Raw genomic sequence first — 57,671 nt, forward strand, 5'->3', positions numbered from 1 at the left:
TCCGTTTTTCCGCAAATGATATAGATGTTAAGCTCTTGGATATTGGGGAACATTGCCTGTCAACTCCTGGAGCACCACGTGCAGAATTGCCCGGTCAACACCGGTGTAAAACACGACCTCGGCGTCCTTGAGCTTCACTCGTGCCGCAACCTGCGGTTTGACCAGCGGCTTCGGCGACCGGTCGGTCACCTGGATCGGCACGATATCTTTGATTTGAACCATGAAAGGCCTCCTTGTTTACTTGATAAACCAAGTTTACAAGGAGGCCTGCACCGGGTCACGATACCTATGTCAACGACCGCTTACAAAGTGCTATAGTTGCGTCAAGTTAAATTGGTATGTGTATTAGAAAGAAGTTCTAAGGAGGAGAGCATCATGCAACAGGCGCAGGTTTCTAAACACCGTTGGATTGTTGGACTGCAGTTTTTTTCAATCGTTTGGTTTGTTGCCTATCTGGGCATCATGCTATTTTATCCGTCACTTGGGCCGACTGTCACTAGACTTTTGGACCGGGCGGCCACTGCCGTGTTGGTGTGGGTTGGAATCGTTGGTTTCCCAGCGTGCTCCGTTGGGATGTTTGTTTATCTTAGCCAGAATACCAAACGCGGGCATGTGTTATGGACGTTTTTCGCTAATTTGGCGCTGTGGATCGGATTGGCCACGATACTGTGTACTTTGATTTGGGGCGGCCACTGGATTGATGTTATTAATTTGAACACACCAGCACCTGTCCCTGATGTACCTTTCGGATAATATTGTGGTCGGGAAAGTGATCCTATAAGGGGACCTTTTCATCGGGGGGACGGCTATGGCTTTTGAAAGGCATTTGTTGAAGGTATCGCGTGCAACAGAGAAAGACCTGCTTGCCGCTGAACGAAAACTAACTGGCCATCATCGTTCAGATGGTACGACCACCAAGAGTGTGCGGGGTACTCTCCCGGGCAAGCAGACACCCATCTCTACAAAGACTAAGGGAATTTTAACTGCTCGTATCTGGGATGAACGGATGTTAAGGATTGAGGCCGTGTTTGTTGGCGGTTATTTTCTGTTGATGATTATTTGGCCACCGGCCTTTGGCTTCTTGCCCCTGGTGCTGGTTACGATTGGTCTTGTGTGGCTCATTGCAGAGATCCTAAGTCGGGTGTTACCGGGCACTGCCTTTGGCGTATGGTGTGCACACAGCGTGCTCCAGTCAGTGCAATGGTTCAAGGCGGTACCGCCGTGGGCGACTTTGGGATACCTGGGTCTAGCCCTGCTGGCTTGGGCAGCGCTGGCGTTGCTTACTGGCAAAACCAATGATTTCCAGACGACAAGCCCTTATCGCTTGGGTACAATGGTGCCATTGGTTGGGCCGTTATTATTTCCAGCGGGCAGAGAATTAGCAACTGTGGCCGAATTCTTCTTCGGAATTTTGACATTGGGAACCTATTCAGAACATTTCTTGGGCCATCGACGGTTTTTCTTGATCGTAGGTGGCACTTATACGATCATTCAATACATTAGCGTGGCTAATCATTTTCAATACGTTATGCTTCAATGGATGATCTTGGTCCTGGTGGGCATTTCAATCGTTGGCGTGTGGCAAGGCCGATCCTGTCCGGCCTGGTTGCAGGCCAGCGCGTCTGTTATTGGTTATTCGTGGGTAGTGCGATCGTTGCCGCTGGATACTGATGCACAGATTGCTTTTGTGACTTGGCTCAGTTTAGCGATGATCCTCGCTGGCGGTATCGCTGCCTTTGCAGTCATGCGAAAGCAGCGGCAACTTCGCCGTGTTGCTTTGAAGAAGTTACCGTCTGTTCCATGGGTGACAATCGGCTTGGACGTTGTCCTCATTGCTTTTTTTGTCATCGAAGTAATCGTTAGTGGGGGCTTAGATCAGTCCAACATGGTGAACCGTGAGGCACTCGCATCGCTGGGATTACCCAATGAGATTGACTCAGTTGGCTCAGCCGTGAGGCAGATGTTAATTTATTCGTTTCTACAACAAAGTATCGGCCATCTTGTTGGAAACTTGATTGGGGTTGCCATTGGTGGACTCGTTGTTGAGCAATTTTTCGGACATGGCCGGGCATTGTTTGCTATCCTACTCGGTGGATTTGGTGCGTCTTTGATCCGGTCAATCGTGACCTTGACATGCAGTGAAGGGGTGTCTCTCTCATTCAGCGTGGGTATCGGTGCCTCCGGGATGGGCTACGCAATACTGGGGACCGGATTAATATCAACGGTTTTCGCCAAGAATATTGCGACAGGGACCAAAGCCATATTTTACTTTCTCGTGTTTCGTAACATTCCATACGCAATATCGGCAGTGATCACTGGTGGGTTGATCAATCCGACGGCGGACGTAGGGGATGATGTCCACGTTTACGGTTTACTTATTGGTTTGGTTGTTGGCGTATTCTTTTTACTCTGGCATCGATTTGTGGTACGTCGGCCATTGCCAGGTTTGAATACAGACTAAATTTAGACCCTGGTCTAGTTACCAGGGCCTTTTTGTGTCCTCTCAGTCCTCCGCCCCTGTTTTTCCGCTCCCCGTTCCCTTATAATGGAAACATTGAAAATTACTGATGATAATAGGAGGAATAGACGAATGGTCGATGCAGCATTTGTTTCTGAGTTGCGCGACCGGTACGGGATCGAGTTCAAGAACTTGCGTCTGTTGGATGAGGCTTTCACCCACTCGTCGTATGCGAATGAGCATCCTGAACTGGGGTTGCGGGATAATGAGCGACTGGAATTTTTAGGTGACGCGGTCATGGAATTGACAGTGTCGGAGTATTTGTACAAGCGTTATCCGGATTGGCCGGAGGGTGAGCTGACGCGGTTGCGGGCGGCGAGTGTGTGCACGCGGAGTTTTTCGATGTTTTCTCGGGAAGCCCATTTTGACAAGTATATTCGTCTTGGTAAAGGAGAAGAGCAGTCTGGTGCCCGCAAACGGCACACGTTGCAGGAAGATACCTTTGAAGCCTTCAACGGTGCGCTTTATCTTGACCAAGGCAAAGATGCGGTCGTGAAGTTCTTGGAGCAGATCATGTTTCCGAAGATTGCGGCGGGGGAATTTTCCGCGGCAAGCGATCACAAGACGTTTTTACAGGAGTACCTGCAAAAGAATGGCCCAGTGGCGATTCAGTATCGTTTACTCGATGAAGAAGGCCCGGCCCATGAGCGCAAGTTTGCGGTGGCCGTGACCGTGGATGGTCAGGAACTGGCTCGGGGCGAAGGCCGTAGTAAAAAGGCGGCTGAGCAGGACGCGGCCAAGAGGGCTTTGACGCTGTTGAAGGCGCAGGCTAAGCAGGCACAGTAGTTTTATTTTAGAAGGGAATGCGCACGAGCATGGGTTTAACGCGCCTACAACTGAAGGGATTCAAATCCTTTGCGGATACGACCACCATCGAATTTTCGCCGGGTATCACGGGGATCGTCGGGCCCAATGGGTCCGGTAAGAGCAACCTTTCTGAATCCATGCGCTGGGTCATGGGCGAGCAGTCGGCCAAGGGTCTGCGGGGCAATCAGATGGCGGATGTGATTTTTGCCGGAACGGAATTGCGCCCGGCCGTCAACATGGCGGAAGTGACGATGGTCTTCGACAACCATGATCATGCCTTGAAGTCCAATTTGCCCCAACTGGTGGTCAAACGGTCGCTGTATGTGGACGGCACCAGTGAATATGCCATCAATGGCAAGGTTTGCCGGCTGAAAGATATTACTGATCTGTTCATGGATTCAGGGCTGGGCAAAGGCTCTTTTGCAATCATCGGCCAGGGACGGGTGGATGAAATTCTAAACTCGAAGCCGGAGACTCGGCGGGATCTGATTGAAGAGGTTGCCGGAGTTTATAAGTATAAAGTCCAGAAGAAACAGGCTGAGGGCCAACTGGCCACGACCATGGACAACTTGAACCGGGTCTTCGATATTACCCACGAGATCAAGGAGCAGCTGGCGCCGCTGGCCGAGCAGGCGTCCATCGCCCGGGATTACCAGAATCAAAAGAGCGAATATGACAAGCTGAACAAATTTGTCCTGGCTGGTGAAATCACGACGCTGACCCAGCAGCAGGCGGCCCAAGCTGACCACTTGGCTGAATTGAAAGGGACCCAAGCTAAGCTGGAGGCGGCTATCAAGGCCGGTCAGGCTGATTTGGCGACCAATCAAAACGAAGTCGCCACGCTGGATGAGCGCTTGACGGCTGCCCAAGAAGACTTGTTGGCCAACAGCAAACAATTGGAGCAGAAAAACGGTCAGTTGAAGCTTGCCCAGCAGCAATCCGATTACGCGGCGTCGACCCGGGCGGAGAAGCAAGAGGCACTGGCCCAGGCTAAAGCTGAGCTGGCAGCGGTGACGAAGACGCTGGCTACCCAGCAGGCGGAATTGGCCAAGCAGACCGCGGCGCTGGCTGAAAACCAGACTGCTCAAGACCGGTTGGCCAACGGCGACGATGCCGGCAAGGACAAACTGCAGCAGCAGCTAACGGACTTGCGCGCCCAAACGGTGGACGCACTGCAGCAGCAAGCAACTGTCCGTAACGCGCTTGGTGAGATCAAGAAGCAGCTGGCTCGGCTGGGGGAAGATACCCCGCTGGAAGCTGTGGCCACTGCAGTACCGGCAGCGTTGGCCAAAAGCGATCAAGATTTATCTGCCGCCAAGCAGGCTTTGGCTGTTGCGGAGGAAACATTGGCGGGCACCGAGCATAACCACCAAATCGGTCAAGAGCGATTGGATGCGCGGCAAAAGCAATGGTATGCTGCGCTGGAGATTTATCAACAAGCCAAGGCCCGTTTGGGGTCTTTGCAGGAGATCAACGAAGACTATGGCGGGTTCTACGCCGGCGCCAAGGCGGTGCTGCAAAACAAAGCGCATCTGGCCAGTATTCACGGCGCAGTAGCCGAACTGATCAAAGTACCGGCCGATTACACGACCGCCATCGAAATGGCTGCCGGCGGGGCGTTGCAAAATATCGTGGTCGACACGGAGCGCAGTGCCACCCAAGCCATCAATTATCTCAAACAAGCCCATGCCGGTCGGGCGACGTTCTTGCCCATGAATGTGATTCAGCCGCGCCGGATCCCCGCCAATGTGCTGGCCACTGTGCAGACGATGCCTGGGTTTATCGGGGTCGCCAGCAGTTTGGTGGATACGCTGGACCGCTACCGCAATATTGTTGATAATCTGCTGGGCCAGCTGCTGATCGCCCAAGATTTGGATACAGCCGTGGCGATTGCCCGGGCCAGTCAGCACCGGTACCGCATCGTCACGCTGGCCGGCGACCTGATCAACCCCGGCGGCTCGATGAGCGGCGGGGCCAACAAGCGCAACCAAAGCGGTGTCTTGGCCCGGCGGGCGGAAACAGACAAGCTGGCCGATCAGGTCAAACAAATGTCCGCGGAACTGGATAAGCGGCAGAGTGCCATTAAGGAATTACAGACCAAACTGGCGGGGTTGAGCGACGACCGGACAGCCCAGCAGGCTCAGGTGAGTCAGCTTCGGACAACACTGGCTGAGCAGCAGGAGGAGAACCACCGGCTGCATGAACAGGATGCCCTGGCAGCGCAGCAGCGCAGCCTGCTGGCGAAACAGCAGGACAGACAAGCGCAGCAGCGCCAGGAGCTGACGAGCGAGCAGCAGGACCGGGAAACTGAATTGGCGCGGGTTACCGATCAGCTGGCGGCACTCAAGCAGCAGACCGCCGCGGTGACTGATCAGATCAACGCGGCCGAACTGTCTCAATCCGAGAAATCAGAGCGGCTCAGCACCCTGCGGGACACGGAAATGCAGCTGAGCCAGACCAAGGCCCGGCTGGACACGCAGGTGGCCACGGCCCAGGAACAACAAGCTGGACTGATCGCTCAGGTGCAGCAATTGACGGATTTCTTAACTGCTAAGGATGCGCCGACGAGCCATATCGATACGGCCGCGCTGCAGGCGGATATCACCGACCTGACGGGTGCGATCGATCACTATTCACAACAGATCAAGACCTGGCAGCAGGATAAGGCCAAAGCGGCCGGTGCGGTCAGTGCCGCTCAAGCCCAAGTGGATCGGGACCAGGAATTGCGTCACCAGACTCTGGCGGAGCAAGAAGACGTCGCCGTGGCAGTGGACCGGTTGAAAAACCAGACCAACACCCGTCTGGCATCGCTCAGTGAAGATTACTCGTTGAGCTACGAAGCGGTCCAGGCTGATTTGCCAGCGGATTTCGACTTGCCGGCAACGCAGAAGCGGGTGAAACTGCTGAAACGGGGCATTGATGAGTTAGGCCCAGTGAACCTGAATGCCATTGCCGACCAGGAACGGCTGCAAAAGCGGGCCGATTTCTTACAGCAGCAGCAAGATGATTTGCTCGCCGCCAAGAAACAGCTGGAAACCACGATGGACGAAATGGATAGTGCCGCAGCAGATCGCTTCCTGGCGACCTTCCAAGCGGTAGCCAAGGCCTTTGCCCGCATTTTCCCGATCATGTTCGGCGGCGGTGCGGCCGAGTTAACATTGACCTTGCCCGATGACTTGCTGCACACTGGGGTAGACATCACGGCCCAGCCGCCGGGTAAAAAATTGCAGCAGCTGTCTCTGCTCAGCGGCGGGGAACGGGCGCTGACTGCCATCACTTTGTTGTTTGCCATTCTGCAAGTGCGGCCGGCACCGTTTTGTGTGCTGGATGAAGTGGAAGCGTCTCTGGACGATGCCAATATCGACCGGTTTGCCCACTTCCTGCAGCAGTATCAGAAGCATACGCAATTTATCGTCATTACCCACCGGCGGGGCACCATGGTTGCCGCGGATCGTCTTTACGGCGTTACGATGCAGGAGTCGGGGGTCTCGAAGATGGTGTCTGTATCATTGAAGGAATTCGCTAATTCATAAGGGAGTTGTTTGTGAGCATGGGACTTTTTGATCGCCTGCGCAAGGCCTTTGGCGGCCACGAATCGGAAGAAGAAAAGGCATCGGCGGCCGCGTCGGCGAGTGCCGAAAATACTGAGAGTGCAGCCGAAAGCAGCGCCTCAGCGGCTGCCAGTATCAGTGCGGCCAGTACGGCGGCTGAATCAAGCACCGACGCATCGGCTTCAACCGTTGCGTCGGCCGCGGCGAGTGTTTCAGCAGCGCCGGAATCAATGGCTGAATCATTGTCTGCGGCCCCAGAGTCGGCAGAAACTTCAGCCAGTGCGGCGGTGCCCGAGGCGGCTTCTGCTGAAGCAGAAACGGATGAGGCGCCGGCTACTGAAGAGGATACTCTAGAACGGTACGACAAAGGTCTGGCCAAATCCCGGACCTCTTTTGGCGACCGCTTGAACCACTTTCTGGCCCGCTTCCGTTCCGTGGACGATGCCTTCTTCGATGATCTGGAAGAGACCCTGATCGAAGCGGATGTTGGCTTTGAAACCGCCATGCAGATCACTGATGAACTGCGGGACGAGGTCAAGCTGCGCAACGTGAAGAAGAAGTCCGATGTGGCCCAGGCTATCGTGGAAAAAATGGTTGATCTATACGGCGATGCGGGCCAGGGTGAAGACAATAGTCTGCACTTTGCCACCGACGGGACGCCGACGGTCTTTCTCTTCGTCGGGGTCAATGGCGCCGGCAAGACGACGACCATCGGCAAGCTCGCTCACCGTTTCCAGGAGGCGGGCAAGCACGTGATTCTGGCCGCTGGAGATACCTTCCGGGCCGGGGCCACAGAACAGCTGGTGGAATGGGGCCGCCGCGTTCACGTACCGGTGGTGACCGGTCCCGCGGAAAGCGATCCGGCCGCGGTCGTCTATGATGCGGTGCACGAGGCCAAGGAGCAACAGGCCGATATCGTCCTGGTGGATACGGCCGGCCGATTGCAGAACAAGGTTAATTTAATGAACGAATTGGCTAAAATCAAACGGATCATTACCCGGGAATTGCCAGAGGCCCCGCAAGAGGTCTTGCTGGTGCTGGATGCCACCACTGGGCAAAACGCCTTGAATCAAGCCAAGGAATTCACCAAGACGACTGCCGTCACGGGAATCGTGCTGACCAAACTGGACGGCTCCGCCAAGGGCGGCATCGTCTTAGCCATCCGCAACGAACTGCATCTGCCGGTGAAACTGGTCGGTTTGGGCGAAAAGATGGGCGACTTAGCCGACTTTGACCCGAATAAATTTGTTTACGGCCTGTTCAAGGAACTGATCGTCCAATGACGGAAGCCCATGATGACGCGGAGCTGATCAAAACGCTCCGGATGAATGAATTGTTTGATTTTTACGGGGACCTCTTGACGGCGAAACAGCGCCGCTACATCGAGCTGTATTACGCCGACGACCTGTCCCTGGGGGAGATTGCTGAGGAATTTTCGGTTTCTCGTCAAGCCGTGTATGATAATATCAGGCGGACGGGCAAGCTCCTGGAAGAATATGAAGCCAAGCTGCATCTGCTGGCCCAATATACCGGGTTGGATGACGCGGCGACGGCCTTGCAGCAGTATGCGGTGGTTCATTACCCGACCGATACACAGCTCCAAACGCTGGTGACTGCGCTGCAGCAGCACCTGGCCCGTTAAACGAGAAAGGAACGATTTCATTGGCCTTTGAAGGATTAACTGAACGACTCCAAAATGCTTTCAGCAAATTACGACGAAAGGGGAAAATCACCGAGAGCGACGTCCGCGATATGATGCGGGAAGTGCGGCTGGCGTTACTGGAAGCCGACGTTAACTTCACCGTCGTCAAGGACTTCGTGAACACGGTGCGTCAACGCGCCTTGGGCGCTGACGTCCTCGATTCCCTGACTCCCACGCAGCAAGTCTTGAAGATTGTTAACGAGGAACTGACGAAAGTCATGGGGGACACCGCGGTCCCGCTGAATAAGTCACCCCATATCCCCACGATCATCATGATGGTCGGGCTCCAGGGGGCTGGTAAAACAACCACCGCTGGCAAGTTAGCGCTGAAGCTGAAGAACGAAGAACATGCTCGCCCGCTGATGATTGCAGCGGATATTTATCGGCCGGCCGCTGTCGATCAGCTGGTCACGCTGGGTAAACAGATCGATGTGCCGGTCTTTGAACAAGGCACCGACCACGATCCGGTGGATATTGTCAAAGCCGGCTTGGATCAAGCGGCGCTGCAAAAGAACGACTACGTCCTGATCGATACCGCCGGCCGATTGCAGATCGATGAGCAGTTGATGGACGAACTGGTACGGATCAAAGCGTTGGCCCACCCTGACGAAATTCTGCTGGTGGTCGATGCCATGACGGGGCAAAACGCAACCGAGGTGGCCAAAGGGTTCAATGACCAATTGGACATTACCGGCGTTGTCCTGACCAAGCTGGATGGCGATACTCGGGGCGGGGCAGCGCTGTCGATTCGCGCTGTCACCGGCAAACCGATCAAGTTCACGGGGCAGGGTGAAAAGCTGGAAGATCTGGATGTCTTCTATCCCGACCGGATGGCCAACCGTATTCTTGGCATGGGCGACATGATGACCCTGATCGAGAAAGCCCAAAAGGACTATGATGCCAACCAGGCTGAAAAAATGGCCGAAAAGATGCGGGAAAACACCTTTGACTTCAATGATTTCCTGGATCAAATGGGCCAGATTCAGAATATGGGTCCCGTTCAGGACTTAATGAAGATGATTCCTGGTCTGGCCAATAATCCAGCTGCTCAGAACTTGAATATCGGCGATAAGGACATTGACCACCTGAAGGCCATTGTCTATTCCATGACGCCCCAAGAGCGGGAGCAGCCGGAATTGCTGAACCCGTCCCGGCGTCGCCGGATCGCCGCCGGCAGCGGCCGCAGCGTCCAAGAAGTGAATCGGATGATCAAGCAGTTCAACATGTCCAAGGAAATGATGCAGAAGATGTCCAAGGGCAACATGAGCGGCATGGAGGGCATGTTCGGCGGCGGCGTGCAAGGCAAGCTGGGCCAAATGGCCATGCGCTCCATGGCCCGCAAGACGAAGAAGAACAAGAAGAAGCGGCTGAAGAACGTGAAGCGGTTTAAGACGCATAAATAGGCAGATTTCTACCCTGTCAAGAAAAACCTCTTTACAGCCCGTCGTTTTCTTGATATAGTATTCCCTGTTAATAACTCAAGGAGGTGGATTCATTGTCCGTTAAAATTCGTTTGACGCGCATGGGTTCGAAACGTAAGCCATTTTACCGTTTAGTCGTTGCTGATTCACGTTCACCGCGGGACGGCCGCTTCATCGAAGAAGTTGGTTACTACAACCCGTTGACTGAACCGAAGACCCTGAAGATCGAAGAAGACAAGATCATGGACTGGCTGCAAAAGGGTGCGCAACCCTCTGACACCGTTCGTAACTTGTTATCGACTCAAGGCGTCATGAAGAAGTACCACGAAGCCCGTTTCGCTAAGAAGTAAGGCGTATGGTAGATATCGAACATTTGATTCGTTCTCTGGTGACCCCTTTGGTCAATGAACCGGACGCGATTCAGATCAACCGCCGGGAGACCGAGAGCTTCATGGAATTCGATTTACGAGTGGCCGACGCCGATGTCGGTCGCGTGATCGGCAAACAAGGCCGCATTGCGCAAGCTATTCGCACGATCGTTTATTCCGTCCGCAGCCCTTACGACAAGCGGGTCCGGTTGAACATTGTCGATCAGAATTCATAATATGGAGCGGGTTGCCCAAGCGGCTGCCCGTTTTTTTGAATATTAAGGAGGAGCGGAATGATTGCTGATTAAAGGATCAAATGTAAGCATCGATAATCAAGGGCCATCAAGATCCTGGGCGTTTTTTATCACGTAATACAGCTTCTCTGGATGAATCTTGATTCGAAGCAGCCGAGCACGGAAGGAGACAAACACACATTCGATTCGGTATCCTTGAAATATAAGGAGGTGAATCGAATGCCAATCAAAACACACAAGATACGGATCTATCCCAACGCCGAGATGGCCACGGTCATCATTGAGCTGATGGACTATAACCGTTTTTGCTGGAACAAAGGTTTGGCCGCATGGAATGACATGTATGACGCGTCATTAGACATGGCAAACAAGAAATTGCGTCCTAGCGAATGCAAAGTCCGAGACGAGCTGGTGAAGAACAAAACCGACTGGCAGCATCAGTTTTCAGCACGAGTGCTCCAAACCGCTGTCCACCGGCTGCATCAAGCTTGGCAGAATTTCTTCAATCCCGCTATGCCGGACGCTCACAAGCCTAAGTTCCATCATAAGTGGGATCCCAAGCAAAGCTTTACAACGGATCGAGCGGTTATTACCGGCAAGTACCTGACCTTGGATCGGCCGCACGCAGCCAGCCATCGGTTCAGCGCTATTAAGATGGCGGAAGAATTACGTTTTACTGGCGAGATCAAAACCGTGACGATAACCAAGCGCGGGAAAAAGTTCTACGCCAGTGTCAACGTATTGGTTGAAGATACCCCACATCCGGCTTTCTATGACTCCTGGGACATCGTCGGCATTGATGTGAACGTGGGCCATATCCGCTGGAACGGCGGGGACGTCAACACCTTCACACCACGCATGGCAGCGCTGCATCAACGCATCAAATATTACCAAAAGTGTCTAAACCGGAAACGGCGGAGAAACCCCAGCGACTACCGGTCCAAGACCTATCAGCGGATTACAGCAAAGATGAACCGCGCCTATGAGCAGGTACATGCGTTGCAGGATGATCTGATTCACAAATTCAGCCACATGATTATAAAGAATTATCCTGTTCCCTGTTTAGAGGATCTGGATGTCCACAGGATGATGATGGACGGGAAGAAAGTCAAAGGTCTTCAGCGCGGTCTCTTTCGCCGCTTGCGCACAGCAATCGAGTACAAGGCAGCTTGGCATCACCGCAATTTGGTGATTGCCAATCGTTTCTTCCCGTCAACGCAGCGCTGTTCAAACTGCGGCTGCATCAAAACCAAGGAAAGCTATGGCGGTAAGATGACGCTTCAAGGCGACAGCATTTACCACCAGCATGACGTTTACCGCTGTTACGAGTGCGGTCTTGTCATTGACCGAGACGATAACGCTGTGCAAAACTTGATTCAGTATGTGGCGGGGCTTACGCCGGAATGGGAAACCGTTCAGAGATGATTTCTAGTCGGCATTGTGTGCTCCATACTCGTCTGATCCCAATCAGACGGGGGTGCCGGCAATTACGAAATTGACTAAACACACTGTACTCTTAATGGTCTAAATCTAAAGTGCCACCATAGATCAGATGTGTATACATTTGAGTACGTTTTAGAAAGCAGAGAAAAATGACGCAATTATTCCGGGTCGGCGAAATCGTCAATACCCAGGGCATCAAAGGCGAAGTCCGGGTCCTAACCGTGACCGACTTTCCCGAGGAACGGTTCCAACCTGGCAGCCAGCTGGTTGTCGGCCAGTCCGCTGCGACAGCCGCCACACCGGTCACTGTTGAAAGTGCGCGGCCGCATAAGCAGTTCATGCTGTTGAAATTTGTCGGCATCGATTCGATCAATGACGCCGAACCGCTAAAGAAGCAAACACTCTTTGTTTCTGACGCTGAACAGGGTGACTTAGCTGAAGGTGAATTCTATTACCGGCAGATCATCGGGTTAACCGTCCTTGAAGAAGAGACCGGCGAAGAGCTGGGCACCGTGCGCGAGATCCTCTCCCCAGGGGCTAACGACGTATGGGTGGTGGCTAAAGCTGGGACACCGGACCTGTTGATTCCCTACATCCCCCAAGTCGTGCATCGCGTTGATTTGGCTGCGGGTAAAGTGTACGTCGAGTTAATGGAAGGGATGCGGTAAGATGCGCGTTGATGTGTTGACCCTGTTTCCGGATATGTTCGCCACCTTGCATCAGTCCCTATTGGGCAAAGCCCTGGAGAAGGAATTGTGGCAGCTGAACGTCGTGAACTTTCGCGACTACACCCACGATAAACACCAGCACGTGGATGATACGCCCTATGGCGGCGGGGCCGGCATGCTGCTGAAGCCGGAACCGATTTATGAGGCCATGGATGCCCTGCCCAAGCTGCCCAAGCGCCGGGTGATCCTGCTGGATCCAGCCGGGCGGCAGTTTAACCAGACGGTGGCCGATGAGTGGTCCCAAAGCGAGCAGCTCGTCTTTATCTGCGGTCACTACGAGGGCTATGATGAACGCATCCGCGGGCTGGTCACCGAGGAGGCCTCGCTGGGCGACTTTGTCATCACCGGCGGGGAACTGGCCGCCATGACCATGATTGACGCCACTGTGCGCCTGCTGCCTGGTGTATTGGGCAACGAAGATTCACCAATCACCGATTCCTTTGCGACGGGTTTGTTGGAATATCCCCAATACACTCGCCCGCCGGAATATCGGGGGATGAAGGTGCCGGAGGTGCTGATGAATGGCGACCACGGCAAGATTGGGCGCTGGCGGTATAAAGAGGCGTTACGCCGCACTCTGGAACGCCGACCGGATTTATTGCGGGACTATCCGCTGGATAAGATGGGGCGCGAGCTGCTGCGGGAGGTTAAGGAAGAAGAAAATACGCACGAGATTGATGACCAGTGATCCAATGAAAACGGGCAATTGCCAAAGCGGCAGCTACCCGTTTTTCGTGTGACAATCTTGTCACATGCCTTGACGCTGTCTTTCGGTAATGCGTATCCTAGACGGTAGAAGAAAAATGGTCTAGGGAATGTTTGGAACTCATCGAAGGGTAGTGGTTCCAACGAAAAAGCATTTAGTCATTATTGGTATTTTAGAAGTTTTGTACGGCGCCGTGTTTACCCTGTCGCCATTGTTCTCCTTTGACGGCAGTCGTTTTTCCTTTGACCTGGCCTTGTTTCTTACCGGGGCGGCATTGAATTGGGGACTGCTCATTTATAATGTAGTGGCCGTTTTTCTAGATCGCAAACATGCTGGTCTGTATGCCATCTTTCCAGTTGCCTGGATTCTCATGATGGCGGCCGAGATGATGTTGTATAACAATCGTGCATTGGCGCCGCTGTTTACTTACGGGCATCCCATTTTTACAATTCTCCTCGGTGTTTCCTTAATTATTATCTGGCGTCGGGGAGCACATAAAGTCATGGCTCCCGCGCGTTAGGTTGTTTTGCGGAAAGGAAATATCAATGAACAAGCAGATGCGGATCGTGGGTATTCTTGAACTGATTTTCAGTATTGCTTTCGTGCTGCTGATTCCTGCCCAACACGGCAGCAGCACGGTGTTTATCTTGAGCTTGTTGATCGGTGGGGCGCTGCTGGTCATTTTGCCGATCGCGACGATTATCGCCGCGGTCCGCGACCGCACTCATGCAGGCATTTATCTGATTTTTCCGATTTTGTTAGCCGTTATTCTATTGCTTCATGGTGCGTTGGAGACCGAGTTCGAGATGGTCCTGGACTATGGCTTGCCGGTAGTGGCGGCGGTTTTGGGCGCAATAATGATTTTTCTTAGCCAACGGGAGAAGAAGGGCACACCGGCGGAAAATGTGGCCCGCTATTATCGGTTGCTGCCGATCGTGGGCATTGTCACCAGCGTGGTTTTGATTGCACTGGTGCGTCTGGTCAATGGTTATGTATCCTGGCTGGGCTATCTTTACTGCTTGTTGCCGATCGTTGTTTACTCCGGGTTATCTCTGGTACATCGGTGGCGGCACACGCCTAATCAATAGACGGCGAAGCGTTTCCATTGACGATTTGTCCTGGCGCACCGTATAATTTTCTTGAGTGTGGGACTTTCTGATAACTGCTGGCTCGGTGGCCGCTGGTATGCGGCAGAAAGCGTGTGGACAATGGGGAAAAATCAAATTCGGCTGTTGGTGATGGGTATTTTGCTCGCTGTCTTTGGCGCGTTCTCCACGCTCAACGCGGCGTTTACCCTCGTCAGCGTACCGTTGAGCATGACTCATATGGAACGCGACCTTTTAATTACTCTTCTGATTGGCGCAATCATTGGCCTGCTCATGATTCTGGTGCTGATTGCCAGTTTCGTGTTCGGTATTTATGACCGGCGCAATCGCTGGCTGTATTGGGTGCCAATAATCGTACTGGCGGTGGTCGGGATTATCACGATCAAATGGCCGCTGCCGGCCGTTCTCCAGTCTGAATATCTGGGGACAGTGCCAATCCTGTTGTGGGGTGTTTGGATGATTTTGCGGGCGGTTCAGAACAAGGTCAGCCCGGATCCAAGCCAACAGCAACGATATCCTAAGCCTGTCGGACGCTAGCCGCCGCAGCGAGAAGGAGAGCTATCCGATGACACTCATCAAGTTTCTGCTCAATGCCGTAACAGTTATCGCCGCGTTGATCACCATAGTTGGAAACGCGTGGATTCTGTTCGCTACTATTCGGAAAATTCCCGTTTCCCGCCGAGCGAGCGTCATTTCATTTGTCTCGCTCATTGTCATGGTGGTCATGAGCGTGGTGCTGGACTGGCTGCATTGGCGTTAACCCTGCATTGCGCCCACCCCGAATCTATGCTATAGTTTTAACCTGTGATTGTGTGTCACAACAGCAACGATATTCCGCTGCGAAGGATCAGGCGCATGAATACCGGAATAAGGAGAAATTTTGATGAATCCATTAATTCAATCAATTACGCAAAAACAATTGCGCGATGACATTCCCGACTTTCGTGCCGGTGATACGGTGCGGGTCCACGCCCAAATCGTCGAAGGTACGCGGGAACGTATCCAGCTTTTCGAAGGCGTTGTAATCAAGCGCCGGGGCACTGGCATCAGTGCTTCCTACACGGTTCGTAAGATCAGCAGCGGTGTTGGTGTAGAGCGGACATTCCCGCTGCACTCTCCCCGTGTTGCGAAGATCGAAGTCATTCGCCACGGCCGTGTCCGTCGGGCGAAGCTGTACTACCTGCGTGCACTGCGGGGCAAGGCTGCTCGGATTACCGAGAAGCCGCGCGTCTAATTCACGCCGTACAAACGCGTTTTGCTTCCGAATTAATGGGGAGCAGGACGCGTTTGTTTTTTTATGGAGGATAAAAGAAAGCAGGGAACTCATGGCGCAACGATTTGTATATGTTGTCTATTACGCTGATACGGCGAAAAAAGAGCCAGTATTCCGTTTGCTCCGAGTCTTTTCGACCCCGGAACGAGCGGCGGGTTTCGTGGCGATTCTCGAACGGGCACCGTACGCAGAAATGCCGGTGCCGGAGGGCCGCTACGCCGTTAAACGGGTCCGCATGAATTAAAAAAGCCGCTAGCACCGGGGTGCTAACAGCCAACAGACTTATCGATTTAATAAACGTGTTCGCGATACAGACTAACGACTTTGCCGAGGATCGTCACTTCTTGCAAAATGATCGGCGCAAAAGTGTCGTTCTCCGGTTGGAGACGGAAGTGATCCTTCTCCCGGTAGAAGCGTTTGCAGGTTGCCTCATTTTCTTCGGTCATGGCAATGACGATGTCGCCGTTATCCGCGTATTGCTGGCGGCGAACAACGACTTTGTCGCCGCTGAGGATGCCGGCATTGATCATACTTTCGCCGCGGATCTGCAGCATGAACAAATCGCCATCGTTTTGCAGATCAGGCGGTACCGGAAAGAACTCGGTGGCCTCTTGGACGGCCAAAATCGGTTCACCGGCCGTTACAGTACCCAACAAGGGGATTCGATCCCGGGTCGCACCCAATTCGTCCAGCCCGTCCTCAGTGATCTCAATTGCCCGCGGTTTAGTCGGGTCGCGATTGATCATGCCTTTGCGTTCCAGCCGGTCCAAGTGACCATGCACTGTGGACGTGGAAGACAAGTCAACCGCCGCCCCAATTTCCCGGACCGTCGGCGGATACCCGCGGTCCTTCACCATGTCATAAATGTACTGCAGAATTTCTGCTTGTTTCTCTCCTAATTTGGCCATAACGCCACCTCATCTATCCGTGTTACCCCAAGTATACCAAGACTGGAGAAGGTTTTCAAACAAGCGTTCGTGAGAACATACGCCATTTTTTGTTTTCAGAAATTAATCGGCGTGGTACCATCAAAGTAAGCACGATTTCCAGAAAGGACGATCTCTTATGGCAGAACAAACTGAAGAAGAAAAGCGCTTGGCACGCATTAATGAACTGGCCCACAAAGCAAAAAAGGAAGGCTTGACCGCCGATGAAGAGCGGGAACAGCACGAACTGCGGGAAGCCTACCTGGCCAACTTCCGCGCCGGCTTCCGCCAGACCATTGAGCACTTGAAAGTGATCGATGAAGAGGGCAACGAAGTGACCCCGGATAAGCTCAAGCGGGTCCAGCGTGAAAAGGGTATCCGGAAGGATTAAAAAAAGCTCACCGGCTATTTTAATTTACCAGAAACTTGTGTAGACTATTAAGGTATTGGAAAAAGCGAGGTGTACATCATGATGCCCATGTGGTTGGCAGTGTTGTTGATCATTCTAGGAGTTGTCGGCGGAGCCGTCCTAGGATTCTTCGGCGCGCGGCGGTATATGAAAAATTATTTCCGAGATAATCCCCCCATCAACGAAGATATGCTTCGTTCGATGATGATGCAAATGGGTCAGAAACCATCTGAGAAGAAACTCAATCAGATGATGGCCTCCATGCGTCAACAGGAAGCCAAGAAATAACCAACTTCTGGCCGCCTGTTTCTAGGCGGCTACTATCGCGGGACAAAGACTGCGGCCATTTTTTGGCTACGGACTTTGTCCCGTTCTGTCCATTCTAAGAAAACAGTAAACGAACGGAGGTGTCCCAGTGGGCATATTTAAAAAGCTGGGCTGGTATTTTAAGCAGGAGCGGAAGCGATATCTGATCGGGATCTTAGCCTTGGTGGGGACCGCCCTGGTGAACCTGGTGCCGCCCCGGGTGATTGGGATTCTGGCCGATCTGTTCGACCAGGGCCACATCACCGGCAACGCGACATGGTGGTGGATCGGCTTGTTATTAGCCGCCGGTATTTTCCAGTACCTCTTCCGCTTTGCTTGGCGGAATATGATTTGGGGCGGCGCAGCGACCCTGGAAAAACAGCTGCGGTCTCGGCTATTCTGGCACTTCATGCAGATGGACGATACCTTCTTCCAACGTCACCGGACCGGGGACTTGATGGCCCATGCCACCAACGACTTGAATGCCATTCAAAACGTTGCGGGGGCGGGCATCTTAACGTTCGCCGACTCAATCATCACTGGCGGGTCGACCCTGATTGCGATGATGATCTTCGTCGACTGGCGGCTGACTTTAGTGGCAATTATTCCGCTGCCGTTGTTGGCGGTCACCGCGCGGCGGTTGGGTATGAAGCTGCACGCGGCGTTCTCTGAATCCCAGGCGGCGTTTTCGCGATTGAACGATAAAACCCAGGAATCCGTCTCAGGGATTAAAGTCATCAAAACGTTTGGCCAAGATCAAGAGGACGTCGCCGACTTTAATAAAATCGTCGACCGCACAATTCTCATTAACAAGCGCGTGAATCGGCTCGATTCACTGTTTGATCCCGTGACGAGTCTGATCATTGGCGCCACTTATGTGATTGCTATCATTTATGGCGGGACCATGGTTAATGCCGGCACCATTACCATTGGCTCGCTGATTTCTTTCGTCGCTTACGTCAATGCCTTGATTTGGCCGATGTTCGCTATTGGCCGGTTATTCAACGTGATTGAACGGGGCAATGCCAGTTACGATCGGGTGCAGGAACTGCTTCAGGAAAAGTCGGAAGTCGTCGACAAACCGAATGCCATTACGAAACTGTCCCATACCAACATTGATTACGCCCTGGATCATTTTACGTATCCCGGCGCGCACAAGGTCACCTTGCAGGATATTCGCTTCAATCTGCCAGAAGGCCGCCAGTTAGGCATCGTCGGCCGGGTTGGGGCCGGCAAGACGACGATCATCAAACTGCTGTTGCGGGAATTTGACCAATACACCGGCGTGATCAAGATCGGCGGCCGGGATATCCGGGATTACACGCTTGCGGCGTTACATAATGCCATCGGCTATGTCCCTCAGGACAACTACTTGTTCTCCACGGATATCCGGAATAACATTCGTTTCTCGGCTTATGAGAAGGACCAGCCGGCCGTGGAGGCGGCGGCCAAGACCAGTGCCATCCATGACGACATTCTCCAATTTGCTGACCAGTACGATACGCTGGTGGGTGAAAAAGGGGTATCACTGTCCGGCGGCCAAAAGCAGCGGCTTTCCATTGCTCGGGCGGTCATCGCTGAACCAGATATTTTGATCATGGACGATGCCCTGTCGGCGGTGGATGCCAAGACTGAAGAACAGATTTTATCCGGTCTGCAAGAGGATCGAGCCAATAAGACGACGATCATCGTCGCCCAGCGGCTCAGTTCGGTCATGCATGCCGACGAGATCTTAGTCCTTGATGATGGTCGAATCACTGAACGCGGGACCCACGACCAGTTGCTCGCCGATCACGGCTGGTATGCCGAAATGTGGGCAGAACAGCAGCTCACCCAATCAATGGAAAGGAGTGACGCGTAATGGCCGCAAAGAATCCTTACGAATCCGCTTGGAATCAGCATATTCCGGTCAAAGAACAGATGAAACTCACTGGCCGGCTGATGAGTTTTGCGAAGTACTACAAAAAGCAATTCATCAGCGCCATCATCCTGTCCTTTGCTCTGGCCATTATCAACATCTGGCTGCCCCGGGTCATTCAAGAATTCATGAATGGCGCGCTGGCCAAACATAACGCGACCACGGCTACGATCCTTGGTGCTGGGCTGGTTTATGCCTTGGGCACGATCGTGAAGGCCATTGTCCAATTCGGCAGCAACTTCACCTTTTCCATGGGGGCTGAACGGGCGATGGAAGACGTGCGCCGGCAATTATTCGCCAAGCTGCACACCCTGGGCATGCGCTATTTTGATTTGACCCCGGCCGGTTCCGTGGTCTCACGGGTCACTAACGACACCATGACACTCACCGATTTTTGGAACGTGTTTATGTCCCTGCTGGTGGGAATCTTCTCCATCGGTACAGCGCTGGTGGCGATGTATATCAATAACCCAACGGCGGCTTGGATCGTGGCAGCGTTCATTCCCATCCTGCTGCTGGCGACCTGGTTTTATAACCGATACAGTTCAAAGGTGTATCGCCATATGCGGGCGAAGCTGTCCGAGCTGAACGCTAAGCTGAACGAGTCCATCGAAGGGGTCTCGATCATCCAAAACTTCGAGCAGCAGAAGCGGGTCGACAGTGAATTCGAGGACGTGAACAACGATTACTTGGATTCCCGCCGGGCAATGATCAAGACTAACTCGCTCCTGCTGTCCTCTTTTCTGAATCTGATCTACGTCTTTGCCTTGACGGCCGTGCTGATTCATTTCGGGATCATGGCGGAGACGGCAGTGGTCGCGGCAGGGACTGTGTATGTCTTCTCCAGTTACATTCAGAGTTTCTTCAATCCGCTGGGCAACCTGATGGATCAGTTGCAGTTCTTCCAGGATGGCGTCGTGGCTGGCAGTCGGATATTTCGGATTCTCGATAATAAAGAATTGGCGCCGCAGCAAAACCCTGGCGCGGATGCCGTCGTCCAAGAAGGCAAAGTAGAATTTCGCCACGTGTCCTTCTCTTATGACGGTGAAAACGAAGTGCTCCACGACATCAACTTTGTCGTGAAGCCGGGTGAAACCATCGGCCTGGTGGGCCACACCGGGTCCGGCAAGAGCTCGATCATCAACGTCATGATGCGCTTCTATGAGTTCTACCAGGGCCAGATCCTGATTGACGATCGGGATATTCGCGATTATCCGATTGAGGAACTCCGCCGCAAATTAGGTCTGGTACTTCAGGATTCCTTCCTGTTCTACGGAGACATTGCCTTCAACATTCGCTTGTTCAACGACAAGATTTCAGATGATGAAGTGAAGAAAGCCGCTGAATTCGTCCAGGCTGACTCGTTCATCGAAAAATTGCCGAACACCTATCACGCTCGGGTAATCGAGGGCGGGGCGCAATTCTCCAGCGGCCAGCGGCAATTGATCTCTTTTGCCCGCACTGTGGCAGCGGACCCGAAGATCCTGGTGTTGGATGAGGCGACTGCCAATATCGACACCGAGACGGAAACGTTGATCCAAGACGGCCTGCGCAAGCTGCGGCAGGGCCGTACGACCATTGCCATTGCCCACCGGCTCTCCACGATTCGCGATGCCAGCCAAATTTTAGTGCTGGATAAGGGACGGATCGTTGAAGCAGGGACGCACGACGAATTGTTGGCCCAAAAAGGTAAATATTACAATATGTACCAATTGCAAATGGGGAAGGGCGATCTTTCCCAAGACTAAGAAAGAGCGGGTTGCTGACCCGCTTTTTGGTGCCCTCTGTTTTTTCTGGCCTGTATGTCAGCATCTCTAACATAAAATATAGACAATCTAACGTCCCCGCCATTATACTGGTTCTTATGTTATTCAATTAAGAAAGTGGGTGCGCCCATGCAGCGCAAATCCTTTGTCACAGGATTATTTGTCATCTTAGCGGGTCTTTTTCTCACGTTGTGGTCGGCCAAACCGGCGCAGGCGGCGGAGAAGCACTATACGATTGGGACGGACGTTACATATGCCCCCTTCGAATTTGCTAATGAAAAGAACCAATACGTCGGTATCGACATTGATCTCATGAATGCAATCGCGAAGACGGAAGGGTTCACGGTGACCATCAAACCCGTGGGCTTCAACGCTGCCGTACAGGCGTTGGAGGCGGGCCAAATTGATGGGGTGATCGCCGGCATGTCGATTACGCCGGAACGGCAAGAAAAGTTCTTGATGAGCAAACCCTATTATAATGTGGGCGTCGTGATGGCGGTTAAACAGGGGAGTAAGATCAAGAGCCTGAAACAGTTGAAAGGGCAGCGGGTAGCCATCAAGACAGGCACCGCTGCCGCCAACTATGCCCTGAGCGTCAAGGATAAGTACGGCTTTACCACCGTCACCTTCGATGATTCCAACAACATGTACCAAGACGTGACGACGGGTAATTCAGTGGCCTGTTTCGAAGATTCCCCAGTCATGCAATATGCCATCAATACCGGTTTGAAGCTGAGCATCGTCACTAAACCAGCAAACCCTACTGGGTACGGCTTTGCCACCAATAAGAAAAATACTGAATTGATGGCCCAGTTCAATGCAGGCCTGAAGAAACTGAAGGCGAACGGCCAATATACCAAGATTTTGCAAAAATACTTAGGGACCGGCTCTAAAAAGTCCCAAGCGGCGGCTAATAAAAAGACCCAGGAAACTGACCGGTCCTTCTTCGGCTTGCTGAAAGCCAACTGGGGCACATTGATGGGCGGGCTGCAAGAAACCCTGCTGGTAACTGTGGTGGCCATCATCTTTGCCACCATCGTCGGCATTCTCGTTGGTTTGCTGGGCGTTTTACCCAATGCCTTTGCCCGGGGCATTTCAATTACCTTTATCTATATTTTCCGCGGTTTGCCGCTGCTGGTGCTGGCCCTGTTCATTTACACAGGCGTCCCCAGCTTGATTGGCGCCAAGGTGCCGGCCTTCCTTGCCGGGATCATTACGCTGACCTTGAATGAAGGGGCATATACCGCTGCCTTTGTGAAGGGCGGTATTGAAGCCGTGGATGTGGGTCAAATGGAAGCGGCCCGTTCCCTGGGGCTGCCCTTCGGCAAGGCCCTGCGCAAAGTCATTTTGCCGCAGGGTATCCGGATCATGGTGCCCAGTTTCATCAACCAGTTCATCATCACCCTAAAGGATACGTCGATTCTGTCGATCATCGGTATCCTGGAATTGACCCAAAGCGGGAAAATTATCATCGCCCGGAATATGGAAGGCTTCAAAATCTGGACGATGGTCGCCTTGATTTATCTCGTTATCATTACGCTCCTCACTTGGCTGTCTAACTGGGTGCAGAAGAAGGTGCAAGCATAATGACAGAAGAAAATACCGATCGCGTGCAAATGCAGGATGTCTATAAAGACTACGGTACGAACCACGTCATTAAAGACGTCAACCTGAATGTCAAGAATAACGAAGTCGTCGTGCTCATTGGTCCCTCCGGCGCCGGGAAGAGTACGGTGCTGCGCATGATCAACGGCTTGGAAACCACGACGAAGGGACACATCCTGATCGATGGCGCTGACATCAGCCAGCCCCATGTGGACATCAACCGTATTCGGGAGAAAATCGGCATGGTGTTCCAGCATTTCAATCTCTTTCCCCACATGACGGTCCTGGAAAACGTGATTTTAGCACCGGTGGAGTTGAAGAAGGCAGATAAAGCCACTGCCACCGCGGAAGCCCGCAAGTTTCTGGAAACCGTCGGCCTAACCGAAAAAGCCGACGCCATGCCTGCTTCTCTTTCCGGTGGCCAGCAGCAACGGGTCGCCATCGCTCGCGCTCTGGCCATGCATCCCGATATCATGCTCTTCGATGAACCGACCAGCGCCCTTGACCCCGAAATGGTCGGCGACGTCCTCCAAGTCATGCGCCAACTCGCCCAACAAGGCATGACTATGGTCATCGTCACCCACGAAATGGGCTTCGCCAAAGAAGTCGCCGACCGCGTCGTCTTCTTCGATGGTGGACAAATCCTAGAACAGGGCACCCCAACAGAAATCTTTGACCATCCAAAGGAAGAACGGACTCAGTCGTTCTTGAATAAGGTATTGCAGGCCTAATTGGCTAGAAAGTACGTTTTTAAGAAGGAATGGATTGAGGATACGGCTTTAGTTTGGTGTACCGAGGGTTAAGTGCGTAGCAAGCGGAGGCAAAATGGGCTCAGCCGTGGGAACCACACAGCGGCGTTTTTTGCCGCTGATGTGGTTAGGCGTCTTGAAGACCGCGGTCTTTGCGGGCTTCAAGCGCCGTCACGGCTAGCTACGCCTGCGGCTTCGCACTAGCTGCGCGTCGCCAGCCCATTTTGCCGCAGCTTGCGGAGCACTTGGCACGGCAGCTGGGCCGGAAATTATTGTCCAGAACCTGGCAAGCAAAGAAAAAGCCGAAGTCCCAATGACGGGACTTCGGCTTTTTCTATCAAATAAATCCTATAGTTTCCCTTCCTCGTGCTCCAACTCCGCCTTCTTCTTATCTGGCACATACACAAAGTCCGGGTTGATCCGTTGATCAATTGCATGCCACGCCGCCCGCATCTCAGCGTCGATTCCCGCAATCGCCGCATCATCCAGCCGTCCCTTCCGGGAAACCGTGATCGGATCACCAAACCCAATAATCATCTTCTGCCGCTTCAACAAATTCATGAACGTCAACGGCCCCTGATACACCACCGGCACCAGCTGCACCCCGGCCAATCGGGCAATCAGCGCCGCGCCGCCCTTGATGTCGTTGGAATACCGCGTCCCCGTAGGAAAGATGATTACGGACAAATTATTCTTCCGCAAATTATTGATCGGCGTCTTTACCGCGCTGGGCCCTGGGTGGGCGCGGTCCACCGGAAAGGCATGCGCGTTGCGCAAGATCCAGCGAATGATCGGATTGTGAAACAACTCCGCCTTCGCCATGAAAGAGAATTCCATGGGACTGCCCGCCACTGCGAATAACACTGGTTCCCACCAGGTGCGATGGGGGGCAACGAGAATATAGGGTGTTTTCGGTACCTTTTCCTTATCCAAAACCACCATGTGACCATTTAATACGAAAATGACAAACCGGATAATGACCCGGAAGATGCGGTAGAGCATTGCGTATCCCGCTTTCTTATCGTGAATTCGTGCTAAAATAGCACGGTTGATTGTTAAAGAACCAATTCAACCCCAAATTATAGCAGAAAGGCGGTGGCCACGGTATGACTGATCGCTTATTACCCGGAGAACGGATCGATCAGCTGAATAGCGGCGGTATCGAAATTATTCAGAATCAGTCAGTCTTTGCGTTCTCCTTGGACGCCGTGCTGCTGGCGGCTTTTGCCCAGGTGCCGCCCACTGGTCGGATCGTCGATTTAGGCGCGGGCAACGGCGCCGTCGGGTTATTTGTGGCGCGGCGGACCCAGGCCCGGATCGATTTGGTCGAAATCCAGCCCCTGCTGGCGGATATGGCCCGCCGCTCCGCGGCACTCAATGGCTTGGCCGACCAAATCACGGTGCATACCATGCCCATGCAGCAGGCCCCGGGGGTGATTGCCAAGGACAGTGTCGACGCTGTCTTAACGAACCCGCCGTATTTTAAGAATGTTCCCACCAGCAAGCGCAACCCGAACCCGCATCTGGCAATGGCGCGTCATGAAGTGGCGGTTTCTTTGGCTGAAGTGGCTGCGGTAAGTGCGGCGTTGTTGAAATTCGGCGGCAAACTTTTCATGGTCCATCGGCCGGAGCGGCTGGACGAGATCCTGCCGGCGTTAACGGCGCACGGCTTGGCGCCTAAACGGGTACGGTTCATTTTTCCGAAACCGAATAAGGAAGCGAATATGGTCCTGATCGAAGCAATTCGCGGCGGGAAGCCTAACGGTGTGCGCATTGTCCCGTCATTGATCGTCCACGACACAGCGGGGAATTATACCCCGGAGGTGGCCAATGCCCTCCGGAACGACTGAGTTGTACTGGTTCTACGTCTTGTTGTGCGCTGATGGGTCGCTTTACGGCGGCTTTACGACTGACCCGGTGCGCCGGGAAGCGGAACATAATGCCGGTACGGGGGCCAAATACACCCGCACCCGCCGGCCGGTCCATCGAATCTACCAAACTTCATTCAGCAGCAAACACGATGCCTTGAGTGCGGAGGCCAAGTTCAAGCGTTTGACCCGCCGGCAAAAGGAGCACTTTTTGACCATTCGCGGCGTGGTTTGGTGAGCGGCTTGCACCCAGCGGTCGGGTTCTGTATAATGGTCTAGTATTTCAAAAGTACACATGCATATTGACCGGTTGCGGCAGTGCACAGTTGTGTCCGCACCGGAGTGACGTATGCAGAGGAAAAAACTATTGGAGGTATTTTTACATGGCAGTATTATCAATGAAGCAATTGCTTGAAGCCGGCGTGCACTTTGGTCACCAAACCCGCCGCTGGAACCCGAAGATGAAGAAGTATATCTTCACTGAACGGAATGGTATCTATATTATTGACCTGCAAAAGACGGTCAAGATGGTCGACACGGCGTACAACTTCGTCAAGGACGAAGCAAGCAAGGGTGCGGTCTTCCTGTTTGTCGGTACTAAGAAGCAGGCCCAAGATTCCATTGAAGAAGAAGCGACCCGTGCTGGTCAATACTACGTTAACCACCGTTGGTTGGGTGGTACTTTGACAAACTGGGAGACTATCCAGACTCGGATCAAGCGTCTGAAGGACTTGAAGAAGATGGCCGAAGACGGCACTTTCGACGTCCTCCCGAAGAAGGAAGTTTCCTTGCTGAACAAGGAACAACAGAAGTTGGAACGGTTCTTGGGCGGTATCGAAGATATGCCTCATTTACCGGACGTGATGTTCATCGTTGATCCTCGTAAGGAAGACATCGCTGTTCACGAAGCCAACAAACTGCACATTCCCATCGTGGCCATGGTCGACACGAACACGGATCCGGATCCTATTGATGTGATTATCCCGTCAAACGATGACGCGATTCGTGCGGTTCGTCTGCTCACTTCCAAGATGGCTGACGCCATTGTTGAAGGCCGTCAAGGCGAAGACAATGCTGACGCTGACCAACAACAACCGGTTCAACCCGCTGCTGCTGAGGGTGACCAACCGGCTAAGGATTCCATGGAAGATATCGTGGAAGCTGTTGAAGGCGACAATAGCGACGCTGCCGACAGTGCCAGTGATTCCGCTAATAACTAATATGTAACCCCTGAAGTGGCCTGGCCCAGCAGCAATCCTGCGGAGCGGCCACTTTTTTCAGCTTTTTAGAAATTTATTTATAGGAGGACTACATTCATGGCAGTTTCGATTCAACAAATCAAAGAGTTACGGGAAAAGACCGGCGTCGGCATGATGGACGCTAAGAAGGCTTTGGTTGCTACTGATGGCGACATGGACAAAGCCGTTGATGTATTGCGCGAAAAGGGCATTGCTAAGGCCGAAAAGAAGAGCGACCGCGTCGCTGCTGAAGGCTTGGCGCATATTTCGGTTGCCGGCAATACGGCAGCAGTCATTGAAGTCAATTCGGAAACCGACTTTGTTTCCGCCAATGACAAATTCCAGAATCTGGTTAAGGGGATTGCTGACGCAATTGTCGCTGGCAAACCGGCCGATATGGATGCTGCCTTGGCCTTGAAGATGGGCGACGACACGATCAAGGCGGCCATTACGGAATTGACCGCCGTTATCGGCGAAAAGATTTCCCTGCGCCGCTTCCAAGTCGTCGAAAAGACGGACAGCCAAAACTTCGGTGCTTACCTGCACAATGGCGGCCAAATCGCCGCATTGACCGTGCTGGAAGGCGCTGACGAAGAGACAGCGCGGGACGTGGCCATGCACGTGGCGGCCATCAATCCGAAGTACTTGGATCAAAATGCCGTTCCGGCTGATGTCTTGGCACACGAAAAGGCTGTCTTGACTGAGGAAACAAAGAACGAGGGCAAGCCCGAAAAGATTATCCCGAAGATCGTTGAGGGGCGGATGCGCAAATATCTGTCCGAAATTGCTTTGGCTGATCAAGAATTCGTTAAGGATCCGGATCAGACCGTGGCTAAGTATGTCGCCAGCAAGGGCGGCAAGCTGGTTTCCTTTGTCCGTTATGAAGTCGGCGAAGGGATCGAGAAGAAGGAAGAAAACTTCGTTGACGAAGTGATGTCCCAAATCAAGGGCTAAACTCCTTGCTGAAGAGGCCGCAGACCTACGGGTGTGCGGCTTTTTCTATGCCCGAAAGACTGGCGGCTATTCGCCCAAACGCGTCAAGTATGGTAAACTATTGAACAGCAAACTAACGGAGGAATGGTAATGAGTGGGATCAAATATAAGCGCATCGTTTTAAAAGTCAGTGGTGAAGCTCTCGCCGGTAAAGAGGGTTTCGGCATCACGCCGCCAGTCATTGACCGAATTGCTAAACAGATCAAAGCAGTCCACGAATTAGGCGTCCAAGTGGCAGTCGTCTGCGGCGGCGGCAATATTTGGCGGGGCGAAACCGGTGCTGAATTAGGTATGGAACGGGCCCAAGCAGATTACATGGGCATGCTGGCCACGGTCATGAATGCCTTGGCCCTGCAAGACAGTCTGGAACACATGGATGTGCCGACGCGGGTGCAAACGTCTATCGAAATGCGCCAGATCGCTGAACCCTATATTCGTCGTCGGGCCATGCGCCATCTGGAAAAGGGCCGCGTGGTGATTTTCGCCGGCGGCACGGGGAACCCGTACTTCTCCACGGATACCACTGCGGCCTTGCGCGCCGCCGAAATCGGCGCCGATGTGATCTTAATGGCCAAAAACAACGTGGACGGCGTTTACTCCGCCGATCCGAATAAAGATCCCAATGCGGTCAAATATGATGAATTGACCCAACTCGATATCATCGCTAAGGGCTTGAAGGTGATGGATGCCACCGCCAGCTCGTTATCGATGGACAATGATATTCCTCTCGTCGTCTTCAACATGAATAAGCCGGACAACATCGTCCGGGTGATTGAGGGCGAAAACATCGGAACGACGATTAAAGCCGAAGCCGATGAAGAAAAGAAAGGAGCACATTAATCATGGCAGAAGAAGCATTATTAAAGCAGGCAAAAGAGGACATGAAAAAAGCCCAAGACGCGCTGCGTCGAGACTTGGCGGATATCCGGGCCGGTCGGGCCAACGCCGGGCTGCTCAACCGGATCAACGTCAACTATTACGGGGCACCGACGCCGTTGAACCAAATGGCGGCCATCAATATTCCGGAACCCCGGGTACTGATGATCACGCCGTACGACAAGTCCTCACTGAACGATATTGAGAAGGCCATTTTAGCCTCTGATTTGGGTTTGAACCCGGCCAATGACGGCAACGTCATTCGCTTGGTCATTCCCCAATTGACCGGTGAACGCCGTCAGGAGCTGGCTAAGGAAGTCGGCAAGGATGCCGAGAACGCCAAGATCGCCGTCCGCAATGTCCGTCGTGACGCGATGGAAGAATTGAAGAAAGCGGCGAAGAAGGGCGACATCAGTGAAGATGCCCAACATGATTTGGAAAACCAAGTCCAGAAGCTGACCGATGATGCCGTCAAGGGTATCGATAGCATCGCCAAGGATAAGGAAGACGAGATCACCGAAGTCTAACAACCGTTAGGCCCGTCCACCCAAGTATTTGGTGACGGGTTCTTTTCTTCGTGTAAAGGAGTCAGGTATGGCAAGCACCGAAACAGCACCGCTGCCCGAGCATGTTGCTATCATTATGGACGGCAATGGCCGGTGGGCCAAGGCCCGCCATCTGCCCCGGGTTGCTGGGCACAAAGAAGGCATGGATAACGTCAAGCGGATCGCCATCGCAGCCAGTCACATGGGCATTAAGGTCCTCACGGTTTACGCCTTCTCCACTGAGAATTGGCGCCGGCCCACTGAGGAAGTGAATTACCTCATGGGCTTGCCAGTCAAGTTCTTCAATCACTACATGCCCGACCTGATGGCAGAAAATGTCCGGGTCGAAGTAATGGGTTATTTGGATGAACTGCCGGCGGCCACCCGCCAAGTGACTTTGGATGCCATGGCCCAGACGCAAAACAACACCGGCATGATTTTGAATTTCGCGTTCAACTACGGTTCGCGCCGGGAGATCACCACCGCGGTGCAGCAGTTGGCGGCGCAGGCGGCAGCCGGTGCAGTCAAGCCGGCGGACATCACAGAAGCAATGGTCAGTGACCATCTCTTCACCGCCCAATTAGGCGCCCTGGCTGATCCGGATCTCTTGATTCGGACTAGCGGGGAGGAGCGGCTGTCGAACTTTTTGCTTTGGCAGGTGGCCTATTCAGAATTTGTCTTCACCGATGTTCATTGGCCGGACTTTACCAGCAATGATTTAGCCGCGGCGGTGGCCACGTACCAGCACCGGCAGCGGCGTTATGGCGGCTTGAAGACCAAGTAAGTAGGAGGAAATTGGGATGCGGCAACGGGTAATCACAGCAATATGGGCATTGGCAATATTTTTGCCCACGATTTATTTTGGCAGTTGGGCCATTGAGGTCCTGGCGATTCTTTTGGGCCTGATCGGCCTGTCGGAGTTCTTCTTGATGCGCAAACGCATCGTGGTTTCGCCGGACTTCATCATCGCCGGTTTCGGGATCGTGGTCATGATCTTGCCCGCCGGCTTCTATGGCTGGCTCAAGGGCTGGCTGCCCAACAACGTGTCCCACTGGTTCAATATCACGGAGTTTCTGATGATGCTGTTCATGTTAATGCTGGTGATCACTGTCACCAGCAAGAATCGCATCAACATTGAAGATATTGCCATTTCCACCCTGGCCATGGCTTATCTGGGCGGCGGTTTCGGCGCCCTCGTCATGGTCCGGAACCAGGGCAGCTTTATGAAGCTCTTGTTCGTCCTGCTGATCGTCTGGGTCACCGATTCCGGCGCCTATCTGATCGGCCGCAAGCTGGGCAAACATAAGCTGACGCCGATTTCGCCGAACAAGACTTGGGAAGGCTCCATCGGCGGCACGGTCAGCGCCGTGATCGTCGGCACACTTTACTGCTTGGCGGTGCCTGAAGTTCAGGTTTACGCTCTGTGGCGGATGATTCTGATCATTTTGATTCTGTCCATCGTTGGCCAATTTGGCGACTTGGTGGAATCGGCGTACAAACGCTATTTCGGTGTCAAGGACTCGGGCAAGATTCTACCCGGTCATGGCGGAATTCTTGACCGCTTCGATTCGTTGCTGTTCGTTTTGCCGTTAGTCCAAATTTTCGGCTTAATTTAAAGGAGTTAACCAAATGAAGGGTATTATCGCATTCATCCTGGTCTTTGGGATCATCGTGCTGGTCCATGAATTTGGCCATTACTTCTTCGCCAAGCGGGCGGGGATCCTGGTCCGGGAATTCTCCATCGGTATGGGGCCCAAGCTCTTCTGGCATCGGTCCCACGGCACGACGTATACGATTCGAATCTTACCCTTAGGCGGGTACGTCCGCATGGCCGGCGCGGCCGATGATGAGGACGAAATTGAACCAGGCACGATGGCCACCCTGGTGCTGAACGATGCCGGCGTGGTCACCTCGATCAATACCAGTGACAAGGTGACTAATGTCAACGGTGTGCCGCTGCAAGTGTCCAAGAGTGATTTGGAAAAAGAACTCTGGGTTGAAGGTTACGAAAACGGTGATGAATCGGTGGTCAAACGCTACCCGGTGGATCACGACGCGACGATCATCGAGCACGACGGTACTGAAGTACAGATCGCCCCGCTGGACGTGCAGTTCCAGTCGGCCAGCCTAGGCCGGCGGATGCTGACAAACTTTGGCGGACCGTTGAATAATTTCTTGCTGGGAATCATCACGTTTATTATCATCGCTTTCGTCAACGGCGGGGCACCGAATAATAGTCAGACGATGATTGCCCAGATTGAGCCTGACATGCCCGCCGCTCAGGCCGGCTTCAAGGCCAAGGACGTGGTCCAAACGGTGGATGGCCAGCGGGTAGGGGATATTACGGATTTTTCTAAACACCTGCAAAACAAGGCTGGCAAAACGGTGAAGATCCAGGTGCTGCGCAACGGCCAAACGAAAACACTGACGGTTAAACCGGTCGCGCGTACCGTGGATAAGAAACAAGTGACTCAGATCGGGGTGGCGGTCACCGGCAGTTTAGATACCTCGTTCACGGCCAAACTAAAATACGGCTTCACGGAGACGTGGTATATCATTACCCACATTCTCCAGATCCTGGGTTCATTCTTCACCGGCGGCTTCAGCCTGAACAAGCTGGGCGGCCCGGTGGCGATCTACCAAGCGTCCAGTCAGGCGGCCAGCTTCGGCTGGCTCTCCGTGGTGACGATGATGGCCAGTCTGTCGGTGAACCTGGGCTTGATGAACCTGCTGCCGATTCCGGCGCTGGACGGCGGCAAGCTGCTGCTGAATGTCGTCGAGGCCGTGCGCGGCAAACCGATTTCTGAAGAAAAAGAAGGCGTGATCACCTTGATCGGTTTCGGGCTGCTGCTCCTGTTGATGATTGCAGTCACCTGGAACGATTTCCAACGGTTATTCACGCACTGAGTCCGGGACGGATTCAGAGGAAAGGAAGAATCTTGTTGTGCGTCAATCCAAAATGTTAATTCCGACCATGAAAGAAACCCCGTCTGATGCAGAGGCCATCAGTCATCAGCTGATGCTGCGCGGCGGTATGATCAAGCAGGAAGCTGCTGGGGTGTACGTCTATTTACCCTTGGCTTGGCGGGTCTTGCAAAAAATCCAGCACATTATTCGCGAAGAAATGACGACGATTGATGGGGTGGAAATGCTGCTGCCCACGCTGATCCCCGCTGAATTGTGGAAAGAATCCGGCCGCTACAGTACCTATGGGCCAAACCTTTACCAGCTGAAAGATCGCCATGATCGCACGCTGCTCCTGGGCCCGACCCATGAGGAAACGATGACGGATATTATCCGCAGCAGCGTGAAATCGTACAAGAAACTGCCGCTGCTGTTATACCAAATTCAGACGAAGTATCGGGATGAGGATCGGCCGCGCAACGGTCTGCTCCGGGGCCGGGAGTTCATTATGCAGGACGCGTATTCTTTCACCGTGGATAACGATGACTTGGACACGATTTTCAACCATGTGGAAAGTGCCTATGTTAATGTCTTCAACCGGGTCGGTTTGAACTACCGGGTGATCATCGGTGATGCCGGCGCTATGGGCGGCCGGGATTCCAAGGAATTTTCCGCCATTGCCCCGATCGGTGAAGATACCATCGCTTATTCTGACGGCAGCGACTACGCCGCGAATTTGGAAATGGCCACTAGTCAATTGCCGGCCGTACAGAATCACGAAGATCCCCAGGCGTTGCAAAAAATCGCGACGCCCGGTGCGCAGTCGGTGGAGGAAGTTGCCGACTTCCTGCATGTGGATACGGACCAGATCATGAAGTCCATTCTGTTCATCGCCGACGAGAAGCCGGTACTGGCCTTGATCCAAGGAACCCATGAGATCAACGATGTCAAGCTGAAGAACTTCCTGGATGCCGCTGAGCTGCGGCTCGCCTCGGATGATGAAGTGCAACAGTATCTCCATGCTCCGGAAGGTTCTTTAGGACCCGTTGGGATCGACCAGGATATTCGTATTGTCGCCGATTTGACCATTAAGAACATGGTCAACGCTTTTGTGGGCGCGGATGAAGAAGGCTACCATTTTGCCAACGCCAACGTGGATCGGGATTACAAGCCGGACGACTACGCGGACATTCGCGTCGCCCAGGCTGGTGAAACATCACCCGACGGTGAGGGCAAGTTGAAGTTCACTAAGGGCATCGAGATTGGCCATATTTTCAAGCTCGGCACCCGTTACTCTAAGATCATGAATGCCACGGTTTTGGATGAAAACGGCCGCTCAGTACCCGTTGTGATGGGCAGTTACGGCATCGGCGTATCCCGGCTGCTGTCGGCCATTGTCGAGCAGCACAACGATGAACACGGCATCATTTGGCCTAAGGCGATCGCGCCATTTGACATTCACGTCGTACCCGTTAATATGAAGAACGACGACCAACGGCAATTAGCCGACGAGATCGACGCCGCTTTAACGAAGGACGGCTATGAAGTCTTGCTGGACGACCGTAATGAGCGGGCCGGCATCAAGTTCGCCGATGCTGATTTGATCGGTATTCCGATCCGGATCACGGTGGGCAAGAAGGCTGCCGACGGTATCGTCGAGGTCCATTTACGGGCCACCGGCGACAATATTGAAGTGAAGAAAGAAGAACTGAGCAACGTCCTGCCGATCTTGCGGGCGAAGTTGGACGGTCAGTCTGCTGAATAAGTTGTTTTTGGTTTACCGAATTTAAGAAAGGGTTGAGTCCATTTGGCATTGTCACCTGAAGAAATGTTGACCCAACTCCTCGACCAGATCCACTTTGCGGTCTCCGCCGATGGCGGGGACCGTTTTGCTGGCGGCGCCGTGGAGAAGGTCATTGTGCATGAACAGACCAAACAGTGGGAATTCGTGCTGCGTTTGCCCCAAATCCTGCCATTCTCTGTGTATAGTGTCTTCCTCGCTGATCTGACCAAAGCGTTTGCGGATATCGCGTCCGTGGCGGTTCGGCTGCACGTGGCCCAACCCGAATTTGACGACCATTTGCTGGCTGATTATTGGCCATACGTGGTGAAAACCTGTGCCGCCTCGTCCCCTGCCCTGGCCCAAGTGAATGCCCCGCAAATGCAGGGCGACCGGGTGGCGATCAGTGTCGACAACGAAGTAGTTAAAAATTATGTCGTGGAAAACGCACTGAGCTGTGTTGAAGAAGCCTATGCCCGGTTGGGCTTCCCGGATTTCCATATCCACGTCTACGTTGATGAGTCTGCGACCCAAGAAAAAATCGACGCCATGCGCCAGCAGCAGGAACAGCAAAACCAAGAGCTGGCGACGCAAGCTCTGCTGAAGGCCCAGGAAAAGGCCGCAGCCGGGCCGGCTGGTAACGGCAGTGGGGCCCCCAGCGGCGATGGTGTCCACATCGGTAAGCCGATTCCCGCTGATGCGCCGATTCGCCAGATGGCGGATATCACCGAACCAGACCGGTCCCTGGTGGTTCAGGGAAACATTTTCTCCAGTGAAGTTCGGGATCTGCGCAGCGGCAAACAAATGCTGCTGTTTGAAATCACTGATTACACCTCTTCCTTCAAGGTCAAGGCCTTCTCCCGGGAAACCGGCACCGATCCGAATTTTGCGCAAGTGGCTGTCGGCCAATGGGTGAAAGTCCGCGGACCGGTGGAAGAGGATAAATATTCCCAAGAATTGACCATCAGTGCCTACGATGTTCAGACGGTGGCCCACGCGGCGCGGCAAGATACCGCTGCGGGGGATAAACGTATCGAACTCCATCTGCACACCACGATGTCCCAGATGGACGCTACTAATTCTCCCACCGATTACGTCAACCAAGCGGCGCAGTGGGGCATGCCGGCGATTGCCGTTACTGACCACGCCGTCGCCCAGGCATTCCCGGAAGCCCACTCGGCGGGCTTGAAGAATAAGATTAAAGTCATGTACGGGGTGGAAATCAACCTGGTAGATGATGCCACGCCAATCGCCTACAATTTGCGCGATCAACCGCTTACCGGTGACGAAGAATATGTTGTATTCGATATTGAAACCACCGGGTTGTCCGCACCCACCGACCGGATCATTGAAATTGGCGCGGTGAAGATGAAGAACAACAAGGTGTTGGCGAAATTCGATGAATTCATCAACCCCGGCTTTCCGTTAAGTGTGACGACGATCAATTTGACCACAATCACCGACGAGATGGTCCAAAGCGGCGGGTCTGAGGAAGAAATTATCAAAAAGTTCACCGACTTTGTGGGTGACGCGATTGTCGTCGGCCACAATGTCACCTTCGATATCGGCTTCATCAACGTCGCCCGCAAGCGCTTAGGCTGGCCGGCGGTACCCAATCCCATCGTCGACACGCTGATCATGTCCCGCACCCTGCATCCAGAACGGGGCCGGCACACCCTGGACAGCCTGTCGCGGGTGTATAAGATCACTTTGACCCAGCACCACCGGGCCTCTGACGATTCGGAAGCGACGGGCTATTTGTATTTTGCATTGCTGAAAGAAATGATGGCCCGCTTCAATACCGCCAATGTCAATCAGCTGAATGATCACGCGGGTGAAAAAGAAGCCTGGAAGACCGGCCGGCCCAGCCACGCTATTTTGATTGCGAAAACCCAAGCCGGCTTGAAGAATCTGTTCAAGATCGTGTCCTTCTCTTTGACGGATTATTTCCACCGGGTGGCCCGCGTCCCCCGCAGTATGCTCAACAAGTACCGGGAAGGAATCATTGTCGGCAGCGGCTGTGCAGACGGCGAAGTGTTCACCGCCATGATGCAAAAGGGGTACGAAGATGCCCGCAAATTGGCCGAGTATTACGATTATCTGGAAGTCCAGCCCCATGCAGCTTACCAGCCGCTGATCGCCACGGAATTGATCAAGGACAACGACCAGCTGGAAGACTTGCTGAAGAACATGGTGAAACTCGGCAAAGAATTGGACAAACCGGTGGTGGCCACCGGTGATGTGCATTTCATGAACCCGGAAGACGCCATCTACCGGGAGATTTTGCAGCGGTCGATGAAGATCAACGCCCACCGCAAGCTGTATTTCCCGGATCTGCATTTCCGGACCACGGATGAAATGCTGACAGACTTTGCTTTTCTGGGCGAGGAAACAGCTCATCAGGTCGTCGTTGATAACACCCATACGGTGGCCGATTGGGTCGCTGACGACATTACCCCGGTGAGGGACAAGCTGTATACGCCGCATATGCCCGGCGCGGAAGAAGATATCCGCCGACTGACCATGACCCAGGCTAAAGAATGGTACGGCGATCCGCTGCCAGATATTGTCCAGGCCCGCTTGGATAAGGAACTTAAGAGTATCATCGGCAACGGCTTCTCGGTCATCTACCTGATTGCCCAGAAACTGGTGCACAAGTCCAATAAGGACGGGTACTTGGTTGGTTCCCGGGGCAGTGTCGGCTCCTCTCTGGTCGCGACTATGACCGGGATCACCGAAGTTAATCCGCTGCCGCCCCATTACCGCTGTCCGCACTGCCACTACTCAGAATTCTTCAACAAAGGGGAAGTTGGCTCCGGGTTTGACTTGCCGGATAAGAAATGCCCCAAGTGCGGCACGGAATTGATCAAAGAGGGCCAGGATATTCCCTTCGAAACTTTCTTAGGGTTCAAAGGGGACAAGGTACCCGATATCGATCTGAACTTCTCCGGGGACTATCAGCCCATCGCCCATAACTACACCAAGGTGCTGTTCGGCGAAGACTACGTGTACCGGGCCGGGACCATCGGCACGGTGGCGGAGAAGACCGCCTACGGCTATGTCCTGCATTACCAGGAAGTCACGGAACAAAAGATCCGCGGCGCCGAGATTGATCGGTTGGCGGCGGGCTGTACCGGGGTCAAACGGACCACCGGCCAGCACCCGGCGGGGATCATCGTTGTGCCGGACGACATGGACATCTACGATTTCACCCCGATCCAGTACCCCGCAGATGATACGGATGCTGCTTGGAAGACGACCCACTTTGATTTCCACTCCATCCACGATAATATCTTGAAGCTGGATATTCTGGGCCACGATGACCCGACCATGATCCGGACTTTGCAGGATCTTTCGGGGGTCGACCCGAAGACAATTCCTTACGACGATCCAGGTGTGATGGGCCTGTTTTCCGGTACTGAACCGCTGGGCGTCACGGAGGACCAGATTCAATCAAAGACTGGTACCCTGGGGATTCCCGAATTTGGGACCCGCTTCGTTCGGGGAATGCTGGAAGAAACCCATCCGACGACTTTTGCTGAATTGCTTCAGATTTCTGGTCTGTCCCACGGGACCGATGTCTGGCTGGGCAACGCCGAGGAGTTGATCCAAAAGGGCGTCGTCAAGCTGAAGGATGTCATCGGCTGCCGGGATAACATCATGATGGACTTGATTCACTGGGGCCTGGATTCCCAGTTGGCCTTCCAGATCATGGAGCACGTCCGGAAGGGCCGGGGGATCCCCGACGAGTGGCAGGATAAGATGCGGGAGAATAAGAACATTCCTTCCTGGTACATTGATTCCTGTTTGAAGATCAAGTACATGTTCCCCAAGGCCCACGCCACTGCCTATATTGAAATGGCGCTGCGGATCGCCTGGTTCAAAGTGTACTATCCGTTGGCATACTATTGTGCCTACTTCTCCGTGCGGGCCGACGACTATGACCTGGTTGCCATGACCCACGGCAAGCAGACCATTAAAGAAGCGATGCAGACAATCAACGACAAAGGCAACGACGCGACAGCCAAGGAAAAGGGCCTGCTGACAGTGCTGGAGCTTGCCAACGAGTGCTGGGAGCGGGGCATCCGCATCCAGATGGTGGACATCAATCAGTCTGAAGCCCAAGAGTTTAAGATCGTCGATGATCACACACTGCTGGCCCCGTTCAACGCGATTCCTTCCCTCGGGGACCGGGTGGCCAAGAATATTGTCGCTGCCCGGGCAGAAAAACCGTTCCTGTCGAAGGAAGATATTTCCGTTCGCGGCGGGGTTTCCAAAACGATAATGGAATATCTGGACAAGAATGGCGTCGTCAACGACTTCCCAGACGAAAATCAGCTGTCTCTGTTCTAATGGTCGAGCCGTTGAAAAGAGCGGCAAAGTTGCTTTGGGAACGGAAATATGCTATATTCTTCATAGGATTTCCAATACTTCGAGTAGAAGTGAGCAGCGATGCTCACTTTTTTTTGGAGTTAGATGTCGAAAATGAGGATGGTGACATCCTTAGAAAGGGGTGCTGTTGTGGCCAAACAATCAATTGTGGATACCGTGACGCCGCTGGTGCGGCCAATCGTTGAAGCGGCCGGCTTGCAGCTGGTCGACGTGGAGTACGTGAAGGAAGGCAGAAGCTGGTACCTCAGGGTTTACGTGGATAAGCAGGGCGGCATTGATGTGGAAGAAATCGCTAAGGTTTCGGACCCCATCAGTACCGCGATGGATACCATCGATCCTGATCCGTTCCCAGAGAAATATATCCTGGAGGTCTCTTCGCCCGGTGCGGAGCGGCCATTGAAAACTGATGCTGATCTAGAAAAGGCTGTCGGGGAGTATATCCATATCTCCCTGTACCAACCGGTGGACGGTCAAAAGGTATTCGAAGGCACATTGCAGACGCTGACGGCGACGGAATTGACCTTGGTGATCAAGGATAAGACCCGCCGCATCCCGCGCACTTTTGCCCGGGACGCCATCGCCCACGCCCGCTTAGCTATTGAATTTTGAGGAAAGGAAACAAGTATTATGAGTGCTGAAATGCTCACTGCGTTAGATGAGTTGGAGCGTCAAAAAGGCGTTAAAAAGGAGGTCGTGATCGATGCGATCTCCGCGGCCCTGGTTTCGGCTTACAAGCGTAATTACGGTCAGGCCCAAAATGTAGAAGTGGACTTTGACAATAAAACCGGTGAATTCCACGTCTATGCCGTCAAGGAAGTCGTAGACACCGTTTTTGATTCCCGGTTGGAAGTGGCCTTAAAAGATGCCATTGCCATCAATAAGGCTTACGAAGTGGGGGACCACATCCGCTTTGAAGTGACCCCGGAACACTTTGGCCGCTTAGCCGCCCAAACCGCTAAGCAAGTCATCATGCAGCGGATCCGCGAAGCTGAACGCTCCATCGTGTATGACGAATACAGTCAATACGAAAACGAGATCATGTCCGGCGTCGTAGAACGCCGTGATAACCGCTTTGTCTACGTCGACCTGGGCCGCATCGAAGCCGTGCTGAGCAAGCAGGACCAGATGCCCAACGAAAGCTACAACGCCCACGACCGGATCAAGGTTTATGTATCGAAAGTCGAAAACAGTCCCAAGGGCCCGCAAGTGTTTGTTTCCCGGACCAATCCCGATTTTGTCAAACGGCTATTTGAACAAGAAGTCCCAGAGATTTACGATGGCACTGTAGAGGTCGCGGGTATCGCTCGGGAAGCCGGCGATCGGACCAAGATCGCGGTCAAATCCAATGATCCCCACATTGATCCCGTTGGTACCTGTGTCGGACCCAAGGGTCAGCGGGTTCAGGCAGTGGTCAATGAACTGCACGGCGAGAACATGGACATCATTCAATATGAAGATGATCCCGCTGAATACATTGCTAATGCCCTGAATCCGGCGGAAGTCATCGCGGTGCAATTTGCTGATGACGACGAGCGCAACTGCACGGTCATCGTGCCCGATGAGCAGCTTTCTCTGGCCATCGGCAAGCGCGGCCAGAATGCCCGCTTGGCCGCTCGGCTGACGGGTTACCGTATCGACATCAAACCGGAATCCGAAGTTGAGTTCGTGGACGACGACGGCGACGTTGAAGACCCGGATACGCCACAGACTAATGGTGATGAGAAATAATGGCCAAAGCAAAGAAACAAAAGAAAGTACGGAAGATCCCGATGCGTAAGGATCTGCTCAGTAATGAGATGAAACCGAAGAAGGAAATGGTGCGCATCGTCCGCGATCCGGAAGGCACCATCAGCATTGACCCCACGGGCAAAAAATCCGGCCGCGGGGCCTATGTTGCCCTTGATCCAGCAGCCATTGCCGCGGCCCAGAAAAATCGGGTCGTAGAGAAGGCACTGGCAGGTAACGTCACGGATACTTTCTACGATGAATTATACGCATACGTCGATCACCGCAAGGCACGGGTCGAATTGTTCGGTCCCGACGCATGACGCCAATGAATACCCAGAAATTAATGAATCTGATCGGTCTCGCCCAGCGCGCTTCCCGGCTCATTGTCGGTGAAACCCAAGTCTTGACGGTTGTCCGCAGCCAGCAAGCGAAGCTTGTTATTCTGGCAGCAGACGCCGGCGCAGCCACTGCGAAACGGATCACGGATAAGTGTGCCTTCTACCAGATTCCCCTCACGCAGGCTCTCACCAGCACTGAATTGACCACCGCCCTCGGGCGGCCGCGAAAAATCGTGGCGGTCATGGATGCCGGGTTTGCCCGCAGCATGGAGGCCCTTATGTAACTGAAATAGAGGAGTGTGAAGATATGGGGAAAAAGCGTGTCTACGAATTCGCCAAAGAAATTAAAGTACCCAGTAAACAAGTCGTTGAAGCGGCCGAAAAGGCCGGTTTGACCATCAATAATCACATGGCGATGATTGATGATGCCGGACAAAGCAAAGTCCGGCAGGTCTTGCAGCAGAGTACAAGTCAATCAGCCCCGCAGGCTGACAACAAAGTACAGCAAGCAAGTCAACCAAAATCACAGAGCAAGGATCAGAAGGACACCCATACAGGCAAGACAAAAATTCTCGTATCGGCTATCCGGCGACCTAAGAGCAAACCGAATGCGGCCCACGCCAGTGTCCATGGCGTGAAGACCACCACCGGTGTGCCTCGGGAAGACCGGCACACTTCTTCTACGCGGCGGGAGCAACCCCGTCGGCAGCCTGCCGTTAATGCAGCGCCCGCGAAGCCTCAAGAAACACCGCGGCCCGTCGCCAAGCAGGATCAGTCGACCGCCAATACTGCCCGTCCCACTCAGTCCACTCACAGACAGGAGCCTAAACCTACGGTAACCACTACCCAAGCAAAGCCTAATAATAATAATCAGCAGCATGCCGCTGCGACCAATCAGCGTACGGCGAGTCCCGCCCGGAACCAGAACCAAAGCACTGGCCGCAGCCAGAGCCAAGGACAAAACCGGACCCAGGGTCAGAATCGCCCTCAGGGTCAAAGCCAAAGCAATCGCAGTCAGAACCAAGGCCAGAAGCGGAATCAGGGCCAAAGCCAAGGACAAAACCGCGGTCAGCAGACCCAGTCACGGCCGAATCAAGGCCAAGGGCAAAGCCAGAATCGCAGCCAAGGCCAAGGGCAAAATCGGAAGCAAGCGCAAAACCGCAACACCAGCAGTAATCAAAGCCGCAGTCAATCCACGACCGCGACGACGGATAACAGCCGGCGGACGCGCAACCAAGGCGGCAGCAATACCGGCAATAGCCGTTTCAATGATAACCGCGGCGGTAACAGCAATCGTCGCAATCGCCGGAACAAGAAGGGGCGCCGTTACAATAACGAACCGCGCAAGGTCATGCCGGCCCGCAAGGATCGGCCGTTACCTGAGACTCTGGTGTATACCGAAGGCATGAACGCTCAAGAATTGGGCAAGGTATTGCACCGGGAACCGGCAGAAATCGTTAAGAAGCTCTTCATGCTCGGCGTGATGGTCAACCAGAACCAATCTTTGGATGACGATACCATCGAGTTGCTGGCCGCCGATTACGGCATCAACGCCCAAAAGAAGGTTGAACAAGATATTTCTAATCTGGACGCCCTCTTTGAAAAAGAACAAAAGAACACCGATCACTTAGTTGCCCGGCCGCCTGTTGTCACTATCATGGGGCACGTTGACCATGGTAAGACAACTTTGCTGGACAAATTGCGCCATACCCACGTCACCGAGGGCGAAGCCGGCGGGATCACCCAGCATATTGGGGCCTACCAAACGAAGCTTGATGGCCGGGTAATCACGTTCCTGGATACGCCAGGACACGCAGCCTTCACCGAAATGCGGGCCCGCGGCGCGGATGTCACAGATATTATCGTTCTAGTCGTGGCCGCCGATGACGGCGTCATGCCCCAGACGATTGAGGCCATCAACCACGCTAAGGCGGCACATGCGCCCATGATCGTGGCCGTGAACAAGATCGACAAGCCAGGGGCTAACCCGAACCACGTCATGGAACAACTGACCGAATACGGGTTGATTCCGGAAGACTGGGGCGGCGACACGATCTTCGTCCAAATTTCGGCCAAATACGGCAAGAACTTGGATGAATTGCTGGAAATGATTCTGCTCCAAGCCGACGTCATGGAATTGAAGGCTAATCCGGATCAGCCCGCTGTAGGGACCGTTTTGGAAGCCAAGCTGGATAAGGGCCGCGGCCCTGTTGCTTCCTTGCTGGTACAGCAGGGAACGCTGAAAGTCGGCGATCCTATCGTCGTTGGCGATACCTTCGGCCGGGTCCGGGTTATGACCAATGACCGCGGGCGCCGGATCAAGGAGGCCGAGCCGGCTGAACCGGTGGAAATCACTGGGTTGAACGACGTGCCCAACGCCGCTGATCATTTCGTTGTCTTCTCTGATGAAAAGACGGCCCGGGCTGTTGGTGAAGAACGCTCGAAGAATGCTCAAGCCGAAGAGCGGGCACACAGCACCCACGTGACTCTGGATAATCTGTTCGAAACCATGAAGGAAGAACAGATGAAGGAAGTCGACGTCATTATCAAGGCCGACGTCCAAGGTTCTGTTCAAGCTTTGGCCGATTCATTACAGAAGATTGACGTCCAAGGCGTGCGAGTGAACATTATTCACCAGGCCGTCGGAGCGATCAACGAAAGTGATGTCACCTTAGCCGCAGCGTCCAACGCGATCATCATCGGCTTCAACGTGCGCCCGACGCCGCAGGCCCGAGCCCAAGCCGATACCGACGATGTGGATATCCGGCTGCACCGGGTGATCTACCAAGCCATTGACGAAGTCGAATCCGCCATGAAGGGTAAGTTGGAACCGGAATACAAGGAAAAGGTCACTGGGAACTTACAAGTCCGGGAAATCTACAATGTGTCCAAGATTGGCACGATTGCCGGGTGCTTGGTCACTGACGGCTTGATTACCCGTGATTCCGGCGTCCGCTTGATCCGGGACGGCATCGTTATTCACGAAGGCAAGCTGGCTTCCCTGAAGCGCTTCAAGGATGACGTGAAGGAAGTCCGCCAAGGCTTCGATTGTGGTTTGACGATTGATGGGTACAACGACATCCACGTGGACGACCAGATCGAAGCCTACGTGATGGAAGAAGTACCGGTCAAATAATAGGGGGAGTTAGCCTATGAAACATCGTATTGGCCGAGTTGAATCAGAAATCCAGCGTGAAGTCACCGACATCCTGCTCAAGCGGGTCCGCGATCCGCGGGTTGAAGGAGTGACGATCACCGGTGTGGAGGTCACTCAGGATCTGCAATACTGCAAGATCTATTACAGCATTCTGTCCGATCTAGCGTCGGCGGCGGAAAAGGCCCAAGCTGGGCTGGATAAAGCCACCCCGCTGATTCGCCGGGAGTTGGGCCATCGCCTGACGACATACAAGATCCCTGAATTATCGTTCCATCAGGATCCGTCTGTCCGGTATGGTGAACACATTGATAAGCTGATTCGCCAACTGCATGTGCAGGATAATGATGAAAGCTAAGCATTAACTGAAGCGGTGTCTGACCATTCGCAGGAATGGGCGGGCACCGCTTTTTTGCATTTCAGGTACGGAATTAGGGATTTCGTGACGCACAAACGTTACGGGCGAACTTCTGGGGGTATGCTGGGGACAGTTAGAAAACGGGTGGCTTTGGAGAGGTGAGCATGATGATTAAAAAAATGACAGATAAGCACTATTCAATCTGGGAAAACCTGCGCTGGTTCAATATTCAGCGGCGGGGTATCGCCGACCATTTAAGATGGTGGCTGCCGAGTATTCTCGTGATTCAATTGGGCATCACCCTGGTGAGCGCGGCTGTCCCGGCCATGCTTGTCCGGTTGCTGGGCCAGCACACGGGGTTGCCGCTGGTCGCGCTCTTGATGATCGGGATCGGCTTAGGGCTGGGATGTTTGCAATTCAGCCAAGCCGTCTTAGATACTTTCATGCGGATGGCCAGCAGCGCGGTGCGCAACGAAATGTTTGCCACGGATGGCGGCGACTACTTGCACATTCCCTATGTGGCTGCCGCCGACGCCCAAGTGCGGGCCAAGCGAGCAGAGAGTATGAATTATGGTTATGGTGGTGATGAGTCGGGAGTGGGAGTATTCTATAACACCCTTGTTCATACCGTGCAAAATGCTCTGATGATCCTGGTTGATGCCGTAATCCTGGGGCAGGCGTCGTGGTGGATCGCAGGCGTAATTATCGCCACGACACTCCTCGCCTTCTATCCTCAACAATCTTTCCAACGGTTCCGCCGGCAGCAGCAGAAGGTCATGGAAGATCGGTGGACCCCCGGTAAATATATTCAACGTTCCAGTTTTCAAGAAGAGAATGGGAAGGATATCCGGCTGTATCACATGGCGGGGTGGTATCAGGGCAAGTACGATCAATTTGTGGCGGCCACCAACCAGACCCAAACCAAGATTGAACGCCGCCAGTTCTGGGTCAGCAGCGGGTCGGCCTTGTTAACCTTGATTCGAAATACTGTAGGCTACGGTGTCTTACTCCTGCTCATGGTCAATAAACAGGTGAGTATCAGCCAATTCACTTTTATTTCACCTTGTTGAGTACCGTCGGCATGACTGTCGAAGCCGTTCTGACTCAGTATGGCCTCCTCAAGGGGGCCAATACGGATGTCAACACCGGACGCCGCTTTCTGGATTGGGCCGAGGCAGTCATCCAAGATATGCCCCAGGGCAAAACCGTCCCGCATTTCGATGCGCGCAAGCCGCTCACGGTGGTGTTTGACCACGTCAGTTTCACTTACCCGGACGGTACCGCCCCCGTCCTCAATGATATTTCCTTCACGCTGCATGCCGGTGAGCGTATTGCCCTCGTCGGCCTGAACGGGGTCGGTAAAACAACGATCACCATGTTGATGATGGGGTTGTTAACGCCTAACAGCGGGACCATCACGATCAATGACATTAATATCCAGGATATTCCGCCGGCCACGCTGCGCAGCTATTTCGCGCCGGTTTTCCAAGAAAGCACCGTATTTGCCGGCAGCGTCGGCTATAACGTTGCAATGACGCGGGACTACGATGAACAACGGGTCCGAAATGCCTTGGCGGAAGCGGGCTTAACTGCGGATATCGACAAATTAGCACATGGTCTCCAGACAGAATTGACTAATTACATTCAGGACGATGGCGTGACGTTATCCGGCGGGTAGACCCAAAAATTAATGATTGCCCGGGCATTGTACCGGGATGCGCCGATCCTGTTACTCGATGAGCCCACTGCCGCGCTGGATGCGTTGGCGGAAAGTGCGTTATATCAAAATTATCAGAAAATGGCGGCAGGCAAGACCAGCCTGTTCATTTCGCACCGGTTGGCGTCCACCCGGTTCTCAGATCGCATTCTGTTCTTACAATAGGGGCAAATTGCCGCCAGTGGGACCCATGAAGAATTGCTGGCCCACTGCCCGGCATACACAGCGTTATACCGCACCCAGAGTCAATGTTATACTGAGAAACAAACTGGTCAGGAGGCGGTCCAAGATGCCTAAGAAAAAGCAAGCGCCAGAGGCTAATCATCATTCTTACCGTGAATATCTTCATTATGCCAACCTGCTGCGGCCGCATTCCGTTGCGGTCCAAGCCGCGTTGGCCGTGGTCACCCTGCTCCAAGGATACGCCGCCGTCCTTCTTAGGGGTACTGGTCACGCAACTGACCGTGCCCAACGTGACGATGGCGCAACTATGGCCGATGACGGCGGCCTTCCTGGGCACCATCTTCGTCCTTGCAATCATCGGCTATCGGTTGACGATGCATGCCAACGTGAATGCCTGGGGCTCTTGGTTCGGCATGCAAGCCATGACCAACAAGAAGATGCTGACAGTGACCTATCCCACGTTCATTGATCCAAAATTTCGGGATGAGTATGCGGCAGCTAACACCAGCATTATGTTTTCTGGCGGTTTCGGCCGGTTTGTCACCCAAGTCGTCAATAGCGTGTGCGGTCTGATTGCGGCGGTTGTTCTTTCTGGTGCGTCACTCGTTGCGTTGTTTACCGCCCGCAGCCAAGAAACAACCGCCTTGGCCCGATTTTCTAATTCACCGTGGCTGTTGGTGCTCATGCTAGTAATTATTGCGATTCCAGTGGTCATGGCCTTTCCTTTGGCTAAATTGAGCGGCAAATACATGCGGAAGTTCTATAACTTCAACGTGCAGTTTAACCGGATGGGAGCGTACTACATCCAAACCGTGTTTGACGATTATGTCATTGGCAAAGTGATTCGAATTTTTGACCCCCTCGATCACTTGCTGCACCATTTTGCCAAAGAAAATCGAACTCAAATCAGCGAAGACAACAAAATGCTGACCCAGGCCACTGCCGCCCGCAGTCTCAATAATATTGTACTGAGCGTTATTATCGGAATGCTTTACGTGGTCGTCGGCATCAAAGGCTTGGCTGGGGCAATATCGATTGGGGCCGTGATTGCCTATGTGGGTTATCTGCAACAGGTGATCGGTGCACTCACCACAATGATGGATACGATTGGCACGAGTGCATCTATCTTGAAGGGCTTGGATCAATTCATTGATTTCATTGAATATCCAGATGCGCCCGCCAAGGGGAGGCTGCCGATCGAGAAACGGTTGGATAATAACTATGAGATCAAAGTAGACGATGTGAGCTATCGCTATCCGGGCACTCAGGAGTGGGCATTGCGCCACGTGACCCTGCAATTCAAAGTCGGCCAACGGTTAGCGCTGGTTGGCCCAAACGGTAGTGGCAAGACGACGCTCATTAAGCTCCTGACCCGCTTGGCAGAACCAACAGAAGGCCGAATTCTGTTGAACGGCATCGATATCCAGAAATACGATATTCACGAATATCAGCAGATTTTCGCCGTGGTGTTCCAGGATTACCGGTTGTTTGCCTTCTCAGTCGCTGATAATGTCGCGGTGAATACCCATAAGGATCCTGAGCGCATTCAGCGGGCATTGACCTTGGCCGGAGTGTGGGACAAAGTAGACAGAATGCCGAAAAAGACAGAAACCAGCCTCACCAAGAATATTGATCCCGCGGGGGTGGACATCTCCGGTGGGGAAGCACAGAAAATTGCCATTGCCCGGGCCTGGTACAAAGACGCGCCATTCATCATTCTCGACGAACCGACTGCCGCTCTGGACCCGGTCTCGGAATATGAAATTTACCAGAAGTTTGATGACCTGATGGAGAAGAAAACGGCAATCTACGTTTCCCACCGCATGAGTTCGACCCGTTTCAGTCAGCGCATTGTCGTTTTGGACCACGGCCAGATTGTGGAGGACGGGACCCACGCGGCGTTGATGCAGGCGCAAGGGTTGTATTACCGGCTCTTTGAAGCTCAGGCGCAATACTACACGGCCGACAAAATTAAAGCCGAACGCAAAAACGCCGATGCCGCGTACGCCATCGACTAGCCAAATAATTTATATGAGTCGCTGTCAGTCCGTGCTGGCGGCGGCTTTTTGACTTATTGTGGGTAAGGGCAGGGCGATCTCAGTTACGAACACGCCCTCTTCATATTGCCGGTTGATCATCCCGTTATATTTCTCGACCAGCGCGTTGATCCGGCGAATGCCGAGGCCCCGTTTGTCGTTCTTCGTCGATGCATAATCGTAGTTGATATATTGATCCGCCGGTCGGGTATTGGTCACAGAAATATAGAGCTGTTGCTTCATAATCGCAATGTAGACCCGCAGGAAGCGGTCGTCCGTTGCCGGCTGGGCTTCGATGGCCTCCAGGGCGTTGTCCAAAATGTTGCCAAGAATCACCACCAAATCAACAGCCTTAATGAGCGGTTGCGGGCCGACAAAGGCTTTCACATTCATCGGGATCTGCTGGTTCTTGGCCATGGTTAATTTGGCGTTCAGGACCGCGTCCAGCATCGGGTTGCCGGAGCGGACGATTTGTTCGATATCACCCAGGGAAGTCTCCAATTCGCCTAAATAATGCTGCGCTTGGGCCACGTCGCCGTCGTGGAGATAGACTTTCAGCGATTGCAAATGATCGTGGTAATCGTGGCGCCAGCCGCGAATCTGCGCATAGAGATGGTTGACTTCTTTAATGTAGTTGGCCATGATGCCATCCAGTGATTGGGCATAGACCATGTCGGTTTGCTGGAACAAATAAGTGAGCAGGCCGGTCACCAATTTCACGGTAAGCAGCCACAGCCCAAGAAGCAAGAAGCGCGCTGGTGTGTCTGAAATGAAAAAGAGGACGGCAAAAATCGCACCGGTGCCGCTCAGCAGCAGCCACAGCGGGCGAAAGGTTTGTCCCCGGGCAATATGCACGATGCAGGCGCTGATGACAATGGTGAATAGGCCAGCGGTACTCTTCGGCGACGATAACCAAATCGGGGCCAGCGCCGCGAGTACCAGTAAACCGCCCAACACCATATCCGGCCAGCGGGCATGGAGCGGATCGCGGCCCAGCCAAGCATAGAGCTCCAGAACCAGCAGCGCGGCGAGAATGCCGCCCCAGGGGATAATGAAGGGCAGTGTAGCGATGGGGATCAGGGCCAGCCCCGACCACCACGGTTTCTTTTCCGGGTGCGCACTCAGCCAAAGCAGACCGCCTAAGGTGAAGAATAGGGTGCACCATAACAGTTGCCCGATCATTGCCGCGCCAACTTTCTGAACCGCTCCCAGAAGGCCTGCTTGACCGCTTGCGTCCGGTTCCGGGCGAGGGGTACGGCGACCCCGTTGGCCAAAGTGACCGTGTCTTTGCCAATGGTGCGGATGTGGTCAATGTTCACCAAAGCCGACCGGTGGGTCAGAATGAAGCGATTGTCCAATTGGGTGCGAATATTCTGAATGCTGTCTTTGAAGGCGTCTTGACGTTCTTGGGTGATGACCGTCAAATAGTGACCATCCACGGTAAAGGCCATGATGTCATACAGGTAAACTTGGGTCGATCCGTCGGCCAGGGGCAGGATAATGAATGGCGGCCGCTCGGTAGCGGCGGCCCGATCAAGCAGTTTGGTCAGTTTCTCCGGAGTGATCGGCTTCAAAATGTAATCTAAGGCGTTCACATCGTAGCCGTCGAAGACGTAGTCATCATAATTGGACAAGAAAGCCAGGGGCATTTTTGCATCCTGCGCGCGAATCTTTTTGGCCACTGCCATTCCGTCCATACCAGGCAGTTTGATGTCCAGCAGAATCAGATCAAAGTGGGGATGATCCGGCCAGGCAAACAGGAACTGCTCGCCTGACGCGAAGACAGTCCAAGTTAAATCACGGTGTAAGCTAGCCAACATATCCGTGAGGGTCTGCTGCATCGTTGGATTATCTTCCACAATGGCAATTTCCATGAGCGTGCACCTTCTTTTTCATTTTCCTTATTCAGTGTACCTTAAATCAAATTGACTTTCGATTGGCGTTGGTGCTGACATTGAACTCTTTTGTTCCCGCCACCGTTCTGCTGTAAACTAGAGGCTACATACTTGAATCGAATTATTGGAGGAATTGTTGTGATCAACGGCTTTATCCCCTTGCATAAGGAAGCAGGGATGACGAGTTTTGATTGTGTGGCAGCGGTGCGCAAGCTCGCCCGCCAGAAGCGGGTGGGGCATGGGGGCACCCTGGATCCGGATGTGGATGGGGTGCTGCCGATTTGTTTAGGGGTCGCCACGAAGCTGGTGGATCGGCTGCAAACCATGCCCAAGACCTACACGGGTGAAATCACTCTGGGCTTCGCGACGGATACCGAGGATTTGAGCGGAAAAGAAATTGCCCGCCAACGGCTGACGGCGCCGTTTACCGAGCTGGCCATTGATCAGGCGATGGCCTCTTTTCAGGGCGCTTACGATCAAACCCCGCCGTTATATTCTGCTGTGCGGGTCAATGGCAAACATCTCTATGAATACGCCCGGGCTGGCGAGACGGTGGCTCGGCCGACGCGGACGGTGCATGTGTATCATTTCGACCGCACGAGCGCCCCTGTCTTTAATGAAGAAACCGGGGAGCAGACTTTTTCATTCACAGCACAAGTCGCGAAGGGGACGTATATCCGGACACTGGCCTCCGATTTGGGCCAGCGGCTGGGCGTGCCGGCGGTGATGAGTCAATTGACTCGTCAGGCCAGCGGCGGCTTTCAATTGGCCGAAAGCGTCACATTGGCCGACTTGGCGGCCGCACCCTTAACTGATTTTGTGCGGCCGATCCAGGCAGTGTTTTCGAACATGCCGATTGAAGACTTGACCCCGGCGGCCTGGACCCGGGTCCAGCATGGCAATTACCTGCGCTTAACCCGTCCTGCGACCGATGGCAATGAGCTGTTTCTTCGGTATGGTGGGGACATTCAGGCGATTTACCGCTATGAGACCCAGACCGGCACCTGGCGGGCGGCCCAAATGCTGCTGCATGAAACAACGGGAAAGGAGGCGGAGTGAGTATGGAAGTCATTTCCTTAGCCAGCCCAGTGCCAGATACGGCGGCATACACCACGCCGCGGGTGCTCGTGTTAGGCTTCTTTGACGGCGTCCACCGCGGCCACCAAGCGGTGATCGCCAAGGGGCGGGCGATTGCGGACCAGCATGGCTGGCCGCTGAGCGTGCTCACTTTTGCGGATCATCCGGCGGTGATTTACCGCGGGGCAGACCGGGCGACTTTTGAATACTTATCACCCATCACTGAAAAGACGGCTTTAATGGCCCGCTTCGGCGTGGATCAGCTTTTTGTGATCCATACGGATACCAGTTTCAAGCAGGTGACGTCGCAACAATTTATTGACCGGTACGTGGTCGGGCTTGATGCTCAGATCGTCGTGGCCGGCTTCGATTACACCTTCGGCCCCCGGGACGTGGCCAATATGCAGACGATCGATCAGTTTGCCCAGGGCCGCTTCCAAGCAGTGGCCGTACCGCCTGTGGCCTTCAATGACATCAAAGTTGGCTCGACGGAAATTCGTGAACTGCTCATCGCCGGCAAGGTGGATCAGGCCAACGACCTGCTGGGCTGGACCTATTGCAACACGGGTACCGTAGTGCATGGGTTGCAGCGGGGGCGGGAGTTGGGCTACCCGACGGCCAACCTGGCTGTCACACCCAACGAAGTCGTCCCCGGTATCGGCATCTATGCCACTCGCTTTTTTGTCCGCGGCCAGTGGTACCCCAGCATGACCTCCATCGGCCACAACGTGACATTTGAACCGAATCAGCCCCTCACGGTGGAAAGCAACCTGCTGGACTTCAACGGCGATATCTACGGTGAACCGGCCAAAATCGTCTGGGATCACTACCTGCGCGGCGAGGTGAAATTCTCCTCCGCCCAGGGTCTGATTGACCAGCTAGCCCAAGATGCCGCCCATACACGACAGTATTATGCAGAAAGGACCCAACCCTAATGGTGGCTGCGTACATCCACATCCCGTTTTGTGAACATATTTGCTACTATTGCAATTTTAATAAGGTTTTCATCCAGGGCCAGCCGGTGGATGACTATATCACGCGGTTGCTAGAAGAAATTAAGATGGTGTTGGCTGAATACCCGGATGAATCGATCGAGACCGTCTATATCGGCGGCGGGACACCGAGTGCGTTGTCCCCGGAACAGATGGACCGGCTGCTCAGCGGAGTCAACGACCTGCTGCCGCTGCCAGCTGGCGGCGAATTCACCATTGAATGCAATCCCAACAACTTGCTGACCATGGATCTCCTGCACGTGTTCAAAGACCACGGGGTCAATCGCTTGAGTGTCGGTGTCCAGTCGTTTGACGACGCGGTGTTGAAGAAAATCGGCCGCACCCACCGGGCCAAGGACGTGTACACCGCCTTCAAAAATGCCCGGGCGGCCGGCTTCGACAACATGTCCATGGACCTGATCTACCGTTTGCCGGGGCAGACCTATGATGATTTTGCCGATAGCTTGCGCCAAGCGGTGTCCCTGGATCTGCCCCACTATGCAACGTATTCCCTGATTCTGGAGCAGCGAACCGTATTCTATAACCTGATGCGTGCGGGCAAGCTCCACCTGCCCAGCGATGACACGGAGGCTGACGAGTATGAACTGGCCATGGATTATTTCGCCGATCACGGGCTTCACCAATACGAAATCAGCAACTTTGCCAAGCCCGGGTACGAATCGGTGCACAACAAGAAGTATTGGCAGAATGAAGACTACTTTGGCTTCGGCGCCGGCGCCTGGGGCTACCTGGATCGGGATCGCTACCATAATTTCGGCCCGATTCAGCAATATCTGAACCCGTTACGGGCGGGCAAGGTGCCGGTGTTTGCCCGCCAATTGGTTTCTCCCGAGGAACAAATGGAAGAGCAGATGTTTCTTGGGCTGCGCTTGAATGCCGGGGTGGACCGCCAGCGTTTTGCCCAGCGCTTCAAGATGACCATCGAGGACGTGTACGGGCAAACGGTGCCGGAACTCGTCGCCCAGGGATTGGTCACCGATGATGGCCGCCATGTCGCGCTGACCAAGCGGGGCCGCTTCATCGGCAACGATGTGTTTGAAAAATTCTTGCTGGATGATGCCGATTAGCACCCGCACCGAAAACCTGCTAAAAATATCGCTGAGCCATTGACTTCAAAGCGCTTGGTTGGTATATTATGTAGTGTATTAGCACTCAACATCATTAAGTGCTAAAAAGAGGTGGTAGCGATGCTGACCAAACGTGAGATGTTGGTGTTAAAGGAGATTATTCGGCACTATAACGAGAGCGGCCAACCGGTGGGTTCTAAGACCATCATGGGTTCGCTCCCGATGAAGGTCTCCAGTGCCACGATTCGCAACGACATGGCGGCGCTGGAATCGGCGGGCTTGATCGAGAAGACCCATTCGTCCTCCGGCCGGGTGCCGTCCGATACCGGCTATCGGTATTACTTGGACCATCTATTGCAGCCGACGATGGTGGATTCCGATGATTTGAATATGATTCAGACCATTTTCCGCCAGAAGTTCTATCAAGGCGATGAATTGGTGGCCCAGTCGGCGAAGATTCTTTCTGAACTGACCCACTATACAGCGATCACGCTGGGGCCGGAAGTGGGCGTCATGCACCTGGAAGGCTTCCAATTGATGCCGCTGGGTAATCGCCGGGTCTTGGCCTTGCTGATTACCACCTCCGGGCAGGTCGTCAATAAGACGTTCGTGATCCCGGATACCGTCACTGGTGAACAGCTGGAGGCGGTGATGCGGGTGATCAATGATCAGCTGGTGGGCAAGCCCATTGCGACGGTCATGAATCAGCTGGACAGTCATTTGATCCCGCTGATCAGTCAGTATATTCACTCGCCGGATTTCTTTCTGGATGTGGTCCATGGGATTCTCAGCGAAGCCAGTGCAGACCGCTTCCATATCAGCGGCAAGATGAATATTCTGGATTACGCCCACATGGACGATGTGAATCAGCTGAAGTCGCTGTATCATCTGATCGATACAGATGATCAACTCGCGGCGCTCCTGGGGCTGAACGATCCCGATGACGACACCAAGCCGCCCACTGAGCACGGGGTGACCGTGCGCTTGGGTCATGAGTTCCCGAACCAATTGCTGGCCAACATGTCGTTGATTCGGGCTACGTACCACGCTGGCGAGTATGGGGATGGCATGATTGCGATCCTCGGTCCGTCCAGCATGCCGTATTCCCGAGTGATCGGGCTGCTGGATTTATTCCGGGATGAGCTGGCCCGGCGCATTGCCGATTACTATCGTGATCACGGATAATTAACGAAGGGGTTTTGCAGATTGGCTAAGGAAAGAGAACACGAGACAAAGAAGAAGGAAGATTTTCCTTCTGAAGATCACGTGCAAGAAAAAGATACCGCGGCTCAAATCCACGCCCATGTCCAAACTGGCCGGAAGAAACAGCCGGAATCCACTGAGGACAAGGTATTGGATGAAACCAAGGCAGACCTGGATGATTTGATCAAGGGCCTGTCGACCGCCGCGTTGGAAAAAGAAAATAAAGAGTTAAAAGACAAAGTGGCCCAACTGGAAGATAAATACTTGCGGGCTGAAGCAGAGATGCGCAATATGGGCAATCGCCAGAAGAAAGAAATCGACGGGATGATCAAGTACGACGGCCAAAGATTAGCCAAGTCGATCCTGCCGGTGGCCGATAATCTGGAACGGGCCTTGGCCGCTGAAGTCAATGCGGACGGCATGGCCCAGCTGCACAAGGGTGTGGAAATGACCCATGAACACCTGATCCACTCCTTGGCCGAGAATCACATTACGGAGATCGCGGCGGCGGGTGAAAAATTTGACCCGACCAAGCACCAGGCGGTTTCCACTGCACCGGCCGACAAGGATCATCCAGCCGACACGGTCGTGCAAGTGCTGCAAAAGGGCTACATGCTGCGGGATCGCGTCCTGCGGCCCGCGATGGTCGTTGTCGCCCAGTAATACGCGTAAATTGAATAAAAATTTGAATTGTATATTGTTAAAAGTGAGGTAATTTGAGTATGGCAAAAGTCATTGGTATCGACTTAGGCACCACCAACTCCGCAGTCGCTGTTTTGGAAGGCGGCAAGCCAAAAATCATCGCTAACCCAGAAGGCAACCGGACCACACCGTCCGTTGTCGCCTTCAAGGATGGCGAGATCCAAGTCGGGGAAGTCGCAAAACGGCAAGCAATCACGAACCCGGACACAATTTCTTCGATCAAGCGCCACATGGGTGATCCGAATTACACCGTTAAAGTCGGCGATAAGACGTATAAGCCCCAAGAAATCTCTGCGATGATCCTGCAATACATCAAGAACTTCGCCCAAGATTACTTAGGTGAAGAAGTGAAGGATGCTGTGATTACCGTGCCGGCATACTTCAATGATTCCCAACGGCAGGCCACCAAGGATGCCGGGACGATTGCCGGGTTGAAAGTCGATCGGATCATCAACGAACCGACCGCTTCCGCTTTGGCTTATGGGGTCGACAAGGACGAGAAGAAAGACGAGAAGATCCTGGTCTATGATCTGGGCGGCGGCACGTTCGATGTCTCCATCCTGGAATTAGGCGACGGTGTCTTCCAAGTCCTGTCCACGAACGGTGATACCCACCTGGGCGGCGATGACTTTGACCGGCGCATCATGGACTGGCTGGTCAAGGACTTCAAGGCTGAGAACGGCGTTGACCTGAGCAAAGATAAGATGGCTTTGCAGCGGTTAAAGGACGCGGCTGAAAAGGCGAAGAAGGATCTGTCTGGCGTTACCAGCACCTCCATTTCTCTGCCGTTCATTTCCGCCGGCCCCAACGGCCCGCTGCACTTGGAGAAGCAATTGACCCGGGCGAAGTTCGATGAATTGACTTCGGATTTGGTTGAAAAGACAAAGATCCCGATGGACAATGCCTTGCGCGATGCCAAGTTGACTTATGACGATATTGATAAGGTGATCTTGAACGGCGGCTCCACTCGGACACCGGCCGTGCAAGATGCTGTCAAGAAGTGGTCTGGTAAGGAACCTGACCACTCCATCAACCCGGACGAAGCCGTTGCTCTGGGCGCCGCCATCCAAGGCGGGGTCATCACGGGTGATGTCCACGATGTTGTCCTGCTGGATGTTACGCCGCTGTCCTTGGGTATTGAAACCATGGGCGGCGTGTTCACGAAGCTGATCGACCGCAATACGACGATTCCGACATCCAAGTCGCAAACGTTCTCCACAGCCGCGGACAATCAACCGGCTGTTGATATTCACGTACTGCAAGGTGAACGGCCCATGGCGGCGGACGACAAGACCCTCGGCCGCTTCCAGTTGGCGGACATTCCGCCGGCACCCCGCGGCATTCCGCAGATTCAAGTGACGTTCGATATTGATAAGAACGGCATTGTGAACGTGTCGGCCAAGGATCTGGGCACTGGCAAGTCCCAGAAGATCACCATCCAGAGTTCGTCAGGTCTGTCTGATGAAGAAATCAAGAAGATGATGGCTGAAGCCAAAGAGAACGAAGACGCCGATAAGAAGCGGAAGGAAGAGGCTGACCTGAAGAACGATGTCGATCAGCTGATCTTCCAGACCGATAAAACGTTGAAGGAACTCAAGGGCAAGGTTTCTGACGACGAAATCAAGAAGGCCCAAGATGCCGAAGATGCGTTGAAGAAAGCGCAGCAAGCCAACGACTTAGAGGACATGAAGACGAAGCGGGACGACTTGAACAAGATCGTGCAAGACCTGACCGTGAAGCTGTATCAACAAGCCCAGCAAGAGCAGCAAAAGTCTGGTGCTACTGATGGTTCTGGCTCCGCTGACGGCAATCAAGACGGCGGTGATAAGGGCAAGGACGGCGGCAACAGTGATACGGTTGACGGCGACTTCTCCGAAGTCCACAACGACGACAAGTAATCTGAATTAAACAACTGAAACATGCAAAGGCTTGCCTGCGGGCAGGCTTTTGTTGTTTTAGCACCTATGGTATATTAGTGACAGTCTGTATTAAATTTGCACGATATCAAGGAGGACGCCAGATGGCGAAACGTGACTACTATGAAGTGTTAGGAGTCAGCCGAGACGCAAGCGATGACGACATCAAACATGCTTATCGCGAATTGTCGAAAAAGTGGCACCCCGACGTTAACAAAGCCCCGGATGCGGAACAGAAATTCAAGGAAATCAACGAAGCCTATGAGGTCTTAAGCGATCCGCAAAAGCGGGCCCAATATGATCAGTACGGGCAAGCCGGCATGAATGGGGCCGGTGCCGGGGCTGGCGGTTTTGGCAACGCTGGCGGGTTCGGCGGCTTTGGCAATGCTGGCGGAGCCGGTGGTTTTGGCGGTTTCGACGACATCTTCTCCCAGTTCTTCGGCGGCGGCGCGACCACGCAAAATGCGACGGCACCCCGGCAAGGACAAGATTTGCAGTATCGGATGGATCTAAGTTTCAAAGACGCCATCTTTGGTACGGATACGGAGATCCAATATGACCGCACCGCGACCTGTCAGACCTGTCATGGGTCGGGCGCCGCACCGGGAACGAGTCCGGTCACCTGCCATAAGTGCCATGGGTCAGGCTACATTGAAATTCAACGCCAGACCCCGATCGGCATTATGCGCACCCGGGAAGTCTGCGATGTCTGCCACGGCACTGGTAAGGAAATCAAAGACAAGTGCCCGACGTGCAACGGCAGCGGCCATGTCCAAGAGAAGCACACGCTGAAAGTTAAGGTCCCTGCGGGGGTCGATGATGGCCAGCAGATGCGTCTGGACGGTCAGGGCGATGCTGGTGAAAACGGTGGCCCCTATGGCGACTTGTACGTGGTTTTCCGTGTGCAGCCGTCGAAGGAGTTTGAACGAGACGGCTTTGAAATCTATGTCACCGTACCCATCACCTTTGCCCAAGCGGCATTGGGTGACGAGATCAACGTGGACACCGTCCATGGTCCGGTAACGCTGAAGGTGCCAGCTGGCACCCAATCCGGTACTAACTTCCGCCTGCGCGGCAAGGGCGTGCCCAAGTTGCAGGGCAGCGGTAATGGCGACGAGCACGTTCGCGTGCA

The 57,671-nt window shown here is 53.7% G+C and carries 55 protein-coding genes and 3 pseudogenes (1 of these 58 running past the window's edge); 53 read left to right on the top strand and 5 right to left on the bottom strand.

Going from position 1 to position 57,671, the window contains the following annotated elements; genetic code table 11:
- Positions 1-27: 27 nt before the first annotated feature.
- Entirely contained in the window at positions 28-222 is a 195-nt protein-coding gene (locus H627_RS0102650; protein WP_027827606.1) for a hypothetical protein, read from the bottom strand.
- A 153-nt stretch (positions 223-375) separates the two neighbouring features.
- On the opposite strand from H627_RS0102650, the gene H627_RS0102655 reads away from it, so the two are divergent.
- The 18 genes from H627_RS0102655 to H627_RS0102740 all read left to right on the top strand — a co-directional run bounded on the left by H627_RS0102655 (position 376) and on the right by H627_RS0102740 (position 16,121).
- On the top strand, positions 376-753 hold the full coding sequence (locus H627_RS0102655; protein ID WP_027827676.1) for a hypothetical protein: 378 nt from the start codon (positions 376-378) through the stop codon (positions 751-753).
- A 55-nt stretch (positions 754-808) separates the two neighbouring features.
- Positions 809-2,461: a rhomboid family intramembrane serine protease gene (locus H627_RS0102660; protein ID WP_027827677.1), complete on the top strand. Its 1,653-nt coding sequence runs from the start codon at positions 809-811 to the stop codon at positions 2,459-2,461.
- Between the two features lie 129 nt (positions 2,462-2,590).
- Positions 2,591-3,304 carry a ribonuclease III gene (gene rnc, locus H627_RS0102665; RefSeq protein ID WP_027827678.1) on the top strand — a complete coding sequence of 238 codons (714 nt, stop codon included), beginning with the start codon at positions 2,591-2,593 and terminating at the stop codon, positions 3,302-3,304.
- Between the two features lie 29 nt (positions 3,305-3,333).
- The gene (smc, locus tag H627_RS0102670) at positions 3,334-6,858 is read left to right on the top strand and encodes a chromosome segregation protein SMC (RefSeq protein ID WP_027827679.1); all 3,525 of its coding nucleotides are present in this window, start codon (positions 3,334-3,336) and stop codon (positions 6,856-6,858) included.
- A 17-nt stretch (positions 6,859-6,875) separates the two neighbouring features.
- Positions 6,876-8,159 carry a signal recognition particle-docking protein FtsY gene (gene ftsY / locus H627_RS0102675; protein ID WP_027827680.1) on the top strand — a complete coding sequence of 428 codons (1,284 nt, stop codon included), beginning with the start codon at positions 6,876-6,878 and terminating at the stop codon, positions 8,157-8,159.
- Positions 8,156-8,518 carry a putative DNA-binding protein gene (locus tag H627_RS0102680; RefSeq protein WP_027827681.1) on the top strand — a complete coding sequence of 121 codons (363 nt, stop codon included), beginning with the start codon at positions 8,156-8,158 and terminating at the stop codon, positions 8,516-8,518. The genes ftsY and H627_RS0102680 overlap by 4 nt, the downstream gene beginning before the upstream one ends.
- 20 nt (positions 8,519-8,538) lie before the next feature.
- Positions 8,539-9,981 carry a signal recognition particle protein gene (gene ffh / locus H627_RS0102685; protein WP_027827682.1) on the top strand — a complete coding sequence of 481 codons (1,443 nt, stop codon included), beginning with the start codon at positions 8,539-8,541 and terminating at the stop codon, positions 9,979-9,981.
- Between the two features lie 92 nt (positions 9,982-10,073).
- Positions 10,074-10,349: a 30S ribosomal protein S16 gene (gene rpsP, locus H627_RS0102690; protein ID WP_027827683.1), complete on the top strand. Its 276-nt coding sequence runs from the start codon at positions 10,074-10,076 to the stop codon at positions 10,347-10,349.
- 5 nt (positions 10,350-10,354) lie between these two features.
- Positions 10,355-10,603: a KH domain-containing protein gene (locus tag H627_RS0102695; RefSeq protein ID WP_027827684.1), complete on the top strand. Its 249-nt coding sequence runs from the start codon at positions 10,355-10,357 to the stop codon at positions 10,601-10,603.
- 237 nt (positions 10,604-10,840) lie between these two features.
- The gene (locus H627_RS16710; protein ID WP_051225118.1) at positions 10,841-12,046 is read left to right on the top strand and encodes an RNA-guided endonuclease InsQ/TnpB family protein; all 1,206 of its coding nucleotides are present in this window, start codon (positions 10,841-10,843) and stop codon (positions 12,044-12,046) included.
- A gap of 167 nt (positions 12,047-12,213) precedes the next feature.
- Positions 12,214-12,732 carry a ribosome maturation factor RimM gene (gene rimM, locus H627_RS0102705; RefSeq protein WP_027827685.1) on the top strand — a complete coding sequence of 173 codons (519 nt, stop codon included), beginning with the start codon at positions 12,214-12,216 and terminating at the stop codon, positions 12,730-12,732.
- 1 nt (position 12,733) lies between these two features.
- Entirely contained in the window at positions 12,734-13,480 is a 747-nt protein-coding gene (gene trmD / locus H627_RS0102710) for a tRNA (guanosine(37)-N1)-methyltransferase TrmD (RefSeq protein ID WP_027827686.1), read from the top strand.
- A 151-nt stretch (positions 13,481-13,631) separates the two neighbouring features.
- Positions 13,632-14,018 carry a hypothetical protein gene (locus H627_RS0102715; protein ID WP_152319495.1) on the top strand — a complete coding sequence of 129 codons (387 nt, stop codon included), beginning with the start codon at positions 13,632-13,634 and terminating at the stop codon, positions 14,016-14,018.
- A gap of 25 nt (positions 14,019-14,043) precedes the next feature.
- Positions 14,044-14,586 (top strand): hypothetical protein, encoded by a 543-nt coding sequence (locus H627_RS0102720; RefSeq protein ID WP_027827688.1) that lies wholly within the window; start codon positions 14,044-14,046, stop codon positions 14,584-14,586.
- Positions 14,587-14,706: 120 nt separating this feature from the next.
- Positions 14,707-15,141 carry a hypothetical protein gene (locus tag H627_RS0102725; protein WP_027827689.1) on the top strand — a complete coding sequence of 145 codons (435 nt, stop codon included), beginning with the start codon at positions 14,707-14,709 and terminating at the stop codon, positions 15,139-15,141.
- Positions 15,142-15,169: 28 nt separating this feature from the next.
- Positions 15,170-15,364, top strand: coding sequence for a hypothetical protein (locus H627_RS0102730; protein ID WP_027827690.1), 195 nt, complete (start codon positions 15,170-15,172; stop codon positions 15,362-15,364).
- Between the two features lie 123 nt (positions 15,365-15,487).
- On the top strand, positions 15,488-15,838 hold the full coding sequence (gene rplS / locus H627_RS0102735) for a 50S ribosomal protein L19 (protein ID WP_027827691.1): 351 nt from the start codon (positions 15,488-15,490) through the stop codon (positions 15,836-15,838).
- A 91-nt stretch (positions 15,839-15,929) separates the two neighbouring features.
- Positions 15,930-16,121, top strand: a complete 192-nt coding sequence (locus H627_RS0102740) for a hypothetical protein (protein ID WP_027827692.1) — start codon at positions 15,930-15,932, stop codon at positions 16,119-16,121.
- A gap of 46 nt (positions 16,122-16,167) precedes the next feature.
- Here H627_RS0102740 and lexA read toward each other — a convergent pair whose 3' ends face one another.
- Complete coding sequence (gene lexA, locus H627_RS0102745) at positions 16,168-16,785, bottom strand: transcriptional repressor LexA (RefSeq protein WP_027827693.1); 618 nt, start codon at positions 16,783-16,785, stop codon at positions 16,168-16,170.
- Between the two features lie 157 nt (positions 16,786-16,942).
- Here lexA and H627_RS0102750 point away from each other — a divergent pair, with 157 nt between their 5' ends.
- The 6 genes from H627_RS0102750 to H627_RS0102775 all read left to right on the top strand — a co-directional run bounded on the left by H627_RS0102750 (position 16,943) and on the right by H627_RS0102775 (position 23,538).
- Positions 16,943-17,194 (top strand): DUF896 domain-containing protein, encoded by a 252-nt coding sequence (locus H627_RS0102750; RefSeq protein WP_027827694.1) that lies wholly within the window; start codon positions 16,943-16,945, stop codon positions 17,192-17,194.
- 81 nt (positions 17,195-17,275) lie between these two features.
- Entirely contained in the window at positions 17,276-17,500 is a 225-nt protein-coding gene (locus tag H627_RS0102755) for a YneF family protein (RefSeq protein WP_027827695.1), read from the top strand.
- A gap of 127 nt (positions 17,501-17,627) precedes the next feature.
- A complete protein-coding gene (locus H627_RS0102760; RefSeq protein ID WP_027827696.1) occupies positions 17,628-19,379 on the top strand; it encodes an ABC transporter ATP-binding protein in 1,752 nt (583 codons plus the stop codon).
- Positions 19,379-21,184, top strand: a complete 1,806-nt coding sequence (locus tag H627_RS0102765; protein WP_027827697.1) for an ABC transporter ATP-binding protein — start codon at positions 19,379-19,381, stop codon at positions 21,182-21,184. The genes H627_RS0102760 and H627_RS0102765 overlap by 1 nt, the downstream gene beginning before the upstream one ends.
- Before the next feature lie 147 nt (positions 21,185-21,331).
- Positions 21,332-22,789, top strand: a complete 1,458-nt coding sequence (locus H627_RS0102770) for an amino acid ABC transporter substrate-binding protein/permease (protein WP_027827698.1) — start codon at positions 21,332-21,334, stop codon at positions 22,787-22,789.
- Complete coding sequence (locus H627_RS0102775; RefSeq protein WP_027827699.1) at positions 22,789-23,538, top strand: amino acid ABC transporter ATP-binding protein; 750 nt, start codon at positions 22,789-22,791, stop codon at positions 23,536-23,538. The genes H627_RS0102770 and H627_RS0102775 overlap by 1 nt, the downstream gene beginning before the upstream one ends.
- Before the next feature lie 366 nt (positions 23,539-23,904).
- On the opposite strand, the gene H627_RS0102785 is transcribed toward H627_RS0102775, so the two are convergent.
- Entirely contained in the window at positions 23,905-24,558 is a 654-nt protein-coding gene (locus tag H627_RS0102785) for a lysophospholipid acyltransferase family protein (RefSeq protein WP_027827700.1), read from the bottom strand.
- A 104-nt stretch (positions 24,559-24,662) separates the two neighbouring features.
- On the opposite strand from H627_RS0102785, the gene H627_RS0102790 reads away from it, so the two are divergent.
- The 22 genes and pseudogenes from H627_RS0102790 (at position 24,663) to H627_RS19570 (ending at position 47,648) form a co-directional block, all read left to right on the top strand.
- Positions 24,663-25,406: a tRNA1(Val) (adenine(37)-N6)-methyltransferase gene (locus H627_RS0102790; RefSeq protein ID WP_027827701.1), complete on the top strand. Its 744-nt coding sequence runs from the start codon at positions 24,663-24,665 to the stop codon at positions 25,404-25,406.
- The gene (locus H627_RS0102795) at positions 25,387-25,662 is read left to right on the top strand and encodes a GIY-YIG nuclease family protein (protein WP_027827702.1); all 276 of its coding nucleotides are present in this window, start codon (positions 25,387-25,389) and stop codon (positions 25,660-25,662) included. Before H627_RS0102790 ends, H627_RS0102795 begins: the two co-directional genes overlap by 20 nt.
- Positions 25,663-25,807: 145 nt before the next feature.
- Positions 25,808-26,644, top strand: coding sequence for a 30S ribosomal protein S2 (gene rpsB, locus H627_RS0102800; RefSeq protein ID WP_027827703.1), 837 nt, complete (start codon positions 25,808-25,810; stop codon positions 26,642-26,644).
- Positions 26,645-26,740: 96 nt separating this feature from the next.
- Positions 26,741-27,616 (top strand): translation elongation factor Ts, encoded by an 876-nt coding sequence (gene tsf, locus H627_RS0102805; RefSeq protein ID WP_027827704.1) that lies wholly within the window; start codon positions 26,741-26,743, stop codon positions 27,614-27,616.
- Between the two features lie 129 nt (positions 27,617-27,745).
- On the top strand, positions 27,746-28,495 hold the full coding sequence (pyrH, locus tag H627_RS0102810) for a UMP kinase (protein ID WP_027827705.1): 750 nt from the start codon (positions 27,746-27,748) through the stop codon (positions 28,493-28,495).
- Positions 28,496-28,497: 2 nt separating this feature from the next.
- Positions 28,498-29,058 (top strand): ribosome recycling factor, encoded by a 561-nt coding sequence (frr, locus tag H627_RS0102815; protein ID WP_027827706.1) that lies wholly within the window; start codon positions 28,498-28,500, stop codon positions 29,056-29,058.
- Positions 29,059-29,125: 67 nt separating this feature from the next.
- Entirely contained in the window at positions 29,126-29,860 is a 735-nt protein-coding gene (gene uppS / locus H627_RS0102820; protein WP_027827707.1) for an undecaprenyl pyrophosphate synthase, read from the top strand.
- Between the two features lie 16 nt (positions 29,861-29,876).
- The gene (locus tag H627_RS0102825) at positions 29,877-30,692 is read left to right on the top strand and encodes a phosphatidate cytidylyltransferase (RefSeq protein WP_027827708.1); all 816 of its coding nucleotides are present in this window, start codon (positions 29,877-29,879) and stop codon (positions 30,690-30,692) included.
- A 13-nt stretch (positions 30,693-30,705) separates the two neighbouring features.
- Positions 30,706-31,983: an RIP metalloprotease RseP gene (gene rseP, locus H627_RS0102830; protein WP_027827709.1), complete on the top strand. Its 1,278-nt coding sequence runs from the start codon at positions 30,706-30,708 to the stop codon at positions 31,981-31,983.
- A 37-nt stretch (positions 31,984-32,020) separates the two neighbouring features.
- Positions 32,021-33,745 (top strand): proline--tRNA ligase, encoded by a 1,725-nt coding sequence (locus H627_RS0102835; RefSeq protein WP_027827710.1) that lies wholly within the window; start codon positions 32,021-32,023, stop codon positions 33,743-33,745.
- A gap of 42 nt (positions 33,746-33,787) precedes the next feature.
- A complete protein-coding gene (locus H627_RS0102840) occupies positions 33,788-38,113 on the top strand; it encodes a PolC-type DNA polymerase III (protein ID WP_027827711.1) in 4,326 nt (1,441 codons plus the stop codon).
- Between the two features lie 138 nt (positions 38,114-38,251).
- Positions 38,252-38,761: a ribosome maturation factor RimP gene (gene rimP / locus H627_RS0102845; protein WP_051225119.1), complete on the top strand. Its 510-nt coding sequence runs from the start codon at positions 38,252-38,254 to the stop codon at positions 38,759-38,761.
- A gap of 18 nt (positions 38,762-38,779) precedes the next feature.
- Positions 38,780-39,829, top strand: a pseudogene (gene nusA, locus H627_RS16715) (transcription termination factor NusA); the annotation flags it as partial.
- Positions 39,830-39,879: 50 nt separating this feature from the next.
- The gene (gene rnpM, locus H627_RS0102855) at positions 39,880-40,200 is read left to right on the top strand and encodes an RNase P modulator RnpM (protein ID WP_027827713.1); all 321 of its coding nucleotides are present in this window, start codon (positions 39,880-39,882) and stop codon (positions 40,198-40,200) included.
- A 5-nt stretch (positions 40,201-40,205) separates the two neighbouring features.
- The gene (locus H627_RS0102860) at positions 40,206-40,502 is read left to right on the top strand and encodes a YlxQ-related RNA-binding protein (protein ID WP_027827714.1); all 297 of its coding nucleotides are present in this window, start codon (positions 40,206-40,208) and stop codon (positions 40,500-40,502) included.
- 23 nt (positions 40,503-40,525) lie between these two features.
- Positions 40,526-40,636, top strand: a pseudogene (locus tag H627_RS21000) (translation initiation factor IF-2 N-terminal domain-containing protein); the annotation flags it as partial.
- Between the two features lie 816 nt (positions 40,637-41,452).
- Positions 41,453-43,354 (top strand): annotated as a pseudogene (gene infB, locus H627_RS0102865) (translation initiation factor IF-2); the annotation flags it as partial.
- A 16-nt stretch (positions 43,355-43,370) separates the two neighbouring features.
- Entirely contained in the window at positions 43,371-43,730 is a 360-nt protein-coding gene (gene rbfA / locus H627_RS0102870; protein ID WP_027827716.1) for a 30S ribosome-binding factor RbfA, read from the top strand.
- Positions 43,731-43,894: 164 nt separating this feature from the next.
- Entirely contained in the window at positions 43,895-44,800 is a 906-nt protein-coding gene (locus H627_RS19025; RefSeq protein ID WP_027827717.1) for an ABC transporter ATP-binding protein, read from the top strand.
- An 11-nt stretch (positions 44,801-44,811) separates the two neighbouring features.
- Positions 44,812-45,408: an ATP-binding cassette domain-containing protein gene (locus tag H627_RS19030; protein ID WP_152319494.1), complete on the top strand. Its 597-nt coding sequence runs from the start codon at positions 44,812-44,814 to the stop codon at positions 45,406-45,408.
- Positions 45,409-45,420: 12 nt separating this feature from the next.
- Entirely contained in the window at positions 45,421-45,612 is a 192-nt protein-coding gene (locus H627_RS19035) for a P-loop NTPase family protein (RefSeq protein WP_027827719.1), read from the top strand.
- A 212-nt stretch (positions 45,613-45,824) separates the two neighbouring features.
- On the top strand, positions 45,825-47,648 hold the full coding sequence (locus tag H627_RS19570) for an ABC transporter ATP-binding protein (protein WP_258456770.1): 1,824 nt from the start codon (positions 45,825-45,827) through the stop codon (positions 47,646-47,648).
- Positions 47,649-47,672: 24 nt separating this feature from the next.
- Here H627_RS19570 and H627_RS20795 read toward each other — a convergent pair whose 3' ends face one another.
- Positions 47,673-48,848 (bottom strand): sensor histidine kinase, encoded by a 1,176-nt coding sequence (locus H627_RS20795; protein ID WP_051225121.1) that lies wholly within the window; start codon positions 48,846-48,848, stop codon positions 47,673-47,675.
- Positions 48,845-49,540: a LytR/AlgR family response regulator transcription factor gene (locus H627_RS0102900; RefSeq protein ID WP_027827720.1), complete on the bottom strand. Its 696-nt coding sequence runs from the start codon at positions 49,538-49,540 to the stop codon at positions 48,845-48,847. Before H627_RS0102900 ends, H627_RS20795 begins: the two co-directional genes overlap by 4 nt.
- Positions 49,541-49,702: 162 nt before the next feature.
- Between H627_RS0102900 and truB the strand changes: the two genes are divergently transcribed.
- The 7 genes from truB to dnaJ form a co-directional block, all read left to right on the top strand.
- Positions 49,703-50,620, top strand: coding sequence for a tRNA pseudouridine(55) synthase TruB (gene truB / locus H627_RS0102905; RefSeq protein ID WP_027827721.1), 918 nt, complete (start codon positions 49,703-49,705; stop codon positions 50,618-50,620).
- A gap of 2 nt (positions 50,621-50,622) precedes the next feature.
- On the top strand, positions 50,623-51,573 hold the full coding sequence (ribF, locus tag H627_RS0102910; protein ID WP_027827722.1) for a riboflavin biosynthesis protein RibF: 951 nt from the start codon (positions 50,623-50,625) through the stop codon (positions 51,571-51,573).
- Complete coding sequence (gene hemW, locus H627_RS0102915) at positions 51,573-52,718, top strand: radical SAM family heme chaperone HemW (protein ID WP_027827723.1); 1,146 nt, start codon at positions 51,573-51,575, stop codon at positions 52,716-52,718. The genes ribF and hemW overlap by 1 nt, the downstream gene beginning before the upstream one ends.
- Positions 52,719-52,838: 120 nt before the next feature.
- Entirely contained in the window at positions 52,839-53,903 is a 1,065-nt protein-coding gene (hrcA, locus tag H627_RS0102920) for a heat-inducible transcriptional repressor HrcA (RefSeq protein ID WP_027827724.1), read from the top strand.
- Between the two features lie 21 nt (positions 53,904-53,924).
- Positions 53,925-54,584 (top strand): nucleotide exchange factor GrpE, encoded by a 660-nt coding sequence (gene grpE / locus H627_RS0102925; protein WP_027827725.1) that lies wholly within the window; start codon positions 53,925-53,927, stop codon positions 54,582-54,584.
- 59 nt (positions 54,585-54,643) lie between these two features.
- A complete protein-coding gene (dnaK, locus tag H627_RS0102930; protein WP_027827726.1) occupies positions 54,644-56,521 on the top strand; it encodes a molecular chaperone DnaK in 1,878 nt (625 codons plus the stop codon).
- Between the two features lie 122 nt (positions 56,522-56,643).
- Positions 56,644-57,671, top strand: partial view of a molecular chaperone DnaJ gene (gene dnaJ, locus H627_RS0102935; protein ID WP_027827727.1) — the 5' portion only. It continues 139 nt past the right edge of the window; 1,028 of the gene's 1,167 nt are visible here — the first part of the coding sequence; its start codon is at positions 56,644-56,646; its stop codon lies off the right edge, out of view.

The organism is Schleiferilactobacillus harbinensis DSM 16991 (genome assembly GCF_000425885.1).
GTDB classification, from domain to species: domain Bacteria; phylum Bacillota; class Bacilli; order Lactobacillales; family Lactobacillaceae; genus Schleiferilactobacillus; species Schleiferilactobacillus harbinensis.

What these genes read in the sequence shown, in the direction of transcription:
- H627_RS0102650 (WP_027827606.1), bottom strand. Translation starts at nt 222, where the DNA reads ATGGTTCAAATCAAAGATATCGTGCCGATCCAGGTGACCGACCGGTCG.
- H627_RS0102655 (WP_027827676.1), top strand. Translation starts at nt 376, where the DNA reads ATGCAACAGGCGCAGGTTTCTAAACACCGTTGGATTGTTGGACTGCAG.
- H627_RS0102660 (WP_027827677.1), top strand. Translation starts at nt 809, where the DNA reads ATGGCTTTTGAAAGGCATTTGTTGAAGGTATCGCGTGCAACAGAGAAA.
- rnc (WP_027827678.1), top strand. Translation starts at nt 2,591, where the DNA reads ATGGTCGATGCAGCATTTGTTTCTGAGTTGCGCGACCGGTACGGGATC.
- smc (WP_027827679.1), top strand. Translation starts at nt 3,334, where the DNA reads ATGGGTTTAACGCGCCTACAACTGAAGGGATTCAAATCCTTTGCGGAT.
- ftsY (WP_027827680.1), top strand. Translation starts at nt 6,876, where the DNA reads ATGGGACTTTTTGATCGCCTGCGCAAGGCCTTTGGCGGCCACGAATCG.
- H627_RS0102680 (WP_027827681.1), top strand. Translation starts at nt 8,156, where the DNA reads ATGACGGAAGCCCATGATGACGCGGAGCTGATCAAAACGCTCCGGATG.
- H627_RS0102695 (WP_027827684.1), top strand. Translation starts at nt 10,355, where the DNA reads ATGGTAGATATCGAACATTTGATTCGTTCTCTGGTGACCCCTTTGGTC.
- H627_RS16710 (WP_051225118.1), top strand. Translation starts at nt 10,841, where the DNA reads ATGCCAATCAAAACACACAAGATACGGATCTATCCCAACGCCGAGATG.
- rimM (WP_027827685.1), top strand. Translation starts at nt 12,214, where the DNA reads ATGACGCAATTATTCCGGGTCGGCGAAATCGTCAATACCCAGGGCATC.
- trmD (WP_027827686.1), top strand. Translation starts at nt 12,734, where the DNA reads ATGCGCGTTGATGTGTTGACCCTGTTTCCGGATATGTTCGCCACCTTG.
- H627_RS0102720 (WP_027827688.1), top strand. Translation starts at nt 14,044, where the DNA reads ATGAACAAGCAGATGCGGATCGTGGGTATTCTTGAACTGATTTTCAGT.
- H627_RS0102725 (WP_027827689.1), top strand. Translation starts at nt 14,707, where the DNA reads ATGGGGAAAAATCAAATTCGGCTGTTGGTGATGGGTATTTTGCTCGCT.
- H627_RS0102730 (WP_027827690.1), top strand. Translation starts at nt 15,170, where the DNA reads ATGACACTCATCAAGTTTCTGCTCAATGCCGTAACAGTTATCGCCGCG.
- rplS (WP_027827691.1), top strand. Translation starts at nt 15,488, where the DNA reads ATGAATCCATTAATTCAATCAATTACGCAAAAACAATTGCGCGATGAC.
- H627_RS0102740 (WP_027827692.1), top strand. Translation starts at nt 15,930, where the DNA reads ATGGCGCAACGATTTGTATATGTTGTCTATTACGCTGATACGGCGAAA.
- lexA (WP_027827693.1), bottom strand. Translation starts at nt 16,785, where the DNA reads ATGGCCAAATTAGGAGAGAAACAAGCAGAAATTCTGCAGTACATTTAT.
- H627_RS0102750 (WP_027827694.1), top strand. Translation starts at nt 16,943, where the DNA reads ATGGCAGAACAAACTGAAGAAGAAAAGCGCTTGGCACGCATTAATGAA.
- H627_RS0102755 (WP_027827695.1), top strand. Translation starts at nt 17,276, where the DNA reads ATGCCCATGTGGTTGGCAGTGTTGTTGATCATTCTAGGAGTTGTCGGC.
- H627_RS0102765 (WP_027827697.1), top strand. Translation starts at nt 19,379, where the DNA reads ATGGCCGCAAAGAATCCTTACGAATCCGCTTGGAATCAGCATATTCCG.
- H627_RS0102770 (WP_027827698.1), top strand. Translation starts at nt 21,332, where the DNA reads ATGCAGCGCAAATCCTTTGTCACAGGATTATTTGTCATCTTAGCGGGT.
- H627_RS0102775 (WP_027827699.1), top strand. Translation starts at nt 22,789, where the DNA reads ATGACAGAAGAAAATACCGATCGCGTGCAAATGCAGGATGTCTATAAA.
- H627_RS0102785 (WP_027827700.1), bottom strand. Translation starts at nt 24,558, where the DNA reads ATGCTCTACCGCATCTTCCGGGTCATTATCCGGTTTGTCATTTTCGTA.
- H627_RS0102790 (WP_027827701.1), top strand. Translation starts at nt 24,663, where the DNA reads ATGACTGATCGCTTATTACCCGGAGAACGGATCGATCAGCTGAATAGC.
- H627_RS0102795 (WP_027827702.1), top strand. Translation starts at nt 25,387, where the DNA reads ATGCCCTCCGGAACGACTGAGTTGTACTGGTTCTACGTCTTGTTGTGC.
- rpsB (WP_027827703.1), top strand. Translation starts at nt 25,808, where the DNA reads ATGGCAGTATTATCAATGAAGCAATTGCTTGAAGCCGGCGTGCACTTT.
- tsf (WP_027827704.1), top strand. Translation starts at nt 26,741, where the DNA reads ATGGCAGTTTCGATTCAACAAATCAAAGAGTTACGGGAAAAGACCGGC.
- pyrH (WP_027827705.1), top strand. Translation starts at nt 27,746, where the DNA reads ATGAGTGGGATCAAATATAAGCGCATCGTTTTAAAAGTCAGTGGTGAA.
- frr (WP_027827706.1), top strand. Translation starts at nt 28,498, where the DNA reads ATGGCAGAAGAAGCATTATTAAAGCAGGCAAAAGAGGACATGAAAAAA.
- uppS (WP_027827707.1), top strand. Translation starts at nt 29,126, where the DNA reads ATGGCAAGCACCGAAACAGCACCGCTGCCCGAGCATGTTGCTATCATT.
- H627_RS0102825 (WP_027827708.1), top strand. Translation starts at nt 29,877, where the DNA reads ATGCGGCAACGGGTAATCACAGCAATATGGGCATTGGCAATATTTTTG.
- rseP (WP_027827709.1), top strand. Translation starts at nt 30,706, where the DNA reads ATGAAGGGTATTATCGCATTCATCCTGGTCTTTGGGATCATCGTGCTG.
- rimP (WP_051225119.1), top strand. Translation starts at nt 38,252, where the DNA reads ATGGTGACATCCTTAGAAAGGGGTGCTGTTGTGGCCAAACAATCAATT.
- rnpM (WP_027827713.1), top strand. Translation starts at nt 39,880, where the DNA reads ATGGCCAAAGCAAAGAAACAAAAGAAAGTACGGAAGATCCCGATGCGT.
- H627_RS0102860 (WP_027827714.1), top strand. Translation starts at nt 40,206, where the DNA reads ATGAATACCCAGAAATTAATGAATCTGATCGGTCTCGCCCAGCGCGCT.
- rbfA (WP_027827716.1), top strand. Translation starts at nt 43,371, where the DNA reads ATGAAACATCGTATTGGCCGAGTTGAATCAGAAATCCAGCGTGAAGTC.
- H627_RS19025 (WP_027827717.1), top strand. Translation starts at nt 43,895, where the DNA reads ATGATGATTAAAAAAATGACAGATAAGCACTATTCAATCTGGGAAAAC.
- H627_RS19030 (WP_152319494.1), top strand. Translation starts at nt 44,812, where the DNA reads ATGACTGTCGAAGCCGTTCTGACTCAGTATGGCCTCCTCAAGGGGGCC.
- H627_RS19035 (WP_027827719.1), top strand. Translation starts at nt 45,421, where the DNA reads ATGATTGCCCGGGCATTGTACCGGGATGCGCCGATCCTGTTACTCGAT.
- H627_RS20795 (WP_051225121.1), bottom strand. Translation starts at nt 48,848, where the DNA reads ATGATCGGGCAACTGTTATGGTGCACCCTATTCTTCACCTTAGGCGGT.
- H627_RS0102900 (WP_027827720.1), bottom strand. Translation starts at nt 49,540, where the DNA reads ATGGAAATTGCCATTGTGGAAGATAATCCAACGATGCAGCAGACCCTC.
- ribF (WP_027827722.1), top strand. Translation starts at nt 50,623, where the DNA reads ATGGAAGTCATTTCCTTAGCCAGCCCAGTGCCAGATACGGCGGCATAC.
- hemW (WP_027827723.1), top strand. Translation starts at nt 51,573, where the DNA reads ATGGTGGCTGCGTACATCCACATCCCGTTTTGTGAACATATTTGCTAC.
- hrcA (WP_027827724.1), top strand. Translation starts at nt 52,839, where the DNA reads ATGCTGACCAAACGTGAGATGTTGGTGTTAAAGGAGATTATTCGGCAC.
- dnaK (WP_027827726.1), top strand. Translation starts at nt 54,644, where the DNA reads ATGGCAAAAGTCATTGGTATCGACTTAGGCACCACCAACTCCGCAGTC.